The organism is Brevibacillus sp. HB1.4B (assembly GCF_013284285.1).
Lineage (GTDB): Bacteria > Bacillota > Bacilli > Brevibacillales > Brevibacillaceae > Brevibacillus > Brevibacillus porteri.
The window spans coordinates 115,343-173,013 of sequence record NZ_JABSUT010000012.1 but is presented as its reverse complement, the minus strand read 5'-3'; the positions used below and the strand labels follow the sequence as shown (position 1 = coordinate 173,013).

Sequence of the window (57,671 nt, the reverse complement as noted above, 5' to 3'; positions counted from 1 at the left end):
TTTGTCCAACATTAGTTTATTGCTTTAATCGTCCATTGTCTGGGGCAAACAATCATATTCATGTCACAACCTATCAACAAAGGGGACCTGCCGGGTTCCCTTTTGTTATTTCAGACTCGTTTAGATAACATCTTTTTCTGTTCGCTCCAGGGGAGTGGCATGGTATGAAAGGATGATGTGAACTGGGAAGACCCTCCCGTGCACGGAAAGAAAATTTTTTTATTCCCGTAACAAAGTGATCTATAAGTCCAAAAGATGAAATGATTACTAGCAGGAAGGGAGTCCGAGAGGCTCATAGTAGACCACACACATAGTGTTCCCAACGCACCAACCCTAAAATCTAGTGACCTTCACCTGAAATCTAGCGGATATATTACATGACAGGTTCCTCATATAATGTTAACAAAGTCCAGCAATTACCACGATCACGCTCATCACCACCAGCGGGTGAACACTCCAGCAAATGCATAAGTGCGTCGGTGCTTTCCCGCCTTTATTTTTTTGCTGAATTGCGAAACGGGAGGCCTTCTATGCCAAGACCGAGGATCAAGCTCCACAACGCGAAGGACATGCCGGCGACGACCAGTTCAAACACGACTACGACAACGACGGATTCGACGGGTAAAAAGCCATGAAGCGACGGTATCGCGTTGACTTGCTGCTGAATGAAATCGTGGAATCTCCCGAGTAATGACGAATTAAAGGAGATAATCGATGACGATACCATCGACTATACAATACGAATAGCCAAGCTTTGCGAACTACTTTCTCTGACGATTGGGGGAAGTAAGCAAGGGGCATAGGGGTAAGTGGACGGGAGTGGCGCAGCACACCTTCGCCCTCCCTTCATCACTCCGCTTGTTCGGTTCGGACAGACGATTAATGAATGAACGGGTGAAAGTTTGTATTTGATCTTCACTTTCCTAATTTGGACTAACTAAGGGGGGATACACTGTGGAATTGCGCCAGCTTGAATATTTTATTCAAATTTGCAAATCAGGAAGTTTCACCAAAGCTAAAGAAGAATTAGGTGTGACTCAGCCTACATTAAGTCAGCAAATGCGGGTTTTGGAAGATGAGTATAATATTCAATTGTTCGATCGGGGAAGTAGGGGAGTTGAAGTAACGGAAGCGGGAAAAATTCTCTTGAATAAGGGCAACGCTATTATGAATCTTCTTGAGGAGGCGCGAAATGAAATAAATGGCCGAAACAAGAAATCTAGAGAAACAATTTCTATTGGATGTTGTCCTACTGAACTTGAATATCTTGCTCCTTACTTTATGAGATTTCACCAAAAGTACCCGAATATTTTATTGAAAATTATCGATGCAGAAGATGCCGAGAAAAAAGTTTTGGAGCAAGAGGTAGATATTGGAATCACTGCATATCCGGTTTCTAATGCTTCGGTCATTTCAACTTATTTGTATAGACAAGAAATGGCGCTATTGATTCACTCAGAACATCCTTTGGCAGATAAATCTTCGATTCCTTTTCGATCTTTGAAGCAAATGAATTCGATCATGTTCCGAGAACAAAACAAATCATTAATTGATATGTATTGTTTCTCTTGTGGTTTTACCTTGAAGTCGAAAATAGAAACGTCCTCCGCTTCAGTATTGATTCATTGGGTTCGTCATGGACTTGGAGCAGCTCTTATACCAACATCTTTGTTCGAAAATCTATGGGACGATTCTTTGCGTATTGTCAAATTAGAAGGCCACACTCCTTATTGGGAAATATCTCTTGTATATCTTAATTCCGTTACTATGAGGTCCACTGCACGCATATTCATTCAAGAGATGAATTCATATGTAAGAGAGGATGAGGTGAATCTTTCATGTTCAGGCAATTAGAATGTTTCATTCAAATTTGTAAAGAAGGAAGCTTTACTAAGGCGGCAGAAGTTTTAATGACTTCTCAACCTACGTTAAGTCAACAGATCCGTTCTCTAGAGGTAGAAGTTGGAACCCCTTTGTTTGAGAGAGTTGGTAGAGGGGTAAAGATTACAGCTGACGGGGAAATACTTTACGAAAAAGCTCTTTCCGTGATGAGGCTCATTGAAGAATCGAAGAAAGAAACTTACGAGTTACGCAATGCTCGGGCAAATAAACTTTCGATAGGGATTTCGCCCATGGACTTTTTTTGTTTAGCACCCCGTTTTTTGAAATTCCATGAACAGTATCCTGACATTACATTCAAATTTACCAGTGCAGAAAATACATCACAGCAATTATTGGATAGTAGTATCGATATTGGCATTACCGACAATTATAATCCAAATAAAGAAATTCATTTGATGCACCTGTATAAAGAAGAACAAGCATTGGTCGTTTATGCAGATCATCCATGGGCAGATCGAACCTTTGTTTCTTTTCAAGAGCTAGAAGATTTAGAATCTCCCTTATTTGTTGGGGATATAAGTTTAATCGAGCATCTTCATACATTCAGCGCTAAAATCGCCAAATCCTTGCAATCAAAGTTTGAGTCAACTTCCACGGCAATTCTTCTTTCTATGGTACTGCATAAGATGGGGGTAGCTATTTTGCCTACTTCTCTAATTGAAAACTTTTCTGGTCAGCAATTGAAAATGATTCGTCTCGTCGGTCCAACGCCTGTTCGTGAGATCAAGCTTATTTTTAAAAAGTATCATTACAATAATCCTTCTGTTCAAAAATGTATCGATTTTTTTCTAGAATAATCAAAAAAGTTTGCAGGCTACGGCCATCGCAAATAGGGCATTATGAGGCTTAAACGCTACCTAGATTTACCTCCCAACCCCTATAGAAACCTTTTCCGAAAAAGAAAAGATACAATCGAGCGAAGCTTCGTGGATACCAAACAGCTCTATAGGAGCAGCTTCTCACCCAGAGAAGTTTTATGCAACGGCTGAAGGGTGTTTTCCTTAGAAAGAGGCGGCAGGGAAGATAGATAGATAGATAGATAGATAGATAGATAGATAGATAGATAGATGCCAGCGTGCTGGATATATAGATATTAGCTATACAATGTATAGAGAGGAAGAAGTTGTTTTCTAATTTATTTTGCCCTATGATAGGAATCAAGTAAATGTTTTCCATATACACCGTACCGGTAGGCGCATTTGGTATTTGGAAAGAGTGTCTTACTACGCTGGAGATTATGAATTATAACTAGAATTTCATAGCTAATGAAAGCGAGCCAGGACGAAGGAATATTTCCTTGTCATGCTCGCTTATTCGCGTTGTCGGCATAGGAAATCTGGCCTGCATATAATGTGAGCGTGGGCTCTTTCCTTCTGCTTGCAGTAACTTTTATACTAGAAGGATATATTACAATAATAGGATATTAATTTCACCGCTGTACAGACAAAGGAGAAATATGGATGGATAAAATGCGTAAATCAGCAATGCTATTACTAGCTCTGATGATTTGTTGGACGTTAGCGGCTTGTTCCGGGAACACTAACACGTCGGGCGATGGCACTGCTGAGGATCATGCGAACTCGAACGCTAATCTTGTGGTGGCAAATGCATCTCAAATAAAGCCTTCTCCGGATGAGCCTGCCTGGAAGCTGGACACAACACCGATCACGTTTGACTGGTATATCAACTTCGATTGGTTCACCGGCAAGTGGGGAGGAAACGTCGTTTCCGATTATATAACGAAAAAGACGGGCGTGAGTTTGAACTTTATCGTGCCAACTGGCGACGCCGGCGAGAAGCTCAACACGATGATGTCAGCAAGGTCGCTCCCTGACTTCATCACGTTAGGCTGGTACGAGGATGCCGTGCAGAAGATGATTAATGGAGATATGGTGCTTCCATTGAATGAGCTAGCCGATCAGTATGATCCTTATTTCTTTAAAGTCGCAGACCCCGCGAAGCTTAGCTGGTTTACACAGGCTGACGGCAATGTGTATAGCTATCCGAATGCATCTTCATCCCCTGCGGATTATCGAAAATATGGTCAGCTTTTTACGTCTAATCAGACCTTTGTTGTTCGGAAAGACATATATGAAGCACTTGGGAAGCCGGATATGAGCACGCCGGAAGGGTTTCTCGGTGCGCTGAAGGCTGCGAAGGAGAAGTTTCCGGAAGTGGACGGTCAGCCGCTCATTCCGATCGGCCTGCATGAATTTACGGAAACTGGCAACTATTCGTTGGAATCGTATCTTCAGGACTTCCTGGCTATTCCGCAGCAGAAAAACGGCAAGCTGTACGACCGTCGAAGCGATCCAACCTATCTGAAATGGCTAAAGGTGTTCCGCCAAGCGAATGAGGATGGGCTGATGCCGACAGATGTCTTTCTTGATGAAAAACGATGGGAAAAGGATGAAAAAATATCGCAAGGGCGCTATTTTGCCATGCTGTATCAGTGGTCTGATTTTTCAGAGATTAACCAAAAGTTGTATCAGAAGGACCCGAATAAGGTGTATATCGCGATTGATGGTCCGGCGAATGATGCGCATGATGCGCCAACACTTGCAGGAAATGGCATCTCCGGTTGGACGGTGACGCTCATTTCGAAGAATGTCAAAGATAAGAAGCGGGCAATTGCCTTCCTCAGCTATTTGCTCAGCGAAGAGGGAAATAAGGATCTGTTCTTAGGAAAGAAGGGCGTTACTTACGATACGATAGACGGCAAAGATCAGTTCCTACCGGAGGTCATGCATCTCCTCAACACCGACAACCAAGCGTTCGATAGAAAATATGGCGGTAATTATATGTACTGGATGCTAATGGATACGAACATGAAGCTAGCTTGGATGATGGGGATGGATGCTGAGCCTTCCAAACAAATTGCCGATTGGACGAGGGGCAAGACGATCAGCATGAGCGAGTTCGAAAATCTGGATCCTGACCCGACGACGAAGGAAGGTATTGCGTTTGAAAAAAACACGCGGCTCTGGGCCGAAACGCTGCCGAAACTGTTGATGTCCAAGTCGGATGCCGAATTCGATCAACTGTTCACCAAATTCATGAAGAGCACTACCGAGGATCCCGAGTATGAATTCATCCTAGCTAGCCGCCAAGCAGCTTATGAACGAAATGTACAGAAGCTGAAGTCGTCGCTCAATCAATAGTTGTATAAAGGAAGCAGCAGGATGTGAAACAGGAGATGCGATTCACGGCAATCCGATGGTTATTGGGGATACGTGCACTTACGATTAAACTTTCGCTTCAAGTCAAACTGATTCTGTCATTTGTATTCGTTATCTTTATACCGGTTGTTCTATTCTCCTGGTATACGCTCAATGAAGAGTCCGCCAGTGCAATGAAAGAATTGACGGAGAACAACGAGAATGTGCTGGAAGTAGAGAAGATAAACATTGATAATAACATAGAACTGATGAGATGGACCGGTCAGCTTGCGTTATCCAATCGGGAAATGAACAATTACTTGCAAATTGAACAGTTTCAGGATACAGCATATGTTCTTCATATTAAGAAAGATGTGGTCAACAGCTTTCAATATTTTCTGTTCAACAATCCACGAATTGCGAATGTCCGGTTGTTCACGGACAACCTTTATGTGAATGAGATTTGGCCCGTCATCCTACAGGAATCACGTATTCAGGACAAGCCTTGGCATGATGAGGTGATGAAGCAAAGCGGTGTGCCTTGGTGGGAGATACAGGAGAACGTCGCCCTCACCAGTGCGCCATCCGAACCATCGCAGAATGAGCCCTTCATGACGTACTTGCAGGAATTCAAATATGCGGACAACGTAACACATAACGGAATTCTAGAGATATCGATGAAGTTGTCGAATTTCTTCTCTCAAACGTTCAGTAGCGTGCAGGACATGAACTCTCAGCTGATCGTAGTAGCAAGGGGCGGACGGGTATTCAGCTTGAAGGAGTCACCTGTGTTCGAACAGCACAGCGCGGAGCAGTTGATAAACAGCGTGAAGCTGACGAGCAATACAGATATCGAGACGGTACGGTTCGAGGTTAATGGGCAGTCCTACATGGCATTTCAAAGCTACATTCCGTCGATCGACGTACATTTGGTCAATATGGTTAGTCTTGCGGAGACGATGGAAGGCATTAACCATTCAAGAGTTCGTTATATTGTACTCATTTCGTTACTAGTGGCATTTCTCGTACTGCTATCTTACTCGATGCAGGCGATGATTTTGCGCAGGCTTAAGGCGTTAAGAGAATCGATGCAACAGGTAAGAAGCGGTAACTTCAACGTTGAGATACCGCTGATTACCGGTACCGATGAGGTAGGAGAGTTGGGCTTTCATTACCGTATGCTTATACTAAAGATTAACGAGCTCATTCAAGAGCAGGCATCTAGGCAGGCTGCAGGTAAAGAAGCCGAGCTTCGGGCGCTGAAGAACCAGATAGATTCCCACTTCCTCTACAATACGCTGGAGAACGTCAAGATGCTGGCGGAGATTGAAGGGCAGTACCTTATATCGGACATAATGACCTCGCTAGGCGGTATGATGCGATATTCGATGGAATGGAAGCGGGATTACGTGATGCTAAGCGATGAGATCCAGCAGGTCCAGCATTATGTAGCCGTCATGAACATCCGTTATGATGGAAGACTTGATCTCCGATTGAAGATTGCACCGGAATGCCTCAAGCAGGAATCTCTCAAAATGTCACTGCAGCCCGCAGTCGAGAATGCAATCAAGCATGGGATGAGCCTCATGCATTCCAGCGACGGAAATCTTGTCATTACGATCTCTGCCGTCCGGCGTGATCAAGCTTGTGTCATAGAGATCACTGACAGCGGCTGCGGCATACCGGAAGAGAAGCTAGGCTTATTGAATCAAATGCTACGAATGGAAGAGTCCGCTTACCAGGAGGTCCGGCAATTGTTTGTTCGTAAGGATAACCAGGAAAGCAATGGAATCGGTCTACGTAATGTGGACCAGCGTTTAGTGATGAGCTATGGGGCGGAATATGGTATTCAGATCGAGAGTCAGGAAGGAAGCTATACACGCATTATCATGATTTTGCCGTATCGAGTCATGGGAAGGAGAATGGACATCTATGATTAGCTTGCTTATCGTCGACGATGAGAAGATCATTCGGAGGGGCTTGCAATCAATAATTGAGAGGCAGTTTCCTAATCTGTTCAACTACCGATTTGCCGAGAATGGACAAGAGGCGCTGGAGCTGCTTCGCCAGGAGCCTGCGGATATTATGTTCACAGATATCCGAATGCCAATTATGGATGGGATCGAACTGCTCGAACAGCTGCAAGACCATCCGGTTAAACCCGAGGTAGTATTGCTGTCTGGCTATAATGACTTCGAATATGCGCAGAAAGGAATTCGCTGTGCTGCGAAGGATTACCTCATAAAGCCTGTGGTGCGGGAGGAGTTATTTGCCGTCCTAGAGCGATTAATGCGGGACATAAGGATGAGAGAAGAGAGAGCAAACAAGGCGGGCGAAGATGCCAGCCTTTTTGCTGCCGAGCTAGTTACCATGCATTTGACCCAGAAGGATGTGGGTGATGCTATAAAACAGAACAAACTGAAGCAGGCCGGTTTAAGCTGGTTGAATGCAGGATATACGCTGGGCTTGCTTACGCGACGCGGTGGAGGATCACAAGCTAGCAGTACGGATGCTGCTTCTTTCAGGAATCAAATCGCTGAGCTGTTACAAGGGCATATGGATTGGATGCTCACGCGTGATGGAAAAGGCGGAACGATTATGATCGCACGCGATCCGGTTTTGTTCTACCAGTTGGCACAACGGTGGAGGTTGAGTGTATATGAGCCGCAGCTGCGAATTTCGATTAGTGATTCTGTTCAAGGGATAGAGCAGATAAGGTGGGCATACAACCAAGCGAAGCAAACCTTGAAATACGGTATTCTGCTTCCAGAACTCGATGTGCTGGACTACACCATTATAAGTGAACGCAATGAGCGGCATGTCGTTCCTGTTGAGTTGATTCAACGAATATTGAATCTCTTTGGAATGGGACGCGGGGATGAAATCAAACAGCTTCTCGATCAAATCCTCGATGTTCGCATTATTAGCAGCTGTGAGATCGGCTATCTGGAACGTATTAGCCAGTTACTCAACGAGGAGCTGTTCGACAAGTTGTTCCGCATCTACGGGTATAAGGTACTCTTTCTATTAAGTACGTACGCCCATGTTGGTCACATCGGGAACTTCGATCGATTTGAAGATTATTACATAGCCATCGAGCAGCTTCTCGATAGTCTGGATCGGTTCATCCAAGATCGGAGAGAGCAAGCGCCGACGGAACAAAATACGATGCAAAAAGTTCTCACCTACTTGCAGACGCATTATGCCGAAGATTTGAACATGGCGGTCGTGTCCAACCATTTCTCACTCAATTACTCGTATTTCAGCCATGCTTTCCAAGAATATAGCGGTGAGAGTTTCTCGAACTATGTTCGCCGGTTAAGGTTGGACAAGGCGAAGGAACTGCTGGTGCACTCCGATTTGAAGGTGTACGAAATCAGTGATCAGGTTGGATTCGATAATGTGAAGCATTTTACGAGAATATTCAAGGATACTGAAGGCATCACAGCGCTGGAATTCCGAAGGCAGCGAAGGCTGTTTGAAGCCCAAGTATGAGCAAAGATTGCACTGAACTTACCAGAACCCTCAAATCATGCGACTACTCTTAACTCGTTGATCCTTGGCGAGTCCTTCTTCACCATACCGGTCGTGTCACGTCACCGTTTCAGGCTGTGCTTAGGCTTCTTATCGATGGCATCCAGGTCAAAGCAGCCGGGGTTGCCTCCAACTTTCTAATCTGCTCTTCTGTAAATAAGGCTCGTTTCAGCTTTCCCATTTTCGTCTCGCTCCTCATCCATACCTAGATTATAAAAAATGACCCACAAGAGGGTCATTTTTTCAAAGTGTCCTTCTTATAGGTCACAGTTCACACCTTTTCATCAATTCTATGGGTCCTAGTTTATTTTAACTCTCGGCTTTATTCCAATATGAAAAGTCTCGAAGGGCTTTATATGAAATAACTGATGATTCCCGAGACTGTTCATTCATTTTGTATTAAGGAAGTGAATCAAAGCGGTATTGAATTCTTCAGGGTGAGTCGCGTTCAAACCATGTGGTCCACCTTCAATTACGACGAGTTGACTGCCTGCAACAGCTTCGTGGGACAGTTGACCACTTACCTCAAGCGGCACGATCGCATCAGAATCGCCATGGATAACAAGCAATGGGATATTAAATTTCGCCAAATCGCCACGGAAATCCGTCCGGCCGAAGGCATCAATGCAATCCAGCGTCCCCTTTGGCGAAGCATAAGAAGCAATATCAAGGTTGTATGCACGGAAGGACTCGCTCACCAGGTCGGTTCTATCCCCGGCTTTAAAGAAATTGTGACTGAAGCCGTCAAGGAAGGCGAGACGGTCTTTTTTCAAACCGTCTTGGAAGCCCTGAATGGTGGCTTCATCCAGACCGCCTTCCGGATGCTCGGCAGATTTATAAAAGAACGGCGGAACCGCAGCAGCCAACACGGCTTTTTTGACACGGCTTGATCCGTATGTGCCAACATAACGGGCAACCTCTCCGCCACCCATCGAAAATCCGACCAGTGTTACGTCGTTAAGGTCTAGATGTATAATTAGCTTATGGAGATCCATCGCAAACGTATCATAGTCGTAACCGTTCCACGGTTGGGAGGATTGTCCGAATCCGCGGCGGTCATAGGTAATCACGCGGTAACCTGCTTCGATGAGCGCTGGAACTTGACTCTCCCAGGAGCGCCCGCTCAGTGGCCAGCCATGTACTAAAATCACAGGTTTGCCTGCGCCAAGATCCTCAAAGTACAATTCAATGGGTTGCCCGTTTTCTGTTCCGACTTTTAATTTAGCCATGCTTTTCACTTCCTATTAGAATTGGTTTTAGCATAGTACACTCACTTTAGGCATATTCCACAAGCTAAGACAGTCATAATCAAACTGTTTTTGGGATGAATAGGCTTATCCCCCGTGGCCGCCAAACATCGTTTGGGCATAAACAACACCCACACCATAAGCTCCGCTGTGTTCCATTACGATCGACATAACTGCGTCATATGTTTCTTCGCGTGCCCAATCGCGTTGGTACTCAAGCAGAACAGCCTGCCAGGTAACGGGGATTGCTCCTGCTTGTATCATGCGTTGAATGGACATGTTATGCGCTTCCGTAGTCGTCCCACCTGAAGCATCCGTTACAATGTAAACTTCATATCCTTCTTTGATGGCTGCAATTACAGGGAAAGCAAGGCAAACCTCCGTCCAAAGTGCTGCCATGATGAGCTTTTTACGGCCTGTTTTCTTCACAGCTTCTACGAAATTTTCGTCTTCCCAAGAATTCATTGTTGTACGGTCAATCGGTTTATGATCTGGAAATACCTCTTGAATATGCGGATGAATCGGGCCTGAGAATGTTTCCGCAGCTACAGTCGTAAGAATGATGGGTGCATTGAAAACTTTAGCTGTCTTGGCCAATCCAACCGTATTGTTAATGATAGTTTGGCGGTCAGCACTTTGAACACCAAAGAGCATTTGAGGCTGGTGGTCTACAAGAATAATTGCAGAGTTATCAGCCGTAAGTAAATCTGTCTTCCCGTTAAACATACTAATATCCCTACCTTTTCCAGATGTGATTACAACAGGAATTCCTGCTGCATGTACTCAGTCTATTGAAATGCAATTGCGCAAACAATATTCAATTTCCTATATATTCCATAGAAGAATACTATAAATATCAAAAGAATTTTATAAAGTATTTGCATAAGCAATTCCTATGGCTGTTTCTGGAAAGTAATTTGCGTTATCGAGCATCTTCTTTGTGCATGATTAGAAGGGGGACGTCAATATTGTTTGAACAATTCCCCGAAGAAGACGGAATCATTACGTTTCGACCAGTTGGTGGGACAATCGAGTACGGGGAAGATAGCAAGTCGGCAGTCAAAGGGCTTATCGGTCTGAGGGGGAGTGTACAAAACAAGCAGCTAGAGTTCAGGGAGTTCCTGGAGTTACTAATTAAGTATCGGGAGGTCCGTTTATCCATCAAAAAAGGGCTGAGAGTGTTTCTCTCAACCCTTTTCACTATTTCACAATCAGAAGAGGAATCTTCGATTGATGGATCAGCTTGTATGTCACACTGCCCATGATTTGTTCGGCCATCCAGTTCAATCCTTTGTATCCCAACACGATCACGTCTGCTTTTTCGTCTTCGGCCACTTCATTGATGATCTGTGTCGGATGGCCAATCGCTACTTTCTTCCTGTAAGGAAATTGTTCATGCATAAACAGGTTTTCATATTCCAACAGGAGTTCTTCCCCTATGCGTACCAGCTCTTCCCTATCTTTCCTGACCATGTCTGCCAACACGGGAGAGTAGAGCACCGGGGGAGTGACTACATGCACGAGGATACATCTTGCGTTCGTTTTTCTTGCGAGATGCAGCGAAATTTGCGCAGCTCGATGTGATGTTTCAGAACCGTCTACGGCAACCAGTATGGTTTTGATTTCTTCCGACTTTTCATAACCGTTCGGAACCAATAGTACTGGGCAGGATGCTTTTTTCAGTACCGCGTTGCTTACGCTACCCAGGAGAAAACTCGTAATCGGACCACGTTCGTGTGTTCCCATTATGACTAGATCATGTTCGTCTGCGTATTTCGCAATCACTTGAGAGGGTTCCCCGAATTCATACTCAAGTGTATGGGGAAGGTGGTCCTGTTCAACTGATTGCAGCGTTTGTGTTAAAGCAGCGACCGCATCTTCCTTAAGGATCTCCTCAACAACTTTTCGTCCTACGTAATGGATTACTCTGGAAGATGCGAGGGGACGAATAACGTGGAGAAGAGATAAGGCCTGACCTTCTTCCAGAAGAGTTTTAGCAAAAGAGATCGCCTGTGCGGAAACGTTGTCTGAGTCGATAGGCACCAATAATTTATTCATATATACACCGCCTGCTCTTATTTGTCATTATTGTATTGGTTATCGATCGATAATGAGCTCGGGAAACTATAACTCAACAAATAAACACAGCAAAGGTTGTCATCCGTGAATCGACAACCCTTGCTGTGTTAACATGAAGAATTGTTATTCATATCTTAACGATCATTGAAAGCTTTAAGCATCCATATATTTTTCGCAACTGTGCTGTGGATCGCAAGCAGCATGTCGGCTGTTGTTTCATCATTCGCGTTCCCAGCCTTCTCCATCCCTACCTTCAGCTCCTCGACAACAATGTTGAAATCCTCAATCAAAGCATCGATCATCTGCTCGGCACTCTCATTGCCCCTGGCCTCCTTAATGCTGGAGATCTCCAGGTAGCGCTTCATGGTTGCTTCTGGTTTGCCTCCTAAAACGAGCACACGCTCGGCAAGATCATCGATGTAGAGTGCCGCTTCTTCATAGAACTCTTGGAATTTTGTGTGCAGTGTGAAGAACTGAGAGCCTTTCACATACCAGTGAAAGTTGTGAAGCTTTACATACAGCACGTTCCAGTTTGAAACTTGTTTGTTCAAAATATCCTGAATCTCTTGAATTGTTTTATTTTCTACCGTAGTTTTCATGTAGGAACACTCCATTATAAAAGTGACATTACTTCTGTTCTCATATGGCGTTGCATCTATCATCGTTGGCTTGTTTTAACGGATTTCAGCCGGCTAAAACTTTGAAAATCATACTGCTCCCTCGTGCCCACCAAACATAGTATGGGCATACAATACACCTACGCCGTAAGCGCCGCCATGTTGAATAACAATTTCCATAACGGAATCGTAAGTATCTTGGCGAGCCCAATCACGTTGATACTCGAGAAGAACAGATTGCCAAGTAACCGGAATCGCCCCTGCTTGGATCATACGCTGTATGGACATGTTATGCGCCTCTTGAGTGGTTCCGGCAGAAGCGTCAGTTACAATGTAAACTTCGTAGCCGTCTTTAATCGCCGACAGTGTAGGAAAAGCAAGACAAACTTCTGTCCACAATGCAGCGATAATCAGTTTCTTTCGGCCTGTCTTTTTTACAGCAGCTAAGAAGTTTTCATCTTCCCACGAATTCATGCTTGTCCGGTCGATAGGTTTTTGATCGGGAAAAACCTCTTGAATTTGCGGATGGAGTGGACCCGAGAAAGAATTAGCGGCAACGGTAGTTAAAATGATCGGCGCTTGGAATACTTTCGCCGTTTTAGCCAGCCCCACCGTATTGTTGATCACGGTTTGCCTATCGGCGCTTTGTACTCCGAACAGCATTTGCGGTTGGTGGTCGATAAGGATGATGGCAGAGTTGCTGGGTGTAAGCAAATCAGATTTGTCATTGAACATGTATTATTCCCAACTTTCTTTTTTAAATTTACGACAGCATTTCGTCGCATGTATTTATAGTATTGAAAACCAAATACTTCAATCAATTCTGTTTTCTATATAAAAGATATAGATAGATCCTATGGTTTGAAAGTCTATCAAAACATAGGATCTCCTTATAGTTTATATAGATATACCCATATTGATAGATACTTTATGACGCTAATATAATCAGGGCGAAAGGGCGAAAGAACCTTTTAGTCCAGAGTCTTCCGAGAGAGGAGGCACATTTATGTGGTCTATATTATTAGCGCTAGGTACCGGAATTGTGATTGGAGTTGTTTTTCAATCCCTGCGTATACCGTCGCCGGCCCCTCCAATGTTAGGGTTGATAGGGCTCATTGGCATGTTTCTAGGACAACGGCTTATCCCATGGATTAAATTGCTGCTGAATCATCAATCATCTTAATAACTCAACTTAGGAGGGGATAAAGGGATGTCGAATGAGACTAACATGATAGAGGCTGACCTATTGATTTTCAACGCTAACATTGTGACGATGGACGAATCTAACCCCATGGCAACGGCAGTAGCTATTAAGGGAGACCGTTTTTTAGCCGTAGGCAGTGATTCCGACATTATGCAGTATAAAGGACCTGTAACGGAAGTCGTGGATGGAAATAAACGCCTTCTGATTCCAGGATTAAATGATTCCCATATTCATCTCATACGTGGTGGATTGAACTATAACCTCGAACTTCGTTGGGATGGAGTGCCATCGGTTGCCGACGCCTTGCGTATGTTAAAAAATCAAGTGGACCGCACGCCTGCACCCCATTGGGTTCGGGTTGTAGGCGGATGGACAGAGTTTCAATTTAAGGAGCGCCGGATGCCGACATTGGATGAAATCAATCTGATTGCTCCGGAGACTCCGGTATTCATTCTTAACTTATACCGACAAGCCTTTTTGAACAAAGCAGCCTTGCGGGTAGTTGGATATACGAAGGATACCCCTAATCCGCCGGGCGGAGAAATTCAGCGTGATAGTAACGGCAATCCGACTGGAATGCTAATTGCAAGACCGAATGCAACGATATTGTATGCCACTCTTGCAAAGGGACCAAAGCTTTCCTATGAAGATCAGTTGAATTCCACACGGCTGTTTATGCGGGAATTAAATCGCTTTGGAATTACGAGTGTAATTGATGCTGGCGGTGGTTTCCAGAACTACCCCGATGATTATCAAGTTTATGAGGAACTGGATAAACGTGGGGAGATTACCGTCCGTACGGCATACAATCTTTTTACCCAACACCCCAATCATGAACTGGACGATTTTCAATCATGGACAGCCACTTCGCAGCCTTATACAGGCAGCCCTTACTATCGTCACAACGGTGCGGGTGAAATGCTGGTTTACAGTGCGGCTGATTTCGAAGACTTCGTTGAGCCCCGTCCGGAATTGCCTGCTGTGTTGGAGAATGATTTATTCGGGGTAACCAGACATCTGGTGCAACAACGATGGCCTTTCCGGCTCCACGCAACGTATGGTGAATCGATCTCGCGTTTCCTCGACGTGTTTGAACGTGTCAATAAAGAAGTTCCATTTAAAGATTTACGCTGGATTTTAGACCATGCTGAAACGATTCGTGAGAAGGATTTGGAACGTGTCGTCGCTTTAGGTGGTTCAATTGCCGTCCAAAACCGGATGGCTTTTCAAGGAGAATATTTCGTTGATAGGTACGGAGCGGAGGCAGCGGAAAACTCACCTCCCATTACGAAGATGCTTACGGCAGGATTGAGAGTAGGTGTAGGTACAGACGCTACAAGGGTAGCCAGTTATAACCCGTGGGTTGCCCTCTACTGGCTGGTTACTGGAAAAACGCTTGGTGGGCTTAGCTTGTACCCTGCTTCTAATCGGTTGGACCGCCATCAAGCGCTTCGTATGTATACAGCCGGAAATGCTTGGTTCTCGAGGGAGGAGGACGTAAAGGGAAAAATTAAAGCAGGCCAATATGCGGACCTGTCGATCTTGTCTGATAATTTCCTCCAAGTTCCAGAAGAAGAAATCAAGAGAATCGAATCGGTGTTTACGGTCGTAGGCGGAAAGATTGTTTATGGATCACTTGAATTTCAAAAACTATCACCCCCGGCTCCTAAAGCCAGTCCGGACTGGGCACCACACAATTACTTTGGTGGTTACTATAAGGCCTCAAATCATGGAGGCGGTGGTGGCGCCGCGTTACATATGCCCCATAGTCATCATAAATGCAATCATCATCACGGCAACGGTTTTTGCGACTTGGATTGTTTCGTGTTCTGATGGAACTTCAGAGGGGTTGCACAAAAGTAAAATAGATTCGAATTCGAAAGGGAATGAGCGAATGTCCAATGTAACAATTAAAGTGATAGACAACGGACCGTTGCGTGTAACGGGTAATGTAGAATTGGTGGATGCAGAAGGGAACCGCTTTGAGACAAAAGAATCTTTCATTCTTTGTCGCTGCGGATTATCAAACCAAAAGCCATTCTGTGACTTGACACACAAAGGAAAATTCGAAAGCACTACTCGGGCTTAATGAATCTAAAAGGTATCGTGGCGGGGTCATGATTGACCCCGTATCCATGCAAGAGTGCTTTACTGAAGTCAGGCGGTCGCTAACAGCTTCTTGACTTGATTCTAATGATTAACAGGGGGCATTTTAATGGGTGTACGCTTTTTGAAAATGGCAGTTATATATATTGTTGTTGGTATTAGTATCGGTGTTTACATGGGTACAACACTGAATTTTGCATTAACTAGCGTACATGCTCATGCGAATCTTTTTGGGTGGGCAACAATGGCTCTTTGCGGGTTTACCTATTTACTTTTTCCAAAGACATCAAAATCTCGTCTGGCTAAATGGCACTTCTGGTTACATGGCCTCGGCTTACCTGTAATGCTTATTACGCTAACCTTAATGGTCCACGGCTATGCACCGGATTGGATTATTATGTTAAAGCGGATTGGTGAAGCTGTGGCTGGAACCGGTGTCTTGATATTTGCTATCAATGTCTTTTCTAACGTAAAGGCGTCTGACATTCAAAATAAACGTAATGATGATGTTTCCATGAATAAAGCAGGGGGAGAACATTTTGGGTAACGAACAATTTGTTAGATCGTCAAATATTGCATTCATTACCGGAATCCTTTTCTGGTGTACTTTAGTTGTTGTATCGTGTGTGTATTTAACTATTCCATTAATAGCAGTGTTTGAAGATGCATTCAAAGTGTCGTCTTCGCAAGCTGCTTGGAGTAGCAGTGCCTTCTCGCTTGCTTTTGCAGGTGGGGGTCTACTGTTTGGAGTGTTATCAGATCGATTTGGACGAAAAAAAATGATGCTATCGGGGTTATTATTGCTTACGGTAATAACACCACTAATAGGTAATGTCGACAGTTTTTCTTGGCTTGTTGCTCTTCGGGCCTTGCAAGGTTTAGCGGCATCGATGTTCCCTCCGTCTGTTTTGGCTTATGCGATGGAAATGTTTCCGTCTGAAAGAAGAGCAACCATTATCGGGTTTATTAGTACGGCTTTTTTAATGGCCACTATCGTTGGACAAATATATAGCAGCTTTGTTGTTTTGGAATTAGGAAATTGGTCCTATGTATTCTACCTACTTTCCGCAGTATATGGAATATCTTCTATCTTGCTTACCTTTTTTATACCAAACGACAAAATACAGCAAACAAATGGCAGCTTTGTTACTTCTTTTTTGCGGGTAGGCAATATTTTCAAACGAAAAGGATTGCCTCTGTGCTACATCGTTTCCGCTTCACTCTTTATTTCGCTTGTCGGATTTTTCGCGACTCTTGGAAGTTACTTAAGCAGCCCACTCTTCGGGTTAAGTCATCAAGATATTCTATGGGTTCGTGCGATTGGTATTTTGGGTATGGCAGTTTCTCCGTTTGCCGGAAGATTGGTTACAAAAATTGGTGTCAAGAACGTATTATGCTGTGGATTAATCTTAGCTGGAAGCGGCTTAGGATTGTTAGGTTTGAGTCTAAACCTCATTTATTTAATATCGATGAGTGTTGTATTTGTACTGGGAATAGCTATGGCTCTTCCATCATTAATCTCACTAATCGGTCACATGGCTGGGGAAATCCGAGCGATTGCGGTTTCGTTTCATATGTTTATGGTGTTCATAGGCGCTTCTCTTGGGTCGATCCTTTCCATTTACCTAATAGATTTCGGGGGCTATTTATTCACTTTTGAAATCTTGGCAGGATTATTGTTCTTAAGCATGATTGTGCCCTTTTTTATTCATTTGGAAGAACACAAGGACTTGGAAAAAACTAAATAAACTAATTAAACTAAATCACGATATTCATAACCAAATATATATGACCCTTATGATTTATATTCATTTTAGTAATTCATAAGTATAGTGTATTATGGGCATATGAAATCGTGATATAGACACATGTGTCTATATCACCTCAATTTCACTTGATCTGTTAAATGCCATCATGACCTGGGGTGAAATAGTGGTAATTCGACAACTTGAATATTTTATTCAAATATGCAAAGCGGGAAGTTTCACTAAAGCTGCGGAAGTATTGATGGTTTCTCAACCTACATTAAGTCAACAGATTCGTTTGCTGGAGCACGAATTTGGAGTTTCGTTATTTGATAGAGTCGGAAGGGGAATAGAAATAACTGAGGCAGGGAAAATCCTATTTCAGAAAAGCATCGCCATAATGGGAATGATTGAAGAAGCTCGCAAAGAAGTGTCACAATTAAAACATATGAAGAGAAACGACCTCATCATTGGTATCTCTTCCAAAGTTAGGCATTTCTCTGTATATCAGCGTAGAAACGACATCAATATCAAACTTGCTTAATATGGTTCAGTCCAAAGTAGGTGTAACCATTTTATCCTGCCATCTCGTTAAAAGTTATGACTGTCCAAATATCAAATTGATCCGTCTAACCGATCCTACACCTACTTGCAAGATTAAGCTTATCTACCCTAAGTATAAAGTGATGCCTCATACAACGAAAGCCTTTATCGATTACATGTCGGAATTCATTATAGACCCTTATTAAAGGAGTGAACTCATATGACATTAGAAACGGCAGGGATCCATCACATTACAGCATTTGCACGTAATCCGCAGGAGAACGTCAATTTTTATGCAGGCATACTCGGTCTTAGGCTCGTTAAGAAAACCATCAACTTTGACGCTCCAGAGGTTTACCACCTTTATTTCGGTGATAAATCAGGAAGGCCTGGCTCCATTATGACTTTTTTTCCTTGGCGTAACTCTCGGCGGGGAGAAATTGGTGGGGGGCAAGTAGGTATAATTACGTTTGTCGTGCCGCACGGCTCACTTGACTTCTGGGAAAAGCGACTTAATAGCTTTGACATTACCCCAATGAAAGCAACCAGGTTTCAAGAAACTTACCTTCAGTTTAGGGATAACGATGGGCTTCATCTTGAACTTGTTGAGCGCGAAGAAGGAAGAAGCAACAGTTGGTCATTTGGCGGAATTCCTGCGAACAAAGCGATTATAGGATTCGGCGGTGCTGTTCTGCTCAGCGTAAACGCAGAGAAGACGATGCATGTGCTCGAAAATGTAATGGGGCTGAAAAAAGTAGGAGAAGACGCCGAATATTCACGTTTTCAAGCTTCTGGAGATATCGGGAATCTGATCGATATTCCTCTTGATAATCAGAAGTGGGGGCATGGAGGAGCTGGTACGGTTCATCACATTGCCTGGCGTGCGAAAGACTTCCAAGAGCATGAGCAATGGCATCAAAAAGTAACTGAGAGAGGGTATAAACCAACTCATATTATAGATCGGCAGTACTTCAATGCGATTTATTTCCGGGAGGACGGCGGTATCTTATTTGAAATTGCAACTGATCCTCCAGGTTTCGCACGCGATGAAGCTCCCGAATCTTTAGGTGAAAAATTGATGCTCCCGGAGTGGTACGAATCCGAACGTGAGAAAATTGAAGCTAACTTGACCTCAATCGAAGTGAGAGTGCTTAAAGGGGACAAGAGATGAGACACATCTTTGAAAAGGGTGGCGATTTACACGCACCTACACTTGTCCTTTTTCACGGGACGGGCGGGACGGAGCAAGATTTGTTGCCACTGGCAACACTCGTTTCCCCAAAATCGTCCATTCTCTCCTTAAGGGGAAATGTGCTGGAAAACGGAATGCCACGTTTCTTTAAACGAATCTCGGAAGGCGTGTTTGACGAAGAGGATTTAGTATTCCGCACCAAAGAAGTGAATGAATTCTTGAACCAGTCGGCCAAGGAATACGGGTTTGATCGCGATAATTTGGTTGCTATTGGCTATTCGAACGGAGCGAATATCATTGCGAGCCTTCTTTTCCATTATCAAAATGTGTTCAGAGGAGCGATCCTTCATCATCCGATGATTCCATTGCGCGGTATCCAATTGCCGGATTTGTCTAATGCTACCATTTTTATCGGTGCCGGGAAAAATGATCCGATTTGTTCCCCACATGAGACAGAGGAGCTCCAAAGCTTGCTGCGTGATTCGGGAGCTGTTGTAAGAGTTCATTGGGAAAACAACGGTCACCAATTAATCTATAACGAAGCGAAAGCAGCTGCAATTTGGTTTAGGGAAAAATTTCAAAATCAATCGGTATGAAGGAGACGTCCTTAACTTTTATATGAGAGCAAATAAAGGAAGTACTGAGATTGTAGGCGAGAAAAAAGTAACTTGGTTGGAACTTTTTTATGATTTGCTTTTTGTAGCGGCAGTGTCAAAAGCAAACCATGTCTTGTTACATTCTAGCCATGGGACCATTTCCGTTGAATACTTAATCAAATTTGTTTTAATATTCATTCCAATCTGGTGGAGTTGGGTGGGACAAACACTCTTTAATAATCGCTTTGGCCAGGATATTAGTAATCATCGGATTTTCATGGTCTTTCAACTGTTTTTTGTTCTAATTATGACAGCAAGCCTATCCGTCAATTTTGATCGATACTATATTCCCTTCTTTGTAGGCTATATTGGATCGAGAGCACTAACAGCCATTCAATATCTTACGGTACACAAATCAAATCGAACACATCAGCGAATGACCGCCAAATATTTGGGGACTTACTTTTGGATAGGCATAGTCATATCTACCTTCTCGCTTTTCTTTGACTCATGGATCCGTTATGTGATTCTGTATGCTGGAATAGCTGTAGATATCATGCTGCCATTATTCAGCCGGCGGTACCTGATCATTACACCCACACATACCCATCACTTATTGGAGCGCTTTGGATTATTTACACTTATTCTTATAGGTGAGTCGGTTATTAGTATCCTAACGGTCTTGCAGTCTAGTAGCTGGACCTGGACATCTATTTTGTTCGCCTTATTTACATTTGTATTGGTGATTGCAATGTGGTGGCAGTATTTTGATAATCTGGAGAGAAAAGTGAGTAAGGAGATACAAACAGCCGGCCAAACGATTATTTATGGTCATTTATTCATTTATGTATCCATGGGCTTTATAGCTGCTTCGATCCAATTACTTTTTCAGCAGCAACTACATTATCCACTTATGTTGGATTTTATTTTCGGGGCGGTTCTGCTTTATTTTATGTCAACATCATTTGTTTTCCACCGATACAGACCGAAACATACAAGGCTGCGAGCCCGCTCTTTGGCGGTATTATTAGGACTGCTCGGATGTTTCTATGCGTTGGACAACATTTTTTACGTACCTAATTATATTGTAATTGGAGAAATAATGATGTTCTTTATCATCTATGCGAAAGTAACAACTTGAGGATTATATGGGAGAGTGAAAGATATTGAGTGATGATTCTAAGCAATATGTAGGGAAAGATATCGATGTTATATTTCACCCGGGAAGATGCGTTCATTCGGCAAAATGTGTTAGTGGGTTACCCGGAGTATTTAATATTAAAAAGAAACCATGGGTTCATGTTGAGGGAGAAACGGCTGATAAAATAGCATCTCAAATAAATCATTGTCCGAGTGGTGCGTTGGAATATGTATGGAAATCACACCTTTTGAATGGGGGAAAACAAATGTTCGAAATTAAAGAAGGTACAAACGGTTTTTATGTTGGAGAAGAGGATCATAAAGAAGCTGAAATTCATTATGTTCAAAATGGAAATCATATTATTATAGTAGATCACACGATCGTTTCCGATAGTCTAAAAGGTCAAGGTGTAGGACAGGCGTTAGTGAAGAGATTAGTCGAATTCGCTCGGACGAAAGGGATTAAGATTATGCCATTATGTCCTTTTGCCAAAAGTCAATTTGACCGCCATGAAGATTATGCTGATGTACTGTTGTAATAAAATATAGGTCAAAAGATTCTAGGAACTATGTAAAAAAGTCGCGCAGCACTGTGCTGTTTCGCGGCTTTTTTACGGAGGTCATTTGAATCTAGTAAAGAATTGCGGAAATAATTGCAGGGCAATTTCAATGAATAATTTTACAGAAATCCCACTATCCTCAAACGAAAAAACGGCCATATGAATATTACGATACACTGGGGGATCAAGTTTTCGTATCAGGACGTTTTCAGGTAAATGTTCCAGGGTTAATTCAGGCATGATTGCGATACCGAGTCCCTCATGAACCAAATTAATTCCTGTCATGTAGTTATGGATTTCGTATCTCACTTTCGGTTTCCCGCGGGATTTTTCAAACCAATCTATAACTGGAGTTTCAAATCCTGATTTACAAAAAATCAAAGACTGATCCAAGAGATCTGTTGCTTGAATCATATTTTTTGTAGTTAAAGGATGTTCCTTGTTTAGCACAGCATACATTTCTTCTTGGTGTAGTGGAAAGGTGTTGAATTCCTTATCTGGTGGACAAGCAATGATAAATCCGATATCAATACGTTGAGTATCGATCCATTCTTTCACTTCGGTTACAGTTCCTTCTAAAACGGTAAATTCGATATTCGGATATTTTTTAGTTATGTTGCTGATAATTTTAGGGACGAAATAAGAGGAGGCCTCAGGAAATGCGCCTATTTTGACTATCCCTTTTTCAAGTCCCAATTCATGAGCAATTTCCTGATCAACCTTTTCATAATCGGATAAAATGGCTCTAAAAATACGTATGATGCGTTCGCCTATAGGTGTAAGCATGACTCCACGACGACGATTTCGAATCAAAAGAGTCACCCCAAGTTCGGTCTCAAGACCGTTAACTGCTTTACTTACAGCAGGTTGAGTCATATTCAATTCTTTTCCAGCTTGTGTGAAACTCTTTGTATCAGCAATTTTAACCATTAATTGCAATAATGATTTATTCATAATTCCTCCCAATCAGTATTCCTATTCACTAGCAAGGTATAGAAAGTCGCTATAAACGAGATCGGTGCTTCATTCAATATCGAGATTTTGGGGAGGCACAATTTTTCTGGGCTTTACCCAATCTTAATATATACGGAGGAAGGATGAAAGACATGAGAAAAGTGGATGTGAAGGAAAAAGCCAGAGTTCGAGAGTATCGTGTCTTGAATCAGTGGAAACAAGAGAATACTTTTAGAAAATCAATTGATAATCGGGCGGGGAAACCGAACTTTGTGTTTTATGAAGGGCCTCCTACAGCCAATGGTTTACCTCATATTGGTCATGTTCTCGGTCGTGTGATTAAAGATTTCATCGGTCGCTATAAAACAATGTCAGGATTCAGAGTCGTCCGAAAAGCCGGATGGGACACTCATGGCCTTCCAGTAGAGCTTGGCGTGGAAAAGCAGCTTGGCATTTCGGGAAAACAGGAGATTGAAAATTACGGAGTCGCCAAATTTGTGGAAGAGTGCAAAAACAGTGTGTTCGAATATGAAAAGCAGTGGCGAGAACTTACTGAAGGCATAGCCTATTGGACTGACATGGAGGATCCCTACGTCACTCTGACTAACGATTATATCGAATCTGTCTGGCACATCTTGTCTGTCATCCATAAAAAAGGTCTATTGTATAAAGGACACCGCGTGAGCCCATATTGTCCTGACTGCCAAACGACACTAAGCTCTCACGAAGTGGCGCAAGGCTATGACAATGTCAAAGATTTGAGTGCAACGGTGAAATTCAGAAGCAAGACTGGGAGGGATATCTTTCTTGCTTGGACAACTACGCCATGGACACTCCCGTCTAATGTGGCTTTAGCGATCAACAAAGATATCGAATACGCGCGGGTAAAACAGAACGATGAGGTATACGTAGTTGCTAAAAATCTTGTAGAGAAAGTAATGAAAGAAAACTATGAAATATTGTCTACGCACAAAGGATCAGAATTCATAGGGACAGCTTATGAGCCGCCGTTTGATTTTTTTCATGTAAATAAAGGTCATATCGTCGTAGATGCTGACTATGTCAGCGATACAAGTGGTACTGGTATTGTTCATACGGCACCCGCGCACGGGGAAGACGATTATCGCACATGCATTCAGCACGGACTGGATTTCGTTAACGCAGTAAATCTGGCTGGACGATACACGGATCAAATCAGCGATTACGCCGGACGCTTCGTCAAAGATTGTGACGTCGATATCGTAAAAAACTTGTCTTTCCGTAATCTTTTGTTCTCTAAAGAACGTTATGAGCACAGCTATCCTTTTTGCTGGCGCTGTAAATCTCCTCTTCTTTACTATGCTATTGAAAGCTGGTTCATCAAAACGACCGCGATAAAAGAACAGCTTATTGAAAACAACAGGAAAATTGATTGGTACCCTTCCCATTTACAAGAAGGACGTTTTGGTAAATTCCTGGAAGATCTCGTCGATTGGAATATCAGCCGGAATCGGTACTGGGGAACTCCTCTGAACATCTGGCTTTGCCAGGATTGCGGGACTGAGTATGCTCCAGACAGCCTGAAAAACCTGCGCGAAAAGTCAGTCGAGGTCGTGAATGAAGACCTAGAGTTACATAAACCTTTCGTAGATGATGTCAAATTGCGTTGCTCATGCGGTGGAACCATGAAAAGAACACCAGAAGTCATCGATGTTTGGTTTGATAGCGGATCGATGCCATTTGCCCAATACCACCATCCTTTTGGTGATGAGAAACTGTTCCAGGAGCAGTATCCTGCTGACATAATTTCCGAGGGCATCGACCAAACAAGAGGCTGGTTCTTTAGCTTGCTGGCGGTATCCACACTGTATAACGGAAAATTGCCATACAAAGCGGTCATTTCAACTGGGCACGTTCTTGATGAAAACGGACAAAAGATGTCTAAAAGTAAAGGGAATGGCATCGATCCTTGGGAAGTCATAGAAGAATTTGGGACTGATGCGTTCCGGTGGGCCCTGCTTTCTGACAGTGCACCGTGGAGCAGCAAGCATTTCTCTAAAAGAATGGTAGCCGAAGCGAAGTCTAAAGTGATCGATACGATTCATAATACGCATGTTTTCTATTCGCTATATGCAACGATCGATCAATACAGGCCTGAGGACTACCCTCAAAAAGCGTTTGAGAACGAGTTAGATCGCTGGCTTCTTTCGAGGCTGAATTCCACCCTGCAAAACGTAGTAAAAGGCCTTGAAACATACGACTTTCTAAATCCGGCAAAGCACATAGAAGCGTTTATCGACGAATTTAGTAATTGGTACATCCGCCGTTCCCGTAACCGTTTTTGGAGCAGTGCGATGACTGAAGACAAGGTTTCCGCCTACCAAACACTACACAAGGTGTTATTGACGGTGGCCCGCATGATTGCGCCGTATGCACCACTCATTGCAGATGACATCTATAGAAATCTTGGCGGCGAAGAAAGCGTGCACCTAACAGATTATCCACAGGTGAATACGGCAGTTATCGATGAAACTCTCGAAAGCGAAATGGAAACCGCCCGTCAAATCGTTGAGCTGGCTCGGAACATCAGAAACGAAAGCGGAATCAAGACACGCCAGCCTCTGTCCGAACTTATCGTCTCCATAGACCGCCCGTTCAACATGAGTAGGTTCGCGAACATCATCAAAGATGAGATAAACGTAAAAGAAATCCGAGTAGAGCAAAGTGACAGCAGCTTTATTACCTATCACTTTAAACTTAATTTAAAAGTTGCCGGTAAAAAATACGGGAAACTCGTTGGAACGATTCAAGATCGTTTGAAGCAACTATCCATCACCGAAGCCAAGCAAGTTGTGGACAGGGGTTTCTTGGATGTCATTCTTTCAGACGAAGCCGTCCGTATTACGCTTGATGAACTGCTCGTAGAAAAGCATGGTAAGCAGGGCTTTGCTACTGCTTCGGGTTACCGAATCAATGTTGCTTTGGAAACGACGATAACAGAGGAACTAGAACAGGAAGGGATGGTTCGTGAAGTCATCCGCGTGATTCAAGATTACCGTAAGAAAATGAATTTCCCTATCGAAAAACGAGTGATACTTACTCTTGATGTCGATGACCAGATGAAAGTAGCGTTGGAACGTTTTGATCATGTTTTGCAGGAAAACGTAATATTGTCGGAGATCAAATTTGTTAAAAAAATAGGCATGGAGACGGTTTCGATTGGGGACAAAAACTTCGGGTTACTGATTGAATAACAAAAATATGGAATTATAACCCTAAATACCAAATAGGCAAATTCAATTGGACAAAGGAGTGTACGAATATGAAAACGATGGGTATTCACCATATTACTGCAATTGTAGGTCATCCACAGGAAAATGTGGATTTTTATGCAGGAGTATTAGGTTTGCGTTTAGTAAAACAAACGGTTAATTTTGATGATCCAGGAACATATCATTTGTATTTTGGAAATGAAAGTGGAAAACCGGGAACCATTATCACATTTTTCCCATGGCCAGGTGCTCGCCAAGGAGTAATCGGCGGCGGTCAAGTGGGGGTAACTTCTTACGTTGTCCCGAAAGGTGCTATGGACTTTTGGGAAAAAAGACTGGAGAAATTTCAAATCCCTTTTGTAAAAATGGAACGGTTTGGAGAGCAGTATTTACAATTTGACGATCCCCATGGCCTGCATTTGGAAATAGTTGAAAGAGAAGAAGGGAAAGCTAACACCTGGAATTTTGGTGAAATCACTTCCGCGTTCGCAATAAAAGGATTTGGCGGAGCTACACTTTTATCCATACGTCCGGAAAAAACCGGAGAACTATTGGAAAAAGTGATGGGCCTACAGATGATTGGTACAGAAGGTGATTTCATCCGGTTTCGTTCCACAGCTGATATCGGAAATGTGATTGATCTAAAATTATCACCTATGGCTAGAGGAGCTATGGGCGTTGGAACAGTACATCACATTGCTTGGCGGGCTTTACATGACCAAGATCAATTGGTTTGGAAAAATTATGTTGAAGCACATGGTTATGGTGTTACCCCTGTACAAGATCGAAACTATTTTAATGCGATTTACTTTAGAGAGCACGGCGAAATTCTTTTTGAAATCGCAACAGATCCGCCAGGCTTCGCTCACGACGAGTCACATGAGACCATGGGAGAAAAACTGATGTTACCTGAACAATATGAACCGCATCGAGAACAGATTGAACGTGTGTTGTTGCCATTTCAAGTAAGAGAATTAGACTAACTTACGCTGGGACTTCAAAAAGAGCTTAAGAGGTAACAACTACCCTATGTTTTTATGTCGAATCAGGTTTACCACTTGAACGAGATGGATATCGTAGAGTGTGTTGTATAACGAACTATTTTATTTAAGGAGATTTTTTACATGAATATCAAACTTGCAATTGTGTATTACAGCTCCACCGGAAATAACTTTCAATTAGCTCAATGGGCTGCGGAAGGGGCAAAGGAAGCCGGCGCGGAAGTGAAAATCTTTAAGGTTCAAGAATTGGCATCTCAAGCAGTGATTGATAGGAATCCGGCTTGGAAAGCCCATGTGGAAGCCACAAAAGATATTCCAGTTATTACACCGGATGACATCGTTGAAGCTGATGCCATTATTTTCAGTACGCCTACACGTTTCGGAAACATTGCCGCCCAAATGAAACAATTTTTAGATACAACAGGTGGAATCTGGTTCCATGGAAAAACGGTTAATAAAGTGGTAAGTGCAATGACTTCTGCTCAAAACGCTCACGGTGGTCAAGAAGCGACTATCCTTAACTTATACACCTCCATGTATCACTGGGGGGCAATCGTGGTTGCTCCAGGATATACTGATGCTTCCTTGTTCGCTGCCGGAGGGAATCCGTATGGAACAAGCATATCTGTCGATCAAAACAATCAAATTGTTGGAGATAAGGAAGCTTATCAAAATGCCGTTAAACATCAAGCGAAGCGTGTGGTTACGGTAGCTGAATGGGTTAAAAAAGGAATGCAATAAAAAATTATCTCTATACAAGGAAAGCATATAATCGTGATCCGAATGAACGTGAGACAACTAACGTACGGGTAATTCACGGGGTATCTACAAAAACGCCTGGTAACACGGGCGTTTTTTGTTTGTGCGAGGGGGAAGTGTTGTGTGATACCATGGAAAATATTGCTGAGTCATTCTGTAGAGAGAAAATTACATTGGCGTATTTGGAAAGGGGAGAAGGAAATGTCCACGATCGAACAGATTACCGAGCATATCTTGATTATGCATGCAAGTCATGACACGGATCGCCCCATCCTAGCAGCCATTACGGGGGCAAGAAAAACCCTCTTGATTGATGCTGGAAATTCACCGGCGCATGCCGATTTGTTTCGTCAGGAGTTGCAAAGGCTAGGCGTTCGTCTTCCAGATCTGCTCATACTGACTCATTGGCACTGGGATCATACATTCGGAATGTCAGCATGGGATCTACCTACCATCGCGCAGGCAAAAACCGCACATTCATTGAGCAAACTGATGGGGCTGGAATGGTCGGATGAAGTCATGGAACAGCTCTGTAAGGAGAAGATCATCAATGCCAGTACGATGGCGAACATCAAAAAAGAGTACGGAATGAACCGGGACTTGATCCGAATAGTCGAGCCGGATATCCTATTCGATGAATCGATCACGATTGACCTTGGTGGCGTGACATGTCAGGTGAACCGTGTAGGAGGAGATCATTCGGAAGATTCGTGCTATGTGTACGTAAAAGAGGATCAAACGCTGTTCCTGGGAGATGCCTTGGGTCCCTCAGTCTATGGCGGACCGCGCAGTTATACAGCCTCCCGTTTTCTGCGCGTGTTGAAGCAAGCGTACCAGTCTGAAGCAATCCTTTTCGTGGAATCGCACGGCCGGCCATTGGATCGAGCTGCCTTTCAAAAGGAGCTCAGTGATTGGGAGCAGCTAGCTCTGCTCACAGAGCAATACGGGCAAAACAGAGAACGGATCGTAAGCGAGATGTGTACCTTCCTCCGGGTGTCAGAGCTTCCTCGTGAATTTTCAGAAGCTCTCGAATGGTTCATGGTAGGGGCTGCCTATCAATGATCCGATTCATTGGGTTGGTACATATGATTTTGTGATAGCTATCTACTAAAACTCTTACAACCGCAAAATTGAAAGTAAGGTATATGATTTGCAATATTGTACAAACTGATAATAGATACGGAATTACAGATGTGTTTCCTATAACCCACGGCTGGTTAAGCCATACACAATTAGTTAGGCCATTTGATTTCGTTCGTGACCCATAATTCTTAATTGAATGATGGGTTTTTTAATTTGTATGAGTAATATCGTTTTGATTGTTTCAAGAGAATACTGTTGGTTCTCTTTTTCATAAAGGTGATTGGACTATTTATGCGTCGTTCTAGATGGGAGATAGTGGTATATTGGATCATAACGGAAATGGAGGGAGACAGCCATGGAGAAACACCGAGTATTGTTGCTCGGGGGAAGCGGCTACTTGGGGAGTCAAATCTATCATGAGCTTTTGCAGCGATACTGCAAGAGTTTTCACGAACGGCTACAGACCCGTTTTCGTCAGGCGGGATGGGAAAATGCAAATGGTAACGATAGCGACAAAGGAGAGTAGAGAACAATGAAAACAATCGGATTAATTGGCGGCATGAGCTGGGAGTCCTCCTTGGTCTACTACCGTTTGATCAATGAAACCGTCAAGGAGAGGCTGGGCGGTCTGCATTCGGCGAAAAGCATTATGTATTCCGTTGATTTTGCCGAGATCGAAGAAATGCAACGTGAAGGACGATGGGAAGAAGCAGGAGAGCGGATGGCGAGTGCGGCGAAAAGTCTGGAAGCGGCAGGCGCCGACCTGATCGTTCTCTGTACAAATACGATGCACAAACTGGCGTATGCCATCGAGGAAGCGACCAGCCTGCCGTTTCTTCATATCGCGGATGCGACAGCACAAGCGATCACGAACCACGGGCATAAACGAGTGGCACTGCTCGCGACGCGATTTACGATGGAGCAGGAGTTCTACACAGGGCGGCTGCGTGATGTACACGGATTAGAGGTACTGCTGCCGGATGAAGAAGAGCGAAAACTCGTCCATGACATCATCTATCACGAGCTGTGCGTCGGAACTATTCGTGAGGAATCCAAGCGTACATATCAGGCGATCATTGAGCGATTGGTCAAGGAAGGTGCTGAGGCAGTCATCCTCGGTTGCACGGAAATCGGTCTGTTGATCACAGCCGAAGATTGCACGGTTCCGGTATTTGATACGACTGCGATTCACGCAGAGGCGGCTGTGGAGGCTGCTTTGCAGTAGAAGATAGGAAAAAACAAAAGACTTAGCGCATCCCATTTTCTACCTGAATGGATGACTGAGTCTTTTTTTGTGCAAACGAAATGTGAATGTCCTTTATTTGTCCTTGAGTAAATCCGAAATCAAGATTCCGTTTATTTTCAACCCAGTAATGTCGCAATCCGTTATCTCCACATTGGATAAATCACAATTTTTGAATTGCCCACGAGTAAGGTTACAGCTGTGAAAGCTTACCGGTTTATACTGCCCATCGGGATTATAATTCCCATCTCCCTCATTCGGAAGAACCACGTTATGAAATTCTGTTCCAAACAAATGTGCCTGATCAATAACAGCGTGGCTAAGATTAGCATGCTGAATGTCTAAGCCTGACAAGTTTGCGTTCGAGATTTTGATTCCACTCATATTCACATCATTCAAAGTCATTTGACTCATATTTACGTTGTTGATTTTGGTCTTTGCCAAGCTGACATTATCCATATCAAGTTCCTCAGCTCTAACCTCCTGCCATTTAGAACCTGATATATCCGCCATTTGCAAATCCAACGGTTCCACCTTTAGGTCCATCCTCATATCCCCCTTTGAATTATGAATGAAGGCGTTTGTAACTTCGACATACGCCTTATATTTCCTTTATTACCCAGTTGTTTTTATTTGTGTTAAGATCCAACTAAACACAACTAAATACACATAAAAACAATCTATTAACGTTTCGTTCACATCCGCTTAATATTTTCCCCGTAAGATTGGTTTCGTAGGAAACAAGCAATGAACAATCCGCAAAGAGGAGAGGTTCTTATGAAAAAATGGCATTATCCTTTACTTGCTTCCGTTCTATCAATCGCGTTTTTAGCAGGATGTGGACAATCAACAGGATCGCAACCAAACACACAAGCTTCCAAAACGGAAAGTACAACCGCCTCAGGAGAGATTACTGTTTATACGGCGCTGGAGGATGACCAGATCAAAACGTATTTGGAATCCTTCAAAGCAAAATATCCAGATGTAAAGGTCAATATCGTCCGTGATTCTACAGGGATCATCACCGCAAAGCTGCTGGCGGAAAAAGACAACCCACAAGCAGACGTTGTATGGGGAACAGCAGCGACAAGCCTACTCGTACTCGAACAGCAAGGCATGCTCGAGGGGTATTCGCCAAAAGGAATCGAGAAAGTATCCCCGGAGTTTAAGGATTCCAAGGAACCTGCAAGCTGGGTAGGAATCGATGCGTGGGAGACAGCGATCGCAGTCAATACCAAAGAGCTAGAAAAACGCAATTTGCCTATCCCACGCTCATATGAAGACCTGATCAAGCCGGAGTACAAAGGATTGATCGTGATGCCGAATCCAGCGTCTTCTGGAACTGGGCTGCTCACGATTAACGGAATCATGCAACTGAAAGGCGAGCAAGAAGGCTGGGCGTACCTTGACAAGCTGCATGCAAATATGGCGATCTACACACATTCAGGCTCGAAGCCAGCGAAAATGGCCGCATCGGGCGAATATCCAATTGGCATTTCCTTTGGCTACCGTTCGATTACCGAGAAGAAAAAAGGTGCACCCGTTGAAGTCGTCTTTCCAACAGAAGGCTCGGGTTGGGATGTAGAGGCGAATGCCTTGATGAAAAAGAGTGAGATCAAGCCAGAAGCCAAGCTGTTCTTGGACTGGGCCATCTCCGATGAAGTCATGAAAGCTTATAACCAGAACTTCGCCATCGTCAGTGTCAAGCAAGAAGGCGCGACACTCCCGGAAGGTTACGCAGTAGATCCAATCAAGCAATTAATCAAACTCGACCTGAATCAAGCCGCACAAAATCGTGACAACATCTTGGGTGAGTGGGAAAAACGATACGCGACCAAGAGTGAACCTAAGTAAGCAGCGAGGAGAACAGCATGACACAATCCTATCTATCCATTCAAGGGGTCAGTAAACGCTTTGGTTTGTTTGCCGCATTGGAGCACATTTCCATCGAAATTGACAAGAATGAATTTGTTTGTCTGCTCGGTCCCAGTGGCTGCGGTAAAACGACATTACTGAGAATGCTGGCTGGATTGGAGCAGCCGACGACAGGCAAGATGATCCTGGGAGGCAGGGAGATTACTTCCCTGCCACCAGCGAAACGAAACATTGCGATGATGTTCCAGTCGTACGCCTTGTTTCCCAATTTGACGGCTGCCGAAAACATTGCCTTTGGCCTGCAAGAAAAGAAGCTGGGGAAAAAAGAGATCGCAGCCAAAGTAGAAGAGGCGCTAGACATGGTAGATTTGTCTCATGCCGCCGCCAAATATCCCAGCCAGCTCTCAGGCGGTCAACAGCAGCGAATTGCCTTGGCGAGAGCGATTTCTCTATCGCCGGATGTCTTGCTTTTAGATGAACCACTATCCGCATTGGATGCAAAAGTAAGACAAAAGCTGCGCCGGGAGATTCGGCGTTTGCATGAGCAGTACGGCATGACAACAGTGATGGTCACGCATGACCAGGATGAGGCATTGACCATGGCAGACAAGATCGTCGTCATGGATCACGGCGAGGTCGTTCAGGTAGGTACACCCGAGGAGATCTATAACAAACCAGCCACTCCGTTTGTTGCTGATTTTATCGGAGCGATCAACTTTTTTGAGTACAGTCGCTTTGAGAATGCGCAATCTGATCCGAATCGCTTACTTGCGATCAGACCGGAGCATGTGCGGCTTTTGCAGAACGAGTCCGAATGTGCCATACCTGCGACTATTTCCGAGATAGAATTTCGCGGTGCTTTTTACCGAATCTTTCTGGAGTGGCAAGAGGAAGGTCAGATAAAAAAAGAGCTTCTGACAATCGATTTGATAGCGGCCGAGGCACAAAGACTTGGAATTGCCCGAGACAAAAAGGTGTGGCTAGAGTTTCCGCTGGAGAATTTGCTGACCTTTGAGCATGCGCCAGCCATAGAGGAACAGGGGTGAGCAGCATGAAGGAAATGACATCGATCTTCGATGGAAAAGCCATGCAAAAGTGGCTCATCGCTCTCATCGTTCTTGGATTGTCAGCGAGTGTTCTGTTGCCACTTGGCCAGCTGTTTTCCAAAGCATTCTATAACAAGAACGGTCAGTTCATCGGCCTGGACAATTTCGTTACGTACTTTTCCACCCCAGCACTGGCAGGGTCGCTGAATAACACCTTGTATATTTCTGCGATGACGACGCTGATCGCAGTCACACTCGCTTTTCTGTTCGCGTATGCCTTGACGCGTAGCGGGATTCGCGGAAAACGAGTCTTTCGGGCGATCGCGCTGCTGCCGCTGTTTGCGCCCACGATGATGCACGGAATCGCCCTGACCTACCTCTTTGGGAATCAAGGGCTGGTGACGACGGGGATCTTCGGGTTGCTCCCGTTTCAATGGGACATCGATCTGTACGGCCCAGTGGGGATTATTTTGGCGGAGATCGTCTATGTTTTCCCGCAAGCGTATTTGATTCTCGCTGTTTCCCTTGCTTTTGCCGACTATCAGCTGTACGAAGCGGCGGATACGCTCGGAGCGAACCATTGGCGCAAGTTTTTTGTAGTGACGATTCCTAGCGTGAAATACGGTATCGTCAGCGCCTGCTTTGTCTGTTTTACTCTCTCGTTTACTGACTTCGGAGCACCAAAGGTTGTCGGCGGACAGTTTTCCGTACTGGCGACAGACGTCTACAAGCAGGTCATCGGTCAGCAAAATATGACGATGGGAGCAACGGTTGGGCTGCTTTTGATTATTCCCGCTCTCGTGGCGTTTGTCGTGGACCGGATTGTTGAGCGGAAGCAACACGCGGCTGTAACAGCCAAGTCCAAACCGTATCGAATCAAGGAGAATCGTTTGCGTGATTTGTTTTATTCCATCCTTTGTGTGAGCGTCAGCGGATTTTTGCTGCTCCTCATGGCTGCGGTGGTGCTGGCTTCTTTCATCAAAGTATGGCCGTATAATCTGACTTTTGGCTTGGATCATTACGACTTTTCCAACGTTGCTGGAGAAGGGATCGAGCCACTGTGGAACAGCATTCTTGTCGCCTTGCTGACGGCAGTGATCGGGACGGCGGTCACGTTTATTACCGCCTACACGATTGAAAAATCCCAAGTGTGGAAAGGGCTTCGCCAAGCTGGATACTTCCTGTCGATTCTCCCGCTGGCATTACCGGGGATGGTCATTGGACTAGCGTACATTTTCTTCTTCAACAATCCGTCGAATCCATTTCACGGTATGTACGGAACGATCTGGATTTTGATTTTGGCGAACGTCATTCATTTTTTCGCAGTAGGCTTCATTACAGCAACGAGCGCGTTGAAAAAGCTCGATCCCGAGTTCGAGCAAGCGGCAGAGTCCATGGGGATCTCGCAGACAAAGCTAATGTGGCGCGTCACGATTCCCGTCTGTATGCCGGCGATTGTCGAGATGGCGGTGTACTTTTTCATCAACTCGATGGTGACGATCTCGGCGGTTGTTTTTCTGTACGCAGCGGATTTCAAGTTGGCTTCTGTCTCCATCGTCAACATGGATGACGCCGGGGATGTGGCTCCGGCAGCAGCGATGTCGGTATTGATCGTCTTCCTCAACATCATCGCACGTGCTGGTGCAGAATGGATCGCATCCAAACTTCGCAAGCGGACAACAGGGTCCTACCAAGAGAAAGGTCAGGTGGCATAAAGCATGAAAGCAGTAGTATTTGATTGGGCGGGAACGATGGTAGATTACGGATGTTTTGCTCCTTTAGCTGTCTTTTTACAGGTGTTCAAAAAACGGGGGATTGAGCTGACAGCAGCAGAAGCGCGCGAACCGATGGGAATGCTCAAGCGCGATCATATCCAGGCACTTTGCAAAATGGAGCGGGTAGCAGCGCTATGGCAAGAGCGTTACGGTCGACTTCCAAATGAAGCGGATGTGGACGAATTGTACGCTGACTTCGAACCGATGCTGATGGAGACGCTGCACGAGTACGCCACTCCTGTTCCGGGAGCAATTGAATTGGTAGGACGACTTCGCGAGCAAGGAATCAAAATCGGCTCGACCACAGGCTACACGAGGGACATGATGAATGTTGTAGCAGCATCGGCTAAGCAACAGGGCTACGAACCGGACGCACTTGTCACCCCAAGTGAAGTGCCTGCTGGACGTCCATTTCCATGGATGTGCTATCAAAATGCGATTCTACTGGACGTATTTCCAATGAACGAGATCGTCAAGGTCGGTGATACGACGAGCGATATGAAAGAAGGAAGAAACGCCGGGATGTGGACCGTTGGCGTCCTGAAGGGTGGAAGCGAACTCGGCCTGTCCTTGGAGGAAGTGAATAGCATGCCACAGGAAGAGCTGGATAAAAGACTGGCTATCGCAACAGAACGACTGATGGCGGCGGGTGCGCACTACGTGGTCGCGGAGATCGGATGCTTGGATGAGGTGCTAAAAAACATCGAGATGCTTCATGCAGAAGGAGAGAGACCATGAATCAGACACGACTAACCGACAATTCGTACTTGTTGCTCACCCCCGGACCATTGACCACTTCATCAACCGTACGCGAGGCAATGCTGCGGGATTGGTGCACGTGGGACCGTGATTACAATGAACTCGTACAGGCAATCCGCCAAAAGCTCGTCCGATTGGCAACCTCCCAGGTAGAGGATTATACGAGCGTTTTGATGCAAGGCAGCGGGACCTTTTGTGTGGAAGCGGTGGTGAGCAGTGCGATTCCCGCAGACGGCAAGCTGCTCGTCCTGACGAATGGCGCATACGGGGATCGGATCGTGGAAATGGCACAAGTCCATGAAATCGCAACAGAGGTAATTGACTTTGGTGAAGTGACAAAGGCCGATGCAGAAGCTTTGGAGCAAAAACTCGCGGCAGATGCAACGATTACGCATGTGGCTGTGGTGCATTCGGAAACGACTACCGGCATGCTTAATCCCATCAAAGAAATTGGTGAAGTCGCCAAGAAGTACGGAAAAGTCTATATCGTAGATGCGATGAGTAGCTTCGGTGGCATTCCGTTGGATGCAGCACAGCTCTCGATCGACTTCCTGATCTCTAGCGCAAACAAATGCATTCAAGGCGTGCCTGGTTTCGGCTTTGTCGTTGCCAAGACGTCAGCGCTCATCCGATGCAGAGGGATTGCCCGTACGCTGTCCCTCGATTTGTACAGCCAGTGGAAGACGATGGAGGAGCAAAATGGAAAGTGGCGCTATACTTCTCCGACTCATGTCGTGCGAGCCTTTTATCAAGCACTGATAGAGCTTGAGGCAGAGGGGGGAGTTGAAAAACGGTACGAGCGTTACCAGCGAAATCAGCAGTTACTCGCAGAAGGCATGGAGCGTATCGGTTTTCGCATCCTGTTGCCAAAAGAATCGCAATCGCCTTTCATTACTTCCTTTTATTATCCCGAAAGCGAGGCGTTCACCTTCGCGGAGCTGTATGAACGTTTGAAGCAGGCAGGTTTCGTCATTTATCCGGGCAAAATCTCGCAAGCGGACACGTTTCGGATAGGCAATATCGGAGAAGTTTACCCCGAAGATATTGAGAGATTAATCGCTGCGATGGAAAACAATCGTTTCTGGCTGGAGTAAAGAAGAGGAGGCTATCGTGATGAAAGTGTTTTGCTTGGGTGGAGCGGGAAATATTTGTCGGGAAGCTGTGCTCGATCTCGTGTTGCATTCGGATTTTGAGCAGATCACGATCGGTGATTTTAATGAAGAAGAAGGTCGCAAGGTAGTCGAGTGGCTGAACGATCCTCGCGTAGATTTTGTTCCGGTAAATGTACGCGATCATGCGGATACGGTCCAAAAAATGCGCGGTTACGACATCGTCATGGACGGAACCACGATCACACTGAACGGCCTGTCTACTGCTGCGATTGCGGAGGCTGGCTGCCATGGCATCAATTTGAACGGTTTTGGGGAAGAAAACGCCTCGGATGCGATCTTCCGCGACCATGGGAAGACCTGCCTGCCAGGCTTTGGCATGACGCCTGGACTGACCCAAATGATGGCGATGCATGCAGCGAACCAGCTCGATGAAGTCGACGAAGTGCGTGTCAGCCACGGTTCCTTTCGCCCGATTGCCTTTTCCAAATCGATCACAGAGACGACGACCTATGAGTATGATCCAGATTTGCCAGGGCGCGTCGTCTATGAAAATGGCGCATTCATTCAAGTACCGCCATTTGCTCGCCCACGCGAGATAAAGCTTCCTGAGCCATATGGAAAAACCATTCAGTACATCATTCCTCATGCAGAAACGAAGACGCTAGCACAGGCTTTGTCTCCAAAAGGAGTAAAGCTAATCGAGGTCCGGGGAACATGGCCGAAGCAAAACATGGAGCTGGTCAAAGCCCTCTATGATTATGGCTTTTTACGGAACGATCCCATCACGGTAGGGGAAACAAAGGTGGGAATCCTTGATTGTATCTCCCAATACCTCTACAATTCTAGGGAGGGAAAAGAGACGGAATTATACGGGTATTCGCTTCATGTCGAGGTAACAGGTACCAAGGACGGCCGCAAAGTAGGGCACACCCTGTACCATACACATCCGGCATCAGACGGCTCTGTAGCTGACTGGGCAGGGCTGCGCGCCTATACCCGCAACGTAGGAATCCCGCTGGCGATTGCGACTGAGCAGATCGCGAAAGGAAATGTAAAAGCAATTGGCGTCATTACACCAGAAGAAGCATTTGATCCGGCTGTGATTTTTCACGAGCTGGCAAAACGTCAGATTTACATCCATGGAGAAAAGATCGAACTGACGTAAAGCACGAGATAGGGGGACATTTGGCGTGTCGTTGTTCGGGGAAGAGCGTAAGCAAATCATTTTGCAGTTGATCAATTCCAATGGCAAGGTGCGGACCAATGAGCTGGTCGAAAAGCTGCAAGTATCGTCTGAGTCTATCCGCAGGTATTTGGAAGAGCTGGAGGCGGAGAAAAAGCTGAAGCGCGTCTATGGCGGGGCAGTAAAGCTGACAGTGGAGCGCTCCGAGCCCTCTCATTTTGCCCGTGAAGTCTTGCGAGCGGAAGAAAAGAAACGGATTGGGCGGCTGGCAGCGGACTTGGTGCAAGATAGCGATACCATTGTCATCGATGAAGGGACAACGCCTTTGCAAATGATCAGCTTTCTCGTGACGAAAAAAGATTTGACGATCCTCACTAGCTCGATCACGGCGCTGAATCGATTAATCGAGTACCAAAACAATGGAATGCTTGCGGCAGATATCTACTTCCTGGGTGGAAAGGTGAGCGCCAAGCATCATCGGGTAAGCGGGACCTATGCAGAGAAGATGATGAAACAATTTTATGTGGACAAGGCGTTTATCGCGGCTGACGGCATCCTGCTCCATAAAGGCTTGACCTGCTATGAGCCAGATCGAACGGAACTCGCCCGTTGTTTCATCGAAAATGCCAATGAAAGCATTGTGCTAGCGGACCATTCTAAGATCGGTGTCAGCACATTGTGCAAGATCGCAGACTTAGGAGAGGTCGACATCGTGATCAGCGATATGGCAGCACCAGCAGAATGGAATAAAGGACTCCAAGCAAAAAACGTAGCATGGATGGTAGCAGAGGAGTAGTAGTAAGAGTAAGCAGGCCAGCGATTCCCCACGACAGGGAAGCTGGCCTGTTTGCTTCAGGAAGAATGGCGCAGCAAAAGTGGCAGCATTTGCAGCAATCTCTCTCTGGTAAGAGCAGCGCCCCAATTCCATTTTTGCGCTTCTACAAAATAGACATAGCCGTTCTGAACGGCAGGCAGACTCTGCCACCTATCACTTTGCATCAATTCAGAAGTAGCCTGACGCGATTTAGTGTCTTCGGACAGCAGCATAAAGATCCGATCGCCTGCGTACAGGGGGATGTCCTCCTCACGAATTTCGATAAAGCCGTAGCCAGCTTGCAGTACTTCTTGAATTTTATCCACAGGAGAAAAACCGTTTGGATGGTAGAGGGCGGAGGAAAGTCCTGAGGTGCCCATTACGAACAGACGCCCGCCATGCTCATGGATAAAGACAGATGCAGTCTCACCAGGCACAAGCTCGGAGCGGAGCTGATTCCACATGGTGGCAGCATTCATGTGGTATTTCCTGAGCCATTCCCGCGCCTCGTTCTTTTTCCCCAGCCAATCTCCGAGTGTATGCAACCGTTCCTCCAGCGAAGCAAATGAATTAAACGTGAGCGTTGGGGCAATCCGGCTCATCTGCTTGTATTTGTCTTCTTCTGCGTTCGCGAAAATGATCAGATCTGGCTTCAATGACTTCAAATGGTCATAGTCAACGGGAAAGTCGATATCCTGCATGTGTCTTACCTTGTCTCGATAGATGGTTCGTTCCATCCAGGTAAAATTCCCTCCGACGATATTTTCAACATGGAGTGCGAGCAAATCATTAAACGTCTCCCCAATATAAAGGATGCGTTGTGGCTGAAGGGGGATCTCTACCTCATGGCCTGTCCAGTCCTGCACGAGCTCCATGCGGTGAGTCAGCCTGGAATATTGCCTTGGCGTGTAACCGGTCGTCTTTCGAAAGCGACGATTGAAATAATACTCATCCATGAAGCCGACCTGCGAGGCGATGTCCCGCAATGAATCGTTCGAGCTTTTCAGGAGCTCTTTCGCATGATGAATACGCAGCGCTGTCACATATTCCAAAGGCTTTTTACCCGTCAACTGGCGAAAGAGCTGCGTGTACTGCCACGACGGCACATTGGCCAGTTGTGCCAACTGTTTGACCGTCATGTTCTCTTGATAATTTTGTTGAATATAACGAATGCTGTTCTCGACCTCTTTGCTCTTGCTAGGGATAAGGTCAGGAGACAGATTTTGTTCCAGCAAAAATCCGAGCAGCTTCTGGAACCGCAATTGCTGCCAATAGCTGTCCATTTCTGAAGAAGTTGATTTGCCTAAGAGCAAAGCGTCACATAAGCGCAAGAGCCGGGCAGAGGGGTGAGCGGACAGCTCGATACGGCCATCAAGCAATGCGTATGGGTACGGTAGGGGTCTATTGTCTGGATCGAACGAGATGACAGTAAACGAGATTTGGTAGCACTCAGTCGCGCTGTCGTACAAGGATTCGATCGCAAAAGGAGTAGACGGTGAAAGCAAAAAACACTTTCCTGCCAAAGGCGAAATCGTTTGATCGTGAATACGGAGGCTGCCGTAACCTTTTGTGAAGAAGAGCAGGGTATGGAAGGGAGTGGGTGAAGGACTTGCCGTCTGCTCTACTTGACACAACTGAAAATGAAGGGAACCGAGCGGGGGATGAGGTGGTATAGATTGAAGCATCGGTTATGCCCTCCTTTTTTATATGAGAATAATTATCACTCGCTTTATCAATCGTATACAAAAAAAAGAAGCTTTTCAATCATTGTTGAAAAGCTTCTCATGTTTCATTCAGGCGGACATGATGGACTACTTCGCCAGGATTTCAGGAATCCTTTGCAGGAGCCACTCTCTTGTTGTCGCATCACTGCTAGATTTTTCGATGTCGATAAAGTAGACATAACCGTTTTTAACAGCAGGAAGGTCTTTCCAGATGCGTGATTTTAGCAGCTCCTGCGTTGATTTCTCAGCTTCCTCGCTCGCAGTATTCAGAATAAAGATACGATCTCCCGCTATTTCGGGCAAACGTTCCACAGAGATGAGTTCAAATCCTTTTTGTGCATCGAGTATTTCCTGAATGGGCGCAGTGGGCTTGAATCCGTTTGTATCGTAGAGGACTTGGGAAAGCCCTGTTCTTGCCATGACAAACAGCCGATCACCTGGATAATAGGTAAAGACAGAGACGGTCTCTCCTTCTTTCATGATGCCAGACTCCTTCAGCTTCTTCCACATCTCCTCCGATTTGAGCTTGTAATCGGCAAGCCATTTGGTGGCTGCTTCCGGTTTCCCAATCATATCACCGAGCTGGGTCATCCGCTCTTCCAACGGGGCGAATGTATCAAAAATGACGGTAGGGGCGATTTTGGATAGCTGTTCATATTCTTTTTCTTCGGTATTTGCATGGATGATCAAGTCAGGCTGTAATTCAAGGACCTTTTCGAGATTAATGGGAAAACCGACATTCTGGACATCGTGCAGTTGGTCTTCAAAGATTTGGTTGGTGTACCCGAATCCCCCAATCGGCTTCACGCCCAACGCGAGCATATCGCCAAATGTCTCACCGGAATAGATGATTCGTGCAGGGGAGACCGGGATGTTGCCTACATGCCCGAGATAATCAGTATATGGACGCGTTTGGCTTTTCTGACTTGCCTCGCTGCTCGTTGCGCTTGTTGCTTCTTGTCCAAGTGTGGAAGCGGTAGTTGTTTGCGAAGCGGATGGACTGCATCCAATGAGCAAGCTGCCAGCCAGTATGAAAATTCCTAACGTTCCGGTCATGTTGCGCATGTGTTTCATTTCTATTTTCCTCCAGTAGTCGTTTGAATCTGTTTGTTATCTAATGATAATCATTATCAGATATAGCTTAGCAGCTCAATGGACAAACGTCAGATAGCCATCATTGATTTTGTACAAAGAGAAGGATTTCACACGGACAGTTGTGGAGTTTGGACAAAAAATAATGGAGAAAATGCATTGTCAGATGGCGAGGAAACACATATGATCAGGATGCAAAAAGTGAGAATGAGAATCAATTCGATAATCATCAACAGATGTGAGAGAGGGTAGAAAGATGGTAAGAACGGTTCGGAATGCAGGATTGGCATGGATGGCATTATTATTGATCATGATGCTCGTGTTAACTGCGTGTGCAGAAAAAGCAGCGGAGCCAACATCCACTGAGCAGAAAGCACCGACAGAGAACACCGCTGCGAAAACCAAAGTGGTGAAAGACGCCTATGGCGATGTAGAGATTCCGGTAAAGCCACAGCGGGTAGCTGCTATTTATCAGGAGGACTTCTTGACAGCATTGGGTGTGACCCCGGTTGTCCAGTGGTATCACCCGGCATGGGGCAAACAGGATTACCTCGGGCTGGACGTGCCGCTTTTTGATATTACAGGAAGTATGGAAGCGTTGCTTGCAGCCAATCCGGATATCATCATTGTGGATGGATACGCTGATCCCAAGAAATATGAGGAATTCAGCAAGGTAGCTCCTACGTACAAGCTGCCGGATGAACTCCGTAACGACACGATTGGAAGACTCAAGAAAATCGCCGAGGTGCTAGGCGTTCCAGAAAAAGCAGACGAAGCGATCCAAAAGTACAATGAGAAAATTGCGGATACGAAAGCAAAGCTAGACAAGGCGATTGGCAATGAAACAGTAGCTGTCATTCGTTTGAACGTGGGAAATAAGCCGAATTTGGCCCTCTTCGGAGATGGCAATGTTTACACAGGCATGCTTTATAAGGAGTTGGGCCTTACGCCATATTCCGCTGCCAAAAATCAAGAAACACATGTGGTATTATCAGAAGAAGCCATCCCGGCTATCGATGCAGACCATATCATTGTTTTCCCGTCGAACGGCACGTGGACTTCCGAAGAAAACAAGGATGCGCTCAAGATTTTGGAGAGCCCAATCTGGAAATCTGTTCCTGCTGTGAAAAAAGGCCATGTCTACCCAATGGATCGGACACATTGGCAATCCGGTGCCATACTGGCCAATATGAAGAAGGCAGACGACTTGGTCAAAGCGTTTGTAAAGTAATCGAGTTCAATAGAGAAAGCGCGTCATATCGGCTGATGCGCTTTCTTTTTCATTTGTGGAGCTTGTCCTCGGGATGTTTACTCATTATAATAATAAATGATAATCATTCTCACGAGAAGGGTGAGGGAGATGAATAACGAAGCATCCGGGACCAAGCTATCTCCTCCATCATTCTTTGCAATGACGGCCATCCAAAAAGGAAATGTGGAAAGATGGCAGGACTATCAAGAGCCGGAAGACTACACGATGATTGTAGCGACAGACGGAGAAGGGCTCATTGAAATCGAATCATCGACTTATCGGTTCACTCGGGAGCGTTGCTGGATTGCAGCACCGCGTCAGAACGTTCGGATCAGTTGCACGAGTCATGTTCTCGACTATTATTATCTGACTTTTCGTGTCGTCCACACGGGATCTCCGACGAAGGCCCAATCTTCCGAGGCTTTTTTCTGTACGGGGGAGTTGACCTGCACGCCTTTTTCACGTGTCGTTGAATCGATTGCGGAGATTTACAAGCATCGCGATGCCACGGAGGCGCTGCAACTATTTTTTAATCACGTGCGGTTTGAGGAATTGCTATGCGTTTTGGCCCAGCAAAATGTGCCAGGTAAAACAAGTTTGGACCCGAGGCGAGCTGTTGAACGTTCGATTGCGTATGTAGAGGAGCATTACCAGGAGCCGCTGACCGTAGAGCAGTTGGCAGAGGAAGCGCATGTGGCACGTTGGCGATACACACAGCTTTTCAAAGAAATAACAGGACAACTACCGCTTGATTACATCCATCAGCTGCGGATGAATCAGGCGAAGCAGCTACTGCTCATGACAGGTGATCGGATCAACGAGATCGCCCAAAATGTCGGATTCAACAGCGAGTATTATTTTAATCGTCGTTTTAAGCAGAGTGTAGGGCTCGCGCCAGGAAAATATCGCAACATTCATCGGGATGATTTACGAGTCGTCTCTCTTTATATGGAGGATTATTTGCTAGCTCTTGGCATTCGACCCGTCGTTCAATGGGCGCATACATATTGGGGGCAGCAGGACTATTTGGGCCTGCATGATGTACCGACCTACGATGTGCTGACAGATGACGTGCAGCTCTTGTCCAGTCGTGCCCCAGATGTCATTATGCTTCGCGAATGTACAGGCTGGAAGGAGAATGCGTATGCCAAATGTGCCCGGATTGCCTTCACATGCGTGATTCGGCAGTTCGGTCCTGAGTGGCGAAAAACATTGCGCACCCTTGGTGATCGGTTGGGCCGAAGTGAATTGGCAGAGCGGTCAATCGAGCAGTATGAACAAAAAGTAAGAGTTGCCAAAAATGTAATGGGACGCAGTCTCAAAGGGCAGAAGGTAGCCTTCTTGCGCATATCGGCCGATGAAATCCTTGTGGAGAAAAACTACACATCGCAGGTGTTGTTTCAAGATTTGGAAATGGAGCCAGCTCCACTGGTAAAAAAACAATTTGCCAAGCAGGGGAGAGAAGGGGTATCGTGGGAAGAGTTGTCTACGCTGGATGCTGATCATATTTTTTTCGCCTTTGACAAATGGCATCAGGGAAAACCAGGTGCCGAACAGCTACAGCTCAACCATCCCGTGTGGCAAGCGCTTCCTGCTGTCCAAAACAAGCGGGCGTACCAGGTGGATTTCATGACCTGGATGAACCACGGTGTGATCGCCAACGGGAAAAAAGTCGATGATGTCCTCAAGGTGTTAGCCTAAATGTACAAAGATAAGTGCGCGTTTGTCCATTGACACTGTTTTCATACATCGCCTAAAATTCTTTTATGATAATAAGAATCAATATCATCAAAAACAACTCAGCTCCATACTAACAAAAAAAGGTGGCACGTATGAGTCAACACGCACATTCCCTGAAAGAGGGGAATAACGGAAAGCCGGTTGCGTTTCGCTCTCGCCCTTGGGCAGCGACGCTAATTTTGACCGGCGGGGTTTTCGCATTAATACTGGGGATGTTTTTGTCTGTGTCATTTGGAGCAGCCGACATCCACTTTGCTGTCGTATGGGAAGCTATTTTTCAATTTAATCCTGATATTACGCAACACCAAATTATTCAGGAGATTCGTTTGCCGCGACTTCTCGGCGGTGCAATGGTCGGGGCGAGTCTCGCTGTTGCAGGTGCCATCATGCAAGGGATGACACGCAACCCGCTGGCAGATTCCGGATTGCTTGGTTTGAATGCAGGCGCCGGATTTGTTTTGGCTCTCTGCTTCGCTTTTTTCCCGGGTCTGCCGTTCATGTACCTGATTCTCTACAGCTTTTTGGGTGCTGGTGTCGGGGCAGGTATGGTTTACGGGATTGGGTCCTTGGCAAAAGGCGGCTTGACTCCCGTGCGACTCGTTTTGGCGGGTGCTGCATTGACCGCACTATTGTCTGCGTTAAGCGAAGGGATTGCCCTTTACTTTAAAATTGGACAAGATTTGGCCTTCTGGTATGCAGGCGGTGTGGCGGGAACCAAATGGTTTCAGCTTGAAGTCATGTTTCCGTGGATTCTCGCAGCCCTTATTGGTGCCATGATGCTGTCGCGTTCCATTACGATGCTCAGTCTTGGAGAAGAGGTAGCAAAAGGATTGGGGCAGCGCACGGCGTTAGTGAAACTGGCAGGCATGATCATCGTTCTTATTTTGGCTGGATCAGCAGTTGCCGTTGTTGGGGCAGTAGGCTTTGTTGGATTGATCATTCCACATATGACCCGCTTTTTGGTTGGGGTCGATTACCGATGGATCATTCCTTGTTCAGCCATTTTGGGCAGCTTGCTCGTCGTTTTCGCCGATTTGGCCGCAAGAATGGTAAATCCGCCGTATGAGACGCCGTTAGGGGCACTTATTGCGCTAATCGGTGTACCGTTCTTCCTTTACTTGGCGCGTAAAGAAAGAAGGGAGATGTAATCATGCAGCATATGGTTTCCCATTACCAAACCCGCAAAAGAAATAGAGCGTTTGCGGTTATGACGGTACTCGCTATCCTCATTTTTATCGCGTTTATCATCAGTATGAACACAGGCTACATACGATTGTCACCAAGCGATCTGCTGTTGACGCTTATCGGTTCTGGAACAGACAAACAAAGCTTGATCTTGTTTGAATTCCGCTTGCCGCGGATTGTTATTTCCCTCTTGATTGGGGCAGGACTTGCCGTATCCGGGTGTATTATTCAAGGGATTTCCCGCAATGCATTGGCAGAGCCCGGTATTTTAGGGATCAACGCTGGTGCTGGCTTGATGGTGATGCTGTTCATTTCGTTTTATCCATCCACGTCTGCCGCACCTGTTTTTTTGCTACCGGTGTTGGCTTTGCTTGGAGCCAGCGTGACAGCAGCGCTGATCTTCGTATTGTCATATAAAAGACACAAGGGATTGTCTCCGACCCGTATTGTATTGACGGGGATTGCCGTGGCGGCTGGGATGAGTGCCGCGATGATCGTCTTGACGCTGAAGCTGAGTCCGGATAAGTACCAGTTTGTGGCGACTTGGCTCGCCGGTAGTATCTGGGGAACCAACTGGAAGTTCGTTCTTTCGTTGCTGCCCTGGATCGCCATTTTAATCCCCTATGTTTTTTACAAAGCACGTGTCATGAACGTGCTCAATTTGGGAGAAGAGTTGGCGAAAGGCTTGGGTGCACCCGTTGCCAAAGAACAATTGAAGCTGCTGGCTGCCGCAGTCGGGCTTGCTGCTTCCTGCGTGGCAGTGAGTGGAGGCATCGGTTTTGTCGGGTTAATCGGTCCGCATTTGGCCCGCAGACTAGTGGGGCCAAAGCATGAGATGCTTTTGCCTACATCAGCGCTAGCGGGTGCACTATTGGTCATCGTGGCTGATACCATCGGACGCTGGATCATGCAGCCGTCAGAGATTCCGACTGGTATCGTTGTAGCCGTTATCGGTGCTCCGTATTTCTTGTACTTGCTGGCACGTTCAAAAGCATAGTTTCGCAAATTGTGGATTTGGCGAGCGTTTTCCCGTCTAGTTACGAGGAAGACGCTCGTTTTTGTATACAGCGAAGTGGAGATCAGGCAATTTGGGAATTGAAAAGAGGGAAATGTTGGAGGACAATGGGGGGAAGAAGCAACCGCCTTGTGTTTGCTATAATATCAGCATAAGCATGTATCGGGACGAGAAGGAGTAAAGGCATATGATCGATCGATTAGACCACTTGGTTTTGACGGTAAAAGACATCGAAGCAACCTGTCACTTTTACGAAAAAGTCCTGGGAATGAAGGTTGTAACGTTTGGCGACGGCAGGATGGCCCTGCACTTCGGCCAGCAAAAAATCAATTTGCATCAAAGCGGACAAGAATGGGAGCCAAAAGCGATGCATCCAGTCGCCGGCTCCGCTGATCTATGTCTTGTCACATCGCTTCCACTGGAGCAAGTCATCCAGCATATTCATGCATGCGGCGTCCATTTGGTGGAAGGACCTGTTCCAAAAACAGGCGCCATCGGGCCAATTCGTTCGGTGTATTTGCGTGATCCGGACCATAATTTGATCGAGGTCTCCCAGTACCTGCCACAGGAATCAGGGGCGGCTTCCCTTGCTCCTGCCATCAAGGAGATTTCCAAGAGATTGCAAGAACGTGAACGAGGGACGAGCGGCGCATACAGTGTCTTGCTCCCGCTCGTCAAAATGGCTGACAACCAGCTAGGCATTTTATTTGAAAAAAGAGCCAGTACGATGCGGCGACAGGCGAACGAGGTTTGTTTTCCGGGAGGGCGTGCTGAGAAGAGTGACGAATCCCGTTGGGCGACGGCTGCTCGGGAAACAAGCGAGGAGCTGGGTATTCCACTTGATCGGATTCATTTTGTAGGCGAACTGGATCAGGTGATTGGGCCAGGCTCCTCCATTATTACGCCCTTTATTGGATTCGTGGAAGGAATCCCTGACATGAAGCCGAATCCAGACGAGGTCGGAGAGGTCTTTATCCTTCCACTTGATCGGCTGTTGGCAACACAGCCAGCGAAGTATCTTTCCTCAGTCATGACCGAGCCCGAAGAGGATTTTCCTTATCATCTGATCCCGGGTGGCAAGCGATATCCATGGCGAAAAGGGACAGTCGAGCATTTGTTTTATGAGGTGGACGGGCGTGTCATCTGGGGGTTAACCGCCCGGGTGTTGGCTCAGTTTCTTGAATGGATTCGCAGCGACGACCAATCAACTAGTAAACAATAAAAGCGGTTGTTCATTTTGAACAACGATAAGCTGAGGAGTGGATTTACCATGTGGACAAACAATCCTATCACTTCGCGTTTACATTTGAAATGGCCGATTATTCAGGCGCCAATGGCAGGGGGGGCGACCACACCTGCCCTAGTAGCCGCTGTCTCAGAAGCAGGGGGACTCGGAACGCTCGGTGCGGCGTATATGTCACCTGAGCAGATTCGTGAGGCGATCAAGTCTATTCGGGCGTTAACGGACAAACCGTTTGGGGTGAATCTGTTTATCCCGGAAGATTATGATGCCGACCAGCCGATCGCAGAGAGCATTGCCCAGGCAATGAATGAGGTACGAGATCGACTGGGTATCCCGCAAAATCCGCAGGTGACACAATTTACAGAGCCGTTTGGTGAGCAGATGGCTGTCGTTTTGGAGGAACAGCCCGCCGTTTTCAGCTTTACCTTTGGTGTTCTGGATCATCGCTTGATGGCAGAGTTGAAGCAGCGGGGAATCACTGTCATCGGAACTGCGACAACCGTTCGCGAAGCGATTGCATTGGAAGCGAGCGGAGTTGATATGATTGCCGCCCAAGGCAGCGAAGCAGGCGGGCACCGTGGTTCCTTTTTGCCGGATTCATCAGGCAATATGATTGGAACGATGGCGCTCGTCCCGCAAATGGTGGATCGGGTCAAGATTCCCGTCATCGCGGCTGGAGGGATCATGGATGGTCGAGGGATCGCAGCAGCACTCGCGCTCGGGGCACAGGCGGCACAGCTCGGAACGGCTTTTCTGACGTGTAAGGAGAGCGGAGCACATGCCCTGCACAAGAAGGCCATTTTGGAGACGAGGGAAGAGTCCATCGTGATGACACGTGCTTTCTCTGGTAAATGGGCAAGGGGTATTCAAAATGAGTTTATGACAACGCTCGCCCCATTTGATCACGAGCTCCCGACCTATCCGGTACAAAATGCCCTGACCAAAGACATTCGAGCCGCAGCGGGCAAGCAGCAGCAAATTGCGTACATGTCGATGTGGGCGGGGCAGGCAGCTCCACTCAGCCAGGAAATTAGCGCGAGTGAGCTCGTTGAAAAGCTGGCAGCGGAGACGACGAGGATTTGCAGCAATCTGGGGCAACCCCAGTAGAATAAACGCGCAAAGAAAGCCACGCGAAAGACGGAGGAAATCAAAGTGAACCAGGAATACGCTCTCAAGGGGAACCTTGTCGCAGATGAACAGGAATTGCATAATGGTCTCGTAGTCGTGGGAAATGGAAAGATCACCTATGTTGGCAAGGCTGATGAGTATGGAAAAGCTTTGCCAAATCATGTGGTGACAGTAGAGGATGGCTGGATTTGCCCTGGATTCGTCGATATGCACATGCATGGGATTGATGGATACGACACGATGGACGGGACGCCGAAATCACTTCAGGCCATCTCGACTGCACTTGCACGGCATGGGGTGACGTCTTTTTTGGCGACGACGATGACAGCTCCTTATGATCAATTGGAGCAGGTGCTGGTAAACATCGCGCAGAACAGCAGGGAAGGGCTTCCGGGGGCGCAAGCGATCGGCATCCATCTGGAAGGCCCATGGATCAATCCTCGTTACAAGGGAGCGCAAAAAGAAGAAAACATCGCGATCCCCAAGCTCGATGCAGTGCAAAAGCTGTATGGGTTATCAGAAGGTCTGATCAAGGTCGTGACGATTGCGCCTGAACAACCGGAAGCACTTGAAGCGATTGCATGGTTAAAAGAACGCGATGTCATCGTGTCTGCTGGACATACAGGCGCTACATTTGCCCAGGCGACGGAAGCGGTAGATGCGGGCGTGCGCCATTTTACACATTGCTTCAATGCCATGACAGGACTGCATCATCGGGAGCCGGGCGTAGTGGGCGCCGCGATGTATCATGAGCAGTTGAGCACAGAGCTGATCGCAGATGGCATCCATGTGCATCCAGCAGTCATGAAGATTTTATATCGGGTCAAAACGGCTGAACGTCTCGCCCTCGTCAGCGATTCCATGCGGGCAGCCGCGATGGGCGAAGGGACGTACGACCTTGGTGGACAAGAGGTTCACGTCCACGACAACCAGGCAAAGCTCGCAGACGGAACACTTGCTGGAAGTATCCTGACGCTGAATCGGGCCGTCGGCAATATGGTGAAGCTGAGCGGAGTAGCGTTGCCAGAGGCAGTGGAAATGGCTTCCCATACGCCAGCAAGTATCCTTGGCTTTGGCGACAGAAAAGGACGTCTGGCAGCAGGGTACGATGCAGATATCATCGTATTAAATGAACAATTTGATGTGACGATGACTTTCGTTGCGGGGAAAGAAGTGTATCACCAGTCAAAGTAGTTTCTTATTAGAAAAAAGCAGTCCAAGATCGCTCTTGGATTGCTTTTTTTTAGCTTGAAAGAATAAAGATGTCCTTGAACGGTTGTGGTCGGGGAGAAGCCTGCCACATGTTTTCCAGTCGCCTATATCCTCTCTTCGTTCGGGCGGTCTCCTTCCAAACATGTGACAGGGCTTTCTACAGCTATTGTTAAGTTCAGGGTTTTACCCCATTTTCTGAGGTCAACTCAGGGATGCTTTCATAATCCTTCGAAGAATGGCTTCTAGTATCACCTTGTTTTAATAAAAAGCCTCGTGGGAAGAAGTGCATTTCCAGTCCAAGCGCCTCTGGAGCCCGCCCCAGCGTAGAAAAGAATGGCGGGGAATTTCAGCTTTTATCACATACAAAAACGTTGAAACGTTTTCTGGTTTGAAGCGCTCCCGCCATTCTTTTCGGAGCGGACAGTGATACCCACAGCGGGGCGGAGGCCGAAGCGTAGACTGGAAATGCACTTCTTCCTCCACCACAACCGCGCCTCTCGTTACAACTGCTGCTGCAACGCCTCCGGCTGAAACCAGATCTTATGAAAGTCCAGCCACCCCGATGAATTGATCGATACGCCTCGTAGAGACTTGTGAAACGACGTAAGGGTCTTTTTCTGAACCAGATACAAGACAGCATAGTTTTCCTTGATCATGGCTTCGATCCTGGCGAGATGGTGTTCCCGAGCAAGCCGGTCTGGCTCCTGAAACGTCAAGCAAATCTCCTTGTTGATCGCCCGAGCCAATGCTTCATCAAATGCGGGGAGAAAGTAATTTCTTTGCAAATACATCTCCAGCTCGCTAATTTGATCGCTGCTAAACACATTGCCGTACAGCTGGCAGTCATGTTCAGGCAAACAATCGCGATTCGAAAATTCCCATGGTTCTCTCACGGCGACTTCAAGATGAATGCCATAATCGCCGCATCGTTGTTGAATCCATAGCGCATCTTCTTCATGGTAGGCTGTGGTCACGAGACGCAATGTTTCTCCCTGATAGTCGCTTTCCTGTAGCAGGGACATGATCTCAGCATGGCAGAGCTGCTCGTTCTCTCTCGCTCTTACCTCCCTTAAAGCAGGGTGATACGTGCGGAAGCCTTTTGCCGGGTGTATGCGATCTCCGCCCAAATCGGCTATCATTTGATTCCGGTCAATTAGCCGATCCAGCGCTTGGCGGAACTTGATATGATTGTGCGGACCGCTCTTCCACTGGTTAAAAACAAGCAAATTGCAGCAGGAAAAAAACGCCTCCGTATCGCACCAGTCCTGACCATCCTGAATGACTGCTTCCTTCAATGCTTGTGCTTTCGACTGGACCCCGTGCGACACCATCACTGACGCCCAATTTGGTTCTTTTAGGCGCCCCATATCCAACTCGGGGAAGATCAAAATTTCCACACGATCCAACTGCGGTCTCCCAAGAAAATGAGCTGGAAATGCCTCTAGAATACAGATCCTCTCATCAAGGCGGGTCAGTTGAAAGGGGCCGGTTCCAATTGGCTTTTCTCCAAAGCCTTTTTCATCCTGCCGAACGATTTCTTCTGGAACAATGCTTGCGTGAATCGTTGCCAGTAGCCGCAGCAGCAAGTAATTCGGTTCTTTTAGCAGGATGCGCACGGTTCGCTGATCCATAGCCTCAATCAGTTCTATGTCACGAAACATCCAGCTTGCTTCATACTTGTCTGGATGAAAACGTAGTCGATTCAAGGAAAAAACGACATCATGGGCAGTCAATTCCCGTCCATGGTGAAAAAGCACGTTCTTTTTCAAATAAAAGGTCCACTGCTTTGCATCAGGGCTGCTTTCCCAAGAATGGGCGATGGAAGGCAAAATAGACCGACTGTTCAGATCATAATGGACGAGCGTATTGAATATCTGTCCCGCCAAATGGGCATCGAAGTGATAATAAGCGTGACCAGGGTCCAGCGTCACAATCGTGCGGTACACCGGAAAGCGGATGATATCTTGGGAACGGTTCGATACCGAGTGGTTGGAGAAGCCCATTCCTTCTGAGAGCCAATCCATGATCTGGTCTTTGACGGCAGCTTTGCCGTAGCGATTCATGAGCTCCATCGCTTCTTTGACGTCGCCCTTGTCTATTTGCAGCTTGACCTCGGTGAGGAGGATTTCATCGGAATCAGCATGAAGCGTCATGACCGAGACATTCCCTCGCCCGCGTCCCGCCTTCCATTCGATCCAACGCAGCTCGACTAGCTTACGGACAATCAGCTTGGCGTAGCGAGGCGTACAGTGCCAAATCCCAGCCAACTTTTCGATGGTGACAGGGAACGGTTTCCCGAGTTCTTCTTGATGAAAAAACGAACGAAGCTCTAAAAAATGCAGAACGGTAACCATGCAGGCCCCCATTTCTCATATAAAAATGCATAGGCGAAAAGGTGATCGAATTCAATCAAATCGAACCCTTTTTCCCCTTTTTCTAGATCCATATACTGAAGATAACACGAGAGATAACAAACGGGAATGGGAAAGAGAGATGGGGAGAATGAGATTTCATCCGGTGGCATGGGGTGTCATTATTGGAACCTTTTTGTCACGCACAGGCTTTTTTATGACGCTTCCGTTTTTAGGCATTTATTTAGGAAAGGTAAAAGGAATTGATCCGGCGATCGTTGGTTCGATCCTCGCACTCAGCTTGCTGGTTGGAACGATTAGTAGCTTTGCCGGGGGAGCACTGTCAGACCGATTGGGCAGATATCCAGTGATGATCACTGCGATGGGAGCTTGGAGCATCGTCTTGATCGGATACGTTTTTGCGACGGAGACGTGGATGTTCTTTGTTTTAAGTGCCTGCAACGGCCTTTTTCGAAATGTATTTGAGCCGACTGCCCGTGCCCTGCTGGCGGATGTCACGTCGGATGATCAGCGGGCAGCTGTTTTCAACGCCAGGTATTTCGCAATCAACCTGGGGGGAGCAATCGGTCCGTTAATCGGCTTGCAGCTGGGCGCAGGGAGCACATCCTTGTTACCCTTCCTCGTCACAGCCATTATTTTTGCCGTGTACGCAGCTGTGTTGGTGGTATTTATGGTCATATTCAAGGAACAGTTGAAGCAGGACGTGGCTGCTGATCCGGTCACCATGAATCAGATGGCACGCATTGTTTTTACAGACAAAGTATTTCTTTACTTGTTGCTCGGGAATTTGTTCGTTGCTGGTGCCTACTCACATCTGGACACCACACTCTCCCAGTACATTGGGCATGATCGAATAGAGGCATATTCCTTTTTGTTTGTCGTGAATACTATCTCGGTTTTAGCGCTTCAATATCCGCTCGCGAAGTTTATGAAGCGGTACTCATCGATGACCGCGTTGAAGCTGGGTTGTCTATTGTTTGGACTGGGGTTGCTCGGTTTCGGGCTATTTACGAATTTATTTTGGCTCTCCGTGGCGATGGTGGTATTTACGATCGGCGAAATCTTGTGCTTTGTCGTCGGAGATATCCTGATCGGGGAGATCGCTCCCCAGCATTTACGTGGAGCGTATTACGGCGCCAGCGGCTTTGCCTTCCTTGGACAGAGTGTTTGTGCGTGGGTCGGCGGGGTATTGCTCCAAGTACTCGGCTTTGGGCAAGGGCCGATCATCTTCGCTATCCTCATGTTGTTGACCTTTATCGCGTTTCCGTTCTATCAACGCGGCCAGCACTTATGGGAGCAGCGGCAACATCAAAGAAAAAGCTGTGAAAAATCATCACATGTAATGATTTGAATAGGGTGCGATCTCTTGTTTGTTCCATATCCAACTGACTAGTTGTTCTTCTGAATGACTCCCCACATGTTTCCGCTCGGGTCAAAAAACTTGAGCACCCATCCGAAGCCATCGTTTTGGTAGTGGGTAATCGAGACTTCATGGGCCTGCAAATAATCATGGAGTGCATGCACATCGGAAGTGGTGTACAAAAAGACAGGCATGGGTTGATGATCAACGGTAAAGGTTGTGGACGTCTGCTCATCCGTTTCCCATATCATCAAGGTGGGCCCCGCAGACAATGCAAGAAAAGCGGAAGTACGATACTGCGCCTGTAAGGAAAAGCCAAGGTGATTACAGTACCAGACAATGGCCTCTTCCAAATTTTTTACGGGAACTTGTACGTGAAGCAACGATTCCAAATGTGCCATGATCAATCATTCCTCTCTCCATCCTTTTTCTTTATATTGCCAGAATCCCCCATCTTTCGTTATCATTTTTTGAGAGGAAAGATAGAGGAGGCCATGACATGGGACAGATAGAACGGGAAAGAGGTCTGAAAAAAGGCACGATCCTGCAAAAAGCTTATCGGATCAAAAAGACCATTTCCACAAGTGAGCTGTCGAATGTGTATGTGGTCTACCATATGAAAAGCAAGCGGACACTCATTCTCAAAGAGTTTTTCCCTCAAGTATTAGCTATGCGAGATTTGGATCACGTGAAGGTCATTTGTCGCAGACCATCGTTACAAGCCAAATTCGACATGCTACTAGACAGCTTTTGGCAAGAGGCGTCCCTACACCAAGAACTGAATCATCCAACTATCATCGGATACATCGACCATTTTGCCGAAAATGGCACAGGTTATCTCGTCGTTGACTATTGCAAAGGGAAGACGCTGGATGAGTATGTATTAGCCCAAGCCGAGCTTGATCTGGGAGCATTTTTGCATCAGACGGTACTTCCGGTATTTGACGGATTAGACTATTTGCACAAAAAAGGCATCATTCATCGCGATATCAAGCCCAAAAACATCTTGGTCACAGAAGCTGGTCATCCTATGCTGATCGATTTTGGCTCCGCGATCTATTTCGATAAGGATGAACCCAAGCCGATCGTGACGACAGAAGGATATTCACCGCTTGAGTTTTACTCGGGTCAATCCAAGCAAGGAGTCATCTCAGATATTTACAGCCTGGCTGCCACGCTGTATTACTGTCTGACCAAAGAGCGTCCCGTTGATGTGGCGGCAAGAGTGATTGAGGATCGCTTGCCATCGCTTCGAACGATCAACCCTGAGGTTCCGCTGCTTCTGGCGAATGTCATTATGTGGGGCTTGGCCGTCGACTCGAAAAAAAGATGCCCCACACTCAAGCTGTTTGCGACAGCGATTCGTGCAGAGCATCTGATTTGGAAGGGAAAGGCGCGCTTCTCTTTTAGGAAGCTTCCTCACTAGACGTTTTCTTAAAGCGAATTTCGATCTCGGTCATCCGATCCTCGAAGGTCACATACACCTTGTCGTTGTATTGGAGGACGAGCTTTTTATGTCGGGGCATGGCTTCCTTGCCCTGCTCAACTGTGCAGTGACTATGATTGACCAAGAGTAGCGTCTGATTTTTTCCTGGCTGGAAGTAAATCTTCTGCGCTTCGGGCAAATGCTCATTCACGTCCAAACTGGTGAACAGATCCTGCAACGTGATCCGTTGTTTCTTGCCAAAGGAGGCGAGAGGCCAAAACTTGACAGGAATGTCATTGCCGCTTGCCGTGTGCAGGAAATACCCCTCAAGACGTCCCACAAAGGCAGGTTTAGGACGTGTAAGCAGGTAAACACCATAGCCGATCGCAGCTACGAGCAACACAATCATGCCGATGGTGATGTAGCGATCCCATACCGAGTGTACGGTAATGACGAGCGGGCCTGTGACACTTGCTCCTTCCGCATCCGTGGCGGTGATGGTGATTTCTGATGTGCCGCTTTTCTCTGGTGAGAGCTTCAGAGCCGCGTCTTGAATCGTAGCGACAAATCGTTCGTCTGGATCAGCGGTGACGATGGTATAGGTCAGCTTGTCGTTATTGGCGTCGGTGAAGAACGAACCTAAATCGATAGCCTGCTCACCGTTTTCCTTCTCGATCGTCAAGGTATTTACCGAGGCAGCAACTGGCGCGATATTCGTGATATCAAAAACGCTCGTAGCCGTCTCGCGATAAAAGTCCGGGCCATTCATAAAAATTCTCCACTCGTACTTGCCCGTGTGAGGGAAGACGTAGTCGACTGTAAAGCTATCGCCAAGATTCTTCATCGGGACCTTTTCTTCTTTTTTCCCCGCGAGATCGGTTACGATCAGTTCTGCTTGCATGGATGCATACACATCCTTGTCATCCAGTCGTTTGCCACCCTCCAGATGGTGGAGATAGGTAGTAAACGTAGCAGGATTCCCCTTGATAACAGGTTCAGGTTTGACCTCTACACCAGCCATCAAACTGTAATTCCCCAGTAAATTGATTTTCACCAAATCCCCGGGTTTGCCTCTAAATTTTACGAGATAGTTTCCCTTCTTCGGCTTTTCTATTTTCATCAGGGAGTATTTTTTTGATTTCATAAAATGCACATTTTGCGATTGATAGTACACTTGCGATTCCAGCAGCGGATTGTTCGACAATAGGATAATGTTCGCTTCCTGCATGCTGGCGTTAGGAATGGTCACGGTCACTTCCTGCAAGCCCCCGGTAGCTGTCATCGCCGCCACCGACACGAGCTGCGATTGAATATGCTTGGCAAAAATCTGATTGAAGATTTCGGGCAGATCATCCGTACTTTGTGTGACAAAGGAAGTTCCGCCTGTTGCCTCTGCGATTTTTTTCAGTTGTTCCTTTTGGACGGTGCCATCGCTATTGAGGCCAATCGTATAGATGGGATAGCCTTGCGCTTTTGCTTTTGCGATAGCTGTCTCCACGTCCTTGTTGGATGCTGCCACACTCCTGCCACCCGCATTTTGCCGCAAATCTGTTCCCCCGTCTGAGAGAAGGATCAAAAATGGCTTGCGTGCCGGGTCCTTTGCTTTTTCAATCAGATCTGCCCCTCTGCGCAAACCGAGTCCTAAATCCGAATACCCAGAGTACCGCATCCCTTGAATGGTTCGCTTGAGCTGTTCCCGATTTCTTGCTTCGGCCATGCTCGCTAGAGACTGAGCTTGTACAATCCGATCATTATAAGCGACAAAGCCAATGCGGGTACGCGTGGCTTCGCTCATATCAATGAACATACTCATGACCTCTGCGGCTGTTTTGCCAGGGTCCGTTTTGTTCATGGAATTACTCGTATCAATGACAAAGACTGCGTCTACTCCCGCATCTGCTGTTCCATTTGCCCCCGCAGTAAGAGGGGCGGACAAGAAGAGCATGGGAAGAAGCAGTCCAATGACCACCATTCGAAAAAGTGGCGGCAGAAAGAGGGTTGACTGACGATTTTTGTACATACATTCACCTTTTTTCTGAAAAAAATTTTAAAAAGTTCATACCTTACTAAAATGGGACGATTTACCTATAAATGTTTGTTCGTATAAAAAATCGGTTTCATATTGCCGATGTATATAAAAGTTAATAACACCCATTTATGTAAATATGAGGTGAATGCATAATACTCCCCAGCGGCAACTAGGGAGAAATATCTATCAGTCCTTGTGCTTCTTTCCTAGTAAGAGAGTGGACAAGGCTGTGCTTATCACAATTTTTTCGAAGAACTAGGAAAGGAGACTCTGTGTCTTCAGCATAAAACGAGAATCCAAGAAAAGGAAGATTTGTGGAATAAAATGGGTCTAAATACTGGGAATGGTCTTCGGGATATAGGAAAATCGTCACGTTCCGAGGAATGTTGACAAATTATGCGGGCTACGTTTAATT

The 57,671-nt window shown here is 46.1% G+C and carries 51 protein-coding genes; 38 read left to right on the top strand and 13 right to left on the bottom strand.

Going from position 1 to position 57,671, the window contains the following annotated elements:
• Window positions 1-493: 493 nt before the first annotated feature.
• Window positions 494-727, bottom strand: a complete 234-nt coding sequence (locus HP398_RS25505) for a hypothetical protein (RefSeq protein ID WP_173624013.1) — start codon at window positions 725-727, stop codon at window positions 494-496.
• 227 nt (window positions 728-954) lie between these two features.
• Between HP398_RS25505 and HP398_RS25500 the strand changes: the two genes are divergently transcribed.
• The 5 genes from HP398_RS25500 (at window position 955) to HP398_RS25480 (ending at window position 8,555) form a co-directional block, all read left to right on the top strand.
• On the top strand, window positions 955-1,854 hold the full coding sequence (locus HP398_RS25500) for a LysR family transcriptional regulator (RefSeq protein ID WP_173624012.1): 900 nt from the start codon (window positions 955-957) through the stop codon (window positions 1,852-1,854).
• Window positions 1,839-2,699 carry a LysR family transcriptional regulator gene (locus HP398_RS25495; RefSeq protein WP_173624011.1) on the top strand — a complete coding sequence of 287 codons (861 nt, stop codon included), beginning with the start codon at window positions 1,839-1,841 and terminating at the stop codon, window positions 2,697-2,699. The genes HP398_RS25500 and HP398_RS25495 overlap by 16 nt, the downstream gene beginning before the upstream one ends.
• A 663-nt stretch (window positions 2,700-3,362) precedes the next feature.
• Entirely contained in the window at window positions 3,363-5,063 is a 1,701-nt protein-coding gene (locus tag HP398_RS25490; protein WP_254476368.1) for a type 2 periplasmic-binding domain-containing protein, read from the top strand.
• Window positions 5,064-5,098: 35 nt separating this feature from the next.
• On the top strand, window positions 5,099-7,000 hold the full coding sequence (locus tag HP398_RS25485) for a sensor histidine kinase (protein WP_173624063.1): 1,902 nt from the start codon (window positions 5,099-5,101) through the stop codon (window positions 6,998-7,000).
• Window positions 6,993-8,555 (top strand): response regulator, encoded by a 1,563-nt coding sequence (locus HP398_RS25480; protein WP_173624010.1) that lies wholly within the window; start codon window positions 6,993-6,995, stop codon window positions 8,553-8,555. Before HP398_RS25485 ends, HP398_RS25480 begins: the two co-directional genes overlap by 8 nt.
• A gap of 428 nt (window positions 8,556-8,983) precedes the next feature.
• On the opposite strand, the gene HP398_RS25475 is transcribed toward HP398_RS25480, so the two are convergent.
• From HP398_RS25475 to HP398_RS25455, 5 genes are all read right to left on the bottom strand, one after another.
• A complete protein-coding gene (locus HP398_RS25475; protein ID WP_017252130.1) occupies window positions 8,984-9,823 on the bottom strand; it encodes an alpha/beta fold hydrolase in 840 nt (279 codons plus the stop codon).
• 105 nt (window positions 9,824-9,928) lie between these two features.
• Window positions 9,929-10,567, bottom strand: a complete 639-nt coding sequence (locus tag HP398_RS25470) for a hydrolase (protein WP_017252129.1) — start codon at window positions 10,565-10,567, stop codon at window positions 9,929-9,931.
• 474 nt (window positions 10,568-11,041) lie between these two features.
• A complete protein-coding gene (locus HP398_RS25465; protein ID WP_017252128.1) occupies window positions 11,042-11,899 on the bottom strand; it encodes a universal stress protein in 858 nt (285 codons plus the stop codon).
• Window positions 11,900-12,054: 155 nt separating this feature from the next.
• Window positions 12,055-12,519: a Dps family protein gene (locus HP398_RS25460; protein WP_017252127.1), complete on the bottom strand. Its 465-nt coding sequence runs from the start codon at window positions 12,517-12,519 to the stop codon at window positions 12,055-12,057.
• 108 nt (window positions 12,520-12,627) lie between these two features.
• Window positions 12,628-13,272: a hydrolase gene (locus tag HP398_RS25455; protein ID WP_017252126.1), complete on the bottom strand. Its 645-nt coding sequence runs from the start codon at window positions 13,270-13,272 to the stop codon at window positions 12,628-12,630.
• A gap of 271 nt (window positions 13,273-13,543) precedes the next feature.
• On the opposite strand from HP398_RS25455, the gene HP398_RS25450 reads away from it, so the two are divergent.
• The 11 genes from HP398_RS25450 (at window position 13,544) to HP398_RS25400 (ending at window position 21,602) form a co-directional block, all read left to right on the top strand.
• A complete protein-coding gene (locus HP398_RS25450) occupies window positions 13,544-13,720 on the top strand; it encodes a XapX domain-containing protein (RefSeq protein ID WP_173624009.1) in 177 nt (58 codons plus the stop codon).
• Window positions 13,721-13,747: 27 nt separating this feature from the next.
• Window positions 13,748-15,574 (top strand): amidohydrolase, encoded by a 1,827-nt coding sequence (locus HP398_RS25445; protein WP_017252124.1) that lies wholly within the window; start codon window positions 13,748-13,750, stop codon window positions 15,572-15,574.
• A 61-nt stretch (window positions 15,575-15,635) separates the two neighbouring features.
• Complete coding sequence (locus HP398_RS25440) at window positions 15,636-15,830, top strand: CDGSH iron-sulfur domain-containing protein (protein WP_017252123.1); 195 nt, start codon at window positions 15,636-15,638, stop codon at window positions 15,828-15,830.
• Between the two features lie 126 nt (window positions 15,831-15,956).
• Window positions 15,957-16,394, top strand: a complete 438-nt coding sequence (locus tag HP398_RS25435; RefSeq protein ID WP_017252122.1) for a hypothetical protein — start codon at window positions 15,957-15,959, stop codon at window positions 16,392-16,394.
• Window positions 16,387-17,595: an MFS transporter gene (locus HP398_RS25430; RefSeq protein ID WP_173624008.1), complete on the top strand. Its 1,209-nt coding sequence runs from the start codon at window positions 16,387-16,389 to the stop codon at window positions 17,593-17,595. The genes HP398_RS25435 and HP398_RS25430 overlap by 8 nt, the downstream gene beginning before the upstream one ends.
• 184 nt (window positions 17,596-17,779) lie before the next feature.
• Entirely contained in the window at window positions 17,780-18,136 is a 357-nt protein-coding gene (locus HP398_RS31305) for a LysR family transcriptional regulator (RefSeq protein WP_017252120.1), read from the top strand.
• Between the two features lies 1 nt (window position 18,137).
• On the top strand, window positions 18,138-18,341 hold the full coding sequence (locus tag HP398_RS25420) for a LysR family transcriptional regulator substrate-binding protein (protein ID WP_238144511.1): 204 nt from the start codon (window positions 18,138-18,140) through the stop codon (window positions 18,339-18,341).
• Between the two features lie 14 nt (window positions 18,342-18,355).
• A complete protein-coding gene (locus tag HP398_RS25415) occupies window positions 18,356-19,306 on the top strand; it encodes a ring-cleaving dioxygenase (RefSeq protein ID WP_173624006.1) in 951 nt (316 codons plus the stop codon).
• Complete coding sequence (locus tag HP398_RS25410; RefSeq protein ID WP_017252118.1) at window positions 19,303-19,923, top strand: alpha/beta hydrolase; 621 nt, start codon at window positions 19,303-19,305, stop codon at window positions 19,921-19,923. The genes HP398_RS25415 and HP398_RS25410 overlap by 4 nt, the downstream gene beginning before the upstream one ends.
• A gap of 22 nt (window positions 19,924-19,945) precedes the next feature.
• On the top strand, window positions 19,946-21,064 hold the full coding sequence (locus tag HP398_RS25405) for a low temperature requirement protein A (RefSeq protein ID WP_017252117.1): 1,119 nt from the start codon (window positions 19,946-19,948) through the stop codon (window positions 21,062-21,064).
• 25 nt (window positions 21,065-21,089) lie between these two features.
• The gene (locus HP398_RS25400) at window positions 21,090-21,602 is read left to right on the top strand and encodes a GNAT family N-acetyltransferase (RefSeq protein ID WP_017252116.1); all 513 of its coding nucleotides are present in this window, start codon (window positions 21,090-21,092) and stop codon (window positions 21,600-21,602) included.
• Window positions 21,603-21,683: 81 nt separating this feature from the next.
• Here the strand turns inward: HP398_RS25400 and HP398_RS25395 are convergent, their stop codons facing one another.
• Window positions 21,684-22,577, bottom strand: coding sequence for a LysR family transcriptional regulator (locus HP398_RS25395; protein ID WP_173624005.1), 894 nt, complete (start codon window positions 22,575-22,577; stop codon window positions 21,684-21,686).
• Between the two features lie 152 nt (window positions 22,578-22,729).
• Between HP398_RS25395 and ileS the strand changes: the two genes are divergently transcribed.
• From ileS to HP398_RS25365, 6 genes are all read left to right on the top strand, one after another.
• A complete protein-coding gene (gene ileS, locus HP398_RS25390; protein ID WP_173624004.1) occupies window positions 22,730-25,810 on the top strand; it encodes an isoleucine--tRNA ligase in 3,081 nt (1,026 codons plus the stop codon).
• 68 nt (window positions 25,811-25,878) lie between these two features.
• The gene (locus tag HP398_RS25385; RefSeq protein WP_017252113.1) at window positions 25,879-26,811 is read left to right on the top strand and encodes a ring-cleaving dioxygenase; all 933 of its coding nucleotides are present in this window, start codon (window positions 25,879-25,881) and stop codon (window positions 26,809-26,811) included.
• 141 nt (window positions 26,812-26,952) lie between these two features.
• On the top strand, window positions 26,953-27,570 hold the full coding sequence (gene wrbA / locus HP398_RS25380) for an NAD(P)H:quinone oxidoreductase (RefSeq protein WP_173624003.1): 618 nt from the start codon (window positions 26,953-26,955) through the stop codon (window positions 27,568-27,570).
• A 219-nt stretch (window positions 27,571-27,789) separates the two neighbouring features.
• On the top strand, window positions 27,790-28,650 hold the full coding sequence (locus HP398_RS25375; RefSeq protein WP_173624002.1) for an MBL fold metallo-hydrolase: 861 nt from the start codon (window positions 27,790-27,792) through the stop codon (window positions 28,648-28,650).
• 376 nt (window positions 28,651-29,026) lie between these two features.
• Entirely contained in the window at window positions 29,027-29,197 is a 171-nt protein-coding gene (locus HP398_RS25370) for a hypothetical protein (RefSeq protein WP_173623930.1), read from the top strand.
• A 6-nt stretch (window positions 29,198-29,203) separates the two neighbouring features.
• A complete protein-coding gene (locus tag HP398_RS25365; RefSeq protein ID WP_106834217.1) occupies window positions 29,204-29,896 on the top strand; it encodes an aspartate/glutamate racemase family protein in 693 nt (230 codons plus the stop codon).
• A gap of 93 nt (window positions 29,897-29,989) precedes the next feature.
• On the opposite strand, the gene HP398_RS25360 is transcribed toward HP398_RS25365, so the two are convergent.
• The gene (locus HP398_RS25360; protein ID WP_173624001.1) at window positions 29,990-30,460 is read right to left on the bottom strand and encodes a pentapeptide repeat-containing protein; all 471 of its coding nucleotides are present in this window, start codon (window positions 30,458-30,460) and stop codon (window positions 29,990-29,992) included.
• Between the two features lie 231 nt (window positions 30,461-30,691).
• Here HP398_RS25360 and HP398_RS25355 point away from each other — a divergent pair, with 231 nt between their 5' ends.
• Genes HP398_RS25355 through HP398_RS25325 form a run of 7 tightly spaced genes read left to right on the top strand, consistent with a single transcriptional unit; the run spans window position 30,692 to window position 38,460 of the window.
• A complete protein-coding gene (locus HP398_RS25355; RefSeq protein ID WP_017252107.1) occupies window positions 30,692-31,768 on the top strand; it encodes a putative 2-aminoethylphosphonate ABC transporter substrate-binding protein in 1,077 nt (358 codons plus the stop codon).
• A 17-nt stretch (window positions 31,769-31,785) separates the two neighbouring features.
• The gene (locus tag HP398_RS25350; RefSeq protein ID WP_173624000.1) at window positions 31,786-32,835 is read left to right on the top strand and encodes a putative 2-aminoethylphosphonate ABC transporter ATP-binding protein; all 1,050 of its coding nucleotides are present in this window, start codon (window positions 31,786-31,788) and stop codon (window positions 32,833-32,835) included.
• Window positions 32,836-32,840: 5 nt separating this feature from the next.
• On the top strand, window positions 32,841-34,550 hold the full coding sequence (locus HP398_RS25345; protein WP_017252105.1) for a putative 2-aminoethylphosphonate ABC transporter permease subunit: 1,710 nt from the start codon (window positions 32,841-32,843) through the stop codon (window positions 34,548-34,550).
• Between the two features lie 3 nt (window positions 34,551-34,553).
• Window positions 34,554-35,348 (top strand): phosphonoacetaldehyde hydrolase, encoded by a 795-nt coding sequence (phnX, locus tag HP398_RS25340; RefSeq protein ID WP_173623999.1) that lies wholly within the window; start codon window positions 34,554-34,556, stop codon window positions 35,346-35,348.
• Window positions 35,345-36,463, top strand: coding sequence for a 2-aminoethylphosphonate--pyruvate transaminase (gene phnW, locus HP398_RS25335; protein ID WP_017252103.1), 1,119 nt, complete (start codon window positions 35,345-35,347; stop codon window positions 36,461-36,463). Before phnX ends, phnW begins: the two co-directional genes overlap by 4 nt.
• A gap of 19 nt (window positions 36,464-36,482) precedes the next feature.
• The gene (locus tag HP398_RS25330; RefSeq protein ID WP_173624062.1) at window positions 36,483-37,646 is read left to right on the top strand and encodes a saccharopine dehydrogenase family protein; all 1,164 of its coding nucleotides are present in this window, start codon (window positions 36,483-36,485) and stop codon (window positions 37,644-37,646) included.
• Between the two features lie 25 nt (window positions 37,647-37,671).
• Entirely contained in the window at window positions 37,672-38,460 is a 789-nt protein-coding gene (locus tag HP398_RS25325) for a DeoR/GlpR family DNA-binding transcription regulator (protein WP_017252101.1), read from the top strand.
• 56 nt (window positions 38,461-38,516) lie between these two features.
• On the opposite strand, the gene HP398_RS25320 is transcribed toward HP398_RS25325, so the two are convergent.
• Window positions 38,517-40,163, bottom strand: a complete 1,647-nt coding sequence (locus HP398_RS25320; protein ID WP_017252100.1) for an AraC family transcriptional regulator — start codon at window positions 40,161-40,163, stop codon at window positions 38,517-38,519.
• Window positions 40,164-40,289: 126 nt separating this feature from the next.
• The gene (locus HP398_RS25315; RefSeq protein WP_173623998.1) at window positions 40,290-41,276 is read right to left on the bottom strand and encodes an ABC transporter substrate-binding protein; all 987 of its coding nucleotides are present in this window, start codon (window positions 41,274-41,276) and stop codon (window positions 40,290-40,292) included.
• Window positions 41,277-41,550: 274 nt separating this feature from the next.
• On the opposite strand from HP398_RS25315, the gene HP398_RS25310 reads away from it, so the two are divergent.
• The 7 genes from HP398_RS25310 (at window position 41,551) to nagA (ending at window position 50,051) form a co-directional block, all read left to right on the top strand.
• Window positions 41,551-42,525 carry an ABC transporter substrate-binding protein gene (locus tag HP398_RS25310; RefSeq protein ID WP_173623997.1) on the top strand — a complete coding sequence of 325 codons (975 nt, stop codon included), beginning with the start codon at window positions 41,551-41,553 and terminating at the stop codon, window positions 42,523-42,525.
• A gap of 129 nt (window positions 42,526-42,654) precedes the next feature.
• Window positions 42,655-44,247 carry an AraC family transcriptional regulator gene (locus tag HP398_RS25305; protein ID WP_173623996.1) on the top strand — a complete coding sequence of 531 codons (1,593 nt, stop codon included), beginning with the start codon at window positions 42,655-42,657 and terminating at the stop codon, window positions 44,245-44,247.
• 131 nt (window positions 44,248-44,378) lie between these two features.
• Window positions 44,379-45,434: a FecCD family ABC transporter permease gene (locus HP398_RS25300; RefSeq protein WP_069848110.1), complete on the top strand. Its 1,056-nt coding sequence runs from the start codon at window positions 44,379-44,381 to the stop codon at window positions 45,432-45,434.
• 2 nt (window positions 45,435-45,436) lie between these two features.
• Window positions 45,437-46,468 carry a FecCD family ABC transporter permease gene (locus HP398_RS25295; protein ID WP_173623995.1) on the top strand — a complete coding sequence of 344 codons (1,032 nt, stop codon included), beginning with the start codon at window positions 45,437-45,439 and terminating at the stop codon, window positions 46,466-46,468.
• 205 nt (window positions 46,469-46,673) lie between these two features.
• Window positions 46,674-47,708, top strand: coding sequence for a VOC family protein (locus HP398_RS25290; protein WP_173623994.1), 1,035 nt, complete (start codon window positions 46,674-46,676; stop codon window positions 47,706-47,708).
• 48 nt (window positions 47,709-47,756) lie between these two features.
• A complete protein-coding gene (locus HP398_RS25285) occupies window positions 47,757-48,836 on the top strand; it encodes an NAD(P)H-dependent flavin oxidoreductase (RefSeq protein ID WP_173623993.1) in 1,080 nt (359 codons plus the stop codon).
• Window positions 48,837-48,881: 45 nt separating this feature from the next.
• Complete coding sequence (gene nagA, locus HP398_RS25280; protein WP_173623992.1) at window positions 48,882-50,051, top strand: N-acetylglucosamine-6-phosphate deacetylase; 1,170 nt, start codon at window positions 48,882-48,884, stop codon at window positions 50,049-50,051.
• 518 nt (window positions 50,052-50,569) lie between these two features.
• On the opposite strand, the gene HP398_RS25275 is transcribed toward nagA, so the two are convergent.
• Window positions 50,570-52,423: an SgrR family transcriptional regulator gene (locus HP398_RS25275; RefSeq protein WP_173623991.1), complete on the bottom strand. Its 1,854-nt coding sequence runs from the start codon at window positions 52,421-52,423 to the stop codon at window positions 50,570-50,572.
• A 148-nt stretch (window positions 52,424-52,571) separates the two neighbouring features.
• Here HP398_RS25275 and HP398_RS25270 point away from each other — a divergent pair, with 148 nt between their 5' ends.
• Window positions 52,572-53,792, top strand: coding sequence for an MDR family MFS transporter (locus HP398_RS25270; protein WP_173623990.1), 1,221 nt, complete (start codon window positions 52,572-52,574; stop codon window positions 53,790-53,792).
• A gap of 38 nt (window positions 53,793-53,830) precedes the next feature.
• Here the strand turns inward: HP398_RS25270 and HP398_RS25265 are convergent, their stop codons facing one another.
• On the bottom strand, window positions 53,831-54,202 hold the full coding sequence (locus HP398_RS25265; RefSeq protein WP_026043370.1) for a VOC family protein: 372 nt from the start codon (window positions 54,200-54,202) through the stop codon (window positions 53,831-53,833).
• Window positions 54,203-54,300: 98 nt separating this feature from the next.
• Between HP398_RS25265 and HP398_RS25260 the strand changes: the two genes are divergently transcribed.
• A complete protein-coding gene (locus HP398_RS25260; RefSeq protein WP_173623989.1) occupies window positions 54,301-55,227 on the top strand; it encodes a serine/threonine protein kinase in 927 nt (308 codons plus the stop codon).
• Here HP398_RS25260 and HP398_RS25255 read toward each other — a convergent pair.
• On the bottom strand, window positions 55,208-57,247 hold the full coding sequence (locus HP398_RS25255; protein WP_173623988.1) for a VWA domain-containing protein: 2,040 nt from the start codon (window positions 57,245-57,247) through the stop codon (window positions 55,208-55,210). The genes HP398_RS25260 and HP398_RS25255 overlap by 20 nt on opposite strands.
• Window positions 57,248-57,671: the final 424 nt, after the last annotated feature.

What these genes read in the sequence shown, in the direction of transcription:
- HP398_RS25275 (WP_173623991.1), bottom strand. Translation starts at nt 52,423, where the DNA reads ATGGTTACCGTTCTGCATTTTTTAGAGCTTCGTTCGTTTTTTCATCAA.
- HP398_RS25265 (WP_026043370.1), bottom strand. Translation starts at nt 54,202, where the DNA reads ATGGCACATTTGGAATCGTTGCTTCACGTACAAGTTCCCGTAAAAAAT.
- HP398_RS25355 (WP_017252107.1), top strand. Translation starts at nt 30,692, where the DNA reads ATGAAAAAATGGCATTATCCTTTACTTGCTTCCGTTCTATCAATCGCG.
- HP398_RS25295 (WP_173623995.1), top strand. Translation starts at nt 45,437, where the DNA reads ATGCAGCATATGGTTTCCCATTACCAAACCCGCAAAAGAAATAGAGCG.
- HP398_RS25440 (WP_017252123.1), top strand. Translation starts at nt 15,636, where the DNA reads ATGTCCAATGTAACAATTAAAGTGATAGACAACGGACCGTTGCGTGTA.
- HP398_RS25465 (WP_017252128.1), bottom strand. Translation starts at nt 11,899, where the DNA reads ATGAATAAATTATTGGTGCCTATCGACTCAGACAACGTTTCCGCACAG.
- phnX (WP_173623999.1), top strand. Translation starts at nt 34,554, where the DNA reads ATGAAAGCAGTAGTATTTGATTGGGCGGGAACGATGGTAGATTACGGA.
- HP398_RS25330 (WP_173624062.1), top strand. Translation starts at nt 36,483, where the DNA reads ATGAAAGTGTTTTGCTTGGGTGGAGCGGGAAATATTTGTCGGGAAGCT.
- HP398_RS25360 (WP_173624001.1), bottom strand. Translation starts at nt 30,460, where the DNA reads ATGGACCTAAAGGTGGAACCGTTGGATTTGCAAATGGCGGATATATCA.
- HP398_RS25345 (WP_017252105.1), top strand. Translation starts at nt 32,841, where the DNA reads ATGAAGGAAATGACATCGATCTTCGATGGAAAAGCCATGCAAAAGTGG.
- HP398_RS25405 (WP_017252117.1), top strand. Translation starts at nt 19,946, where the DNA reads ATGAGAGCAAATAAAGGAAGTACTGAGATTGTAGGCGAGAAAAAAGTA.
- wrbA (WP_173624003.1), top strand. Translation starts at nt 26,953, where the DNA reads ATGAATATCAAACTTGCAATTGTGTATTACAGCTCCACCGGAAATAAC.
- HP398_RS25310 (WP_173623997.1), top strand. Translation starts at nt 41,551, where the DNA reads ATGGTAAGAACGGTTCGGAATGCAGGATTGGCATGGATGGCATTATTA.
- HP398_RS25450 (WP_173624009.1), top strand. Translation starts at nt 13,544, where the DNA reads ATGTGGTCTATATTATTAGCGCTAGGTACCGGAATTGTGATTGGAGTT.
- HP398_RS25365 (WP_106834217.1), top strand. Translation starts at nt 29,204, where the DNA reads ATGAAAACAATCGGATTAATTGGCGGCATGAGCTGGGAGTCCTCCTTG.
- HP398_RS25350 (WP_173624000.1), top strand. Translation starts at nt 31,786, where the DNA reads ATGACACAATCCTATCTATCCATTCAAGGGGTCAGTAAACGCTTTGGT.
- HP398_RS25415 (WP_173624006.1), top strand. Translation starts at nt 18,356, where the DNA reads ATGACATTAGAAACGGCAGGGATCCATCACATTACAGCATTTGCACGT.
- HP398_RS25285 (WP_173623993.1), top strand. Translation starts at nt 47,757, where the DNA reads ATGTGGACAAACAATCCTATCACTTCGCGTTTACATTTGAAATGGCCG.
- HP398_RS25505 (WP_173624013.1), bottom strand. Translation starts at nt 727, where the DNA reads ATGGTATCGTCATCGATTATCTCCTTTAATTCGTCATTACTCGGGAGA.
- HP398_RS25420 (WP_238144511.1), top strand. Translation starts at nt 18,138, where the DNA reads ATGGTTCAGTCCAAAGTAGGTGTAACCATTTTATCCTGCCATCTCGTT.
- HP398_RS25495 (WP_173624011.1), top strand. Translation starts at nt 1,839, where the DNA reads ATGTTCAGGCAATTAGAATGTTTCATTCAAATTTGTAAAGAAGGAAGC.
- HP398_RS25395 (WP_173624005.1), bottom strand. Translation starts at nt 22,577, where the DNA reads ATGAATAAATCATTATTGCAATTAATGGTTAAAATTGCTGATACAAAG.
- HP398_RS25255 (WP_173623988.1), bottom strand. Translation starts at nt 57,247, where the DNA reads ATGTACAAAAATCGTCAGTCAACCCTCTTTCTGCCGCCACTTTTTCGA.
- HP398_RS25290 (WP_173623994.1), top strand. Translation starts at nt 46,674, where the DNA reads ATGATCGATCGATTAGACCACTTGGTTTTGACGGTAAAAGACATCGAA.
- HP398_RS25385 (WP_017252113.1), top strand. Translation starts at nt 25,879, where the DNA reads ATGAAAACGATGGGTATTCACCATATTACTGCAATTGTAGGTCATCCA.
- HP398_RS25485 (WP_173624063.1), top strand. Translation starts at nt 5,099, where the DNA reads ATGCGATTCACGGCAATCCGATGGTTATTGGGGATACGTGCACTTACG.
- HP398_RS25410 (WP_017252118.1), top strand. Translation starts at nt 19,303, where the DNA reads ATGAGACACATCTTTGAAAAGGGTGGCGATTTACACGCACCTACACTT.
- HP398_RS25320 (WP_017252100.1), bottom strand. Translation starts at nt 40,163, where the DNA reads ATGCTTCAATCTATACCACCTCATCCCCCGCTCGGTTCCCTTCATTTT.
- HP398_RS25270 (WP_173623990.1), top strand. Translation starts at nt 52,572, where the DNA reads ATGAGATTTCATCCGGTGGCATGGGGTGTCATTATTGGAACCTTTTTG.
- HP398_RS25370 (WP_173623930.1), top strand. Translation starts at nt 29,027, where the DNA reads ATGGAGAAACACCGAGTATTGTTGCTCGGGGGAAGCGGCTACTTGGGG.
- HP398_RS25305 (WP_173623996.1), top strand. Translation starts at nt 42,655, where the DNA reads ATGAATAACGAAGCATCCGGGACCAAGCTATCTCCTCCATCATTCTTT.
- phnW (WP_017252103.1), top strand. Translation starts at nt 35,345, where the DNA reads ATGAATCAGACACGACTAACCGACAATTCGTACTTGTTGCTCACCCCC.
- HP398_RS25475 (WP_017252130.1), bottom strand. Translation starts at nt 9,823, where the DNA reads ATGGCTAAATTAAAAGTCGGAACAGAAAACGGGCAACCCATTGAATTG.
- HP398_RS25455 (WP_017252126.1), bottom strand. Translation starts at nt 13,272, where the DNA reads ATGTTCAATGACAAATCTGATTTGCTTACACCCAGCAACTCTGCCATC.
- HP398_RS25315 (WP_173623998.1), bottom strand. Translation starts at nt 41,276, where the DNA reads ATGAAACACATGCGCAACATGACCGGAACGTTAGGAATTTTCATACTG.
- HP398_RS25260 (WP_173623989.1), top strand. Translation starts at nt 54,301, where the DNA reads ATGGGACAGATAGAACGGGAAAGAGGTCTGAAAAAAGGCACGATCCTG.
- HP398_RS25445 (WP_017252124.1), top strand. Translation starts at nt 13,748, where the DNA reads ATGTCGAATGAGACTAACATGATAGAGGCTGACCTATTGATTTTCAAC.
- HP398_RS25300 (WP_069848110.1), top strand. Translation starts at nt 44,379, where the DNA reads ATGAGTCAACACGCACATTCCCTGAAAGAGGGGAATAACGGAAAGCCG.
- HP398_RS25460 (WP_017252127.1), bottom strand. Translation starts at nt 12,519, where the DNA reads ATGAAAACTACGGTAGAAAATAAAACAATTCAAGAGATTCAGGATATT.
- HP398_RS25480 (WP_173624010.1), top strand. Translation starts at nt 6,993, where the DNA reads ATGATTAGCTTGCTTATCGTCGACGATGAGAAGATCATTCGGAGGGGC.
- HP398_RS25375 (WP_173624002.1), top strand. Translation starts at nt 27,790, where the DNA reads ATGTCCACGATCGAACAGATTACCGAGCATATCTTGATTATGCATGCA.
- HP398_RS25470 (WP_017252129.1), bottom strand. Translation starts at nt 10,567, where the DNA reads ATGTTTAACGGGAAGACAGATTTACTTACGGCTGATAACTCTGCAATT.
- HP398_RS25435 (WP_017252122.1), top strand. Translation starts at nt 15,957, where the DNA reads ATGGGTGTACGCTTTTTGAAAATGGCAGTTATATATATTGTTGTTGGT.
- HP398_RS25490 (WP_254476368.1), top strand. Translation starts at nt 3,363, where the DNA reads ATGGATAAAATGCGTAAATCAGCAATGCTATTACTAGCTCTGATGATT.
- ileS (WP_173624004.1), top strand. Translation starts at nt 22,730, where the DNA reads ATGAGAAAAGTGGATGTGAAGGAAAAAGCCAGAGTTCGAGAGTATCGT.